53 protein-coding genes, 1 tRNA gene and 1 pseudogene (1 of these 55 cut by a window edge) are annotated in these 56,020 nt (G+C 64.8%); 17 read left to right on the top strand and 38 right to left on the bottom strand.

The features are described from left to right. A protein-coding gene (locus tag C0V72_RS08295) for a PAS domain-containing sensor histidine kinase (protein ID WP_101793418.1) crosses the window boundary here: on the bottom strand, positions 1–2,307 show its 5' portion. Its footprint begins 54 nt before the window's first position; 2,307 of the gene's 2,361 nt are visible here — the first part of the coding sequence; the start codon lies at positions 2,305–2,307; its stop codon lies off the left edge, out of view. Between the two features lie 103 nt (positions 2,308–2,410). Then, positions 2,411–3,835: an adenosylhomocysteinase gene (gene ahcY / locus C0V72_RS08290; protein WP_101793415.1), complete on the bottom strand. Its 1,425-nt coding sequence runs from the start codon at positions 3,833–3,835 to the stop codon at positions 2,411–2,413. Positions 3,836–4,012: 177 nt separating this feature from the next. Here ahcY and C0V72_RS08285 point away from each other — a divergent pair, with 177 nt between their 5' ends. Next, the gene (locus C0V72_RS08285) at positions 4,013–4,492 is read left to right on the top strand and encodes a peroxiredoxin (RefSeq protein ID WP_101793412.1); all 480 of its coding nucleotides are present in this window, start codon (positions 4,013–4,015) and stop codon (positions 4,490–4,492) included. A 71-nt stretch (positions 4,493–4,563) separates the two neighbouring features. Here the strand turns inward: C0V72_RS08285 and C0V72_RS08280 are convergent, their stop codons facing one another. The 4 genes from C0V72_RS08280 to folE all read right to left on the bottom strand — a co-directional run bounded on the left by C0V72_RS08280 (position 4,564) and on the right by folE (position 7,109). Further along, entirely contained in the window at positions 4,564–5,247 is a 684-nt protein-coding gene (locus C0V72_RS08280; RefSeq protein ID WP_101793409.1) for a cytochrome b/b6 domain-containing protein, read from the bottom strand. A gap of 8 nt (positions 5,248–5,255) precedes the next feature. After that, positions 5,256–5,768 (bottom strand): c-type cytochrome, encoded by a 513-nt coding sequence (locus tag C0V72_RS08275; protein WP_172438962.1) that lies wholly within the window; start codon positions 5,766–5,768, stop codon positions 5,256–5,258. A 118-nt stretch (positions 5,769–5,886) separates the two neighbouring features. Further along, a complete protein-coding gene (locus tag C0V72_RS08270) occupies positions 5,887–6,336 on the bottom strand; it encodes a hypothetical protein (protein ID WP_101793403.1) in 450 nt (149 codons plus the stop codon). A gap of 146 nt (positions 6,337–6,482) precedes the next feature. After that, positions 6,483–7,109: a GTP cyclohydrolase I FolE gene (folE, locus tag C0V72_RS08265; protein WP_101793401.1), complete on the bottom strand. Its 627-nt coding sequence runs from the start codon at positions 7,107–7,109 to the stop codon at positions 6,483–6,485. A 227-nt stretch (positions 7,110–7,336) separates the two neighbouring features. On the opposite strand from folE, the gene C0V72_RS08260 reads away from it, so the two are divergent. Further along, complete coding sequence (locus C0V72_RS08260; RefSeq protein WP_101793398.1) at positions 7,337–7,729, top strand: metallopeptidase family protein; 393 nt, start codon at positions 7,337–7,339, stop codon at positions 7,727–7,729. Positions 7,730–7,806: 77 nt separating this feature from the next. On the opposite strand, the gene C0V72_RS08255 is transcribed toward C0V72_RS08260, so the two are convergent. Together C0V72_RS08255 and C0V72_RS08250 are read right to left on the bottom strand one after the other, a co-directional pair. Further along, positions 7,807–7,883: transfer RNA gene (locus tag C0V72_RS08255), tRNA-Arg, on the bottom strand. A 57-nt stretch (positions 7,884–7,940) separates the two neighbouring features. Next, positions 7,941–8,354, bottom strand: a complete 414-nt coding sequence (locus C0V72_RS08250) for a (deoxy)nucleoside triphosphate pyrophosphohydrolase (RefSeq protein ID WP_101793473.1) — start codon at positions 8,352–8,354, stop codon at positions 7,941–7,943. 99 nt (positions 8,355–8,453) lie between these two features. On the opposite strand from C0V72_RS08250, the gene C0V72_RS08245 reads away from it, so the two are divergent. Then, complete coding sequence (locus C0V72_RS08245; RefSeq protein ID WP_101793394.1) at positions 8,454–8,642, top strand: Flp family type IVb pilin; 189 nt, start codon at positions 8,454–8,456, stop codon at positions 8,640–8,642. Positions 8,643–8,743: 101 nt separating this feature from the next. Continuing rightward, complete coding sequence (locus C0V72_RS08240; RefSeq protein ID WP_101793391.1) at positions 8,744–8,926, top strand: Flp family type IVb pilin; 183 nt, start codon at positions 8,744–8,746, stop codon at positions 8,924–8,926. Between the two features lie 117 nt (positions 8,927–9,043). Here the strand turns inward: C0V72_RS08240 and C0V72_RS08235 are convergent, their stop codons facing one another. The 5 genes from C0V72_RS08235 to C0V72_RS16205 form a co-directional block, all read right to left on the bottom strand. After that, on the bottom strand, positions 9,044–10,516 hold the full coding sequence (locus C0V72_RS08235) for a M48 family metalloprotease (protein WP_233999848.1): 1,473 nt from the start codon (positions 10,514–10,516) through the stop codon (positions 9,044–9,046). 107 nt (positions 10,517–10,623) lie between these two features. Beyond that, positions 10,624–11,568, bottom strand: a complete 945-nt coding sequence (locus tag C0V72_RS08230; RefSeq protein ID WP_101793385.1) for an acetyl-CoA carboxylase carboxyltransferase subunit alpha — start codon at positions 11,566–11,568, stop codon at positions 10,624–10,626. A 9-nt stretch (positions 11,569–11,577) separates the two neighbouring features. Continuing rightward, the gene (locus C0V72_RS08225) at positions 11,578–12,477 is read right to left on the bottom strand and encodes a tyrosine recombinase (RefSeq protein WP_101793382.1); all 900 of its coding nucleotides are present in this window, start codon (positions 12,475–12,477) and stop codon (positions 11,578–11,580) included. Continuing rightward, complete coding sequence (locus C0V72_RS08220) at positions 12,477–14,387, bottom strand: hypothetical protein (protein ID WP_101793379.1); 1,911 nt, start codon at positions 14,385–14,387, stop codon at positions 12,477–12,479. Before C0V72_RS08220 ends, C0V72_RS08225 begins: the two co-directional genes overlap by 1 nt. After that, positions 14,384–14,569, bottom strand: a complete 186-nt coding sequence (locus C0V72_RS16205) for a hypothetical protein (RefSeq protein WP_143704550.1) — start codon at positions 14,567–14,569, stop codon at positions 14,384–14,386. Before C0V72_RS16205 ends, C0V72_RS08220 begins: the two co-directional genes overlap by 4 nt. Positions 14,570–14,616: 47 nt before the next feature. On the opposite strand from C0V72_RS16205, the gene C0V72_RS08215 reads away from it, so the two are divergent. The 3 genes from C0V72_RS08215 to C0V72_RS08205 are packed head-to-tail and all read left to right on the top strand — an operon-like array spanning position 14,617 to position 16,750. Beyond that, positions 14,617–15,186 carry a shikimate kinase gene (locus C0V72_RS08215; protein ID WP_101793376.1) on the top strand — a complete coding sequence of 190 codons (570 nt, stop codon included), beginning with the start codon at positions 14,617–14,619 and terminating at the stop codon, positions 15,184–15,186. After that, positions 15,177–16,295, top strand: a complete 1,119-nt coding sequence (aroB, locus tag C0V72_RS08210; RefSeq protein ID WP_101793373.1) for a 3-dehydroquinate synthase — start codon at positions 15,177–15,179, stop codon at positions 16,293–16,295. The genes C0V72_RS08215 and aroB overlap by 10 nt, the downstream gene beginning before the upstream one ends. After that, entirely contained in the window at positions 16,292–16,750 is a 459-nt protein-coding gene (locus C0V72_RS08205) for a GNAT family N-acetyltransferase (protein WP_101793370.1), read from the top strand. The genes aroB and C0V72_RS08205 overlap by 4 nt, the downstream gene beginning before the upstream one ends. A 10-nt stretch (positions 16,751–16,760) precedes the next feature. Here C0V72_RS08205 and C0V72_RS08200 read toward each other — a convergent pair whose 3' ends face one another. Together C0V72_RS08200 and C0V72_RS08195 are read right to left on the bottom strand one after the other, a co-directional pair. Beyond that, positions 16,761–17,045 (bottom strand): hypothetical protein, encoded by a 285-nt coding sequence (locus tag C0V72_RS08200; RefSeq protein ID WP_101793367.1) that lies wholly within the window; start codon positions 17,043–17,045, stop codon positions 16,761–16,763. A 314-nt stretch (positions 17,046–17,359) separates the two neighbouring features. Beyond that, positions 17,360–19,414, bottom strand: coding sequence for an acetyl-CoA carboxylase biotin carboxylase subunit (locus tag C0V72_RS08195; RefSeq protein ID WP_101793364.1), 2,055 nt, complete (start codon positions 19,412–19,414; stop codon positions 17,360–17,362). Between the two features lie 295 nt (positions 19,415–19,709). Here C0V72_RS08195 and C0V72_RS08190 point away from each other — a divergent pair, with 295 nt between their 5' ends. Further along, positions 19,710–20,303: a hypothetical protein gene (locus C0V72_RS08190; RefSeq protein ID WP_101793361.1), complete on the top strand. Its 594-nt coding sequence runs from the start codon at positions 19,710–19,712 to the stop codon at positions 20,301–20,303. A 16-nt stretch (positions 20,304–20,319) separates the two neighbouring features. On the opposite strand, the gene C0V72_RS08185 is transcribed toward C0V72_RS08190, so the two are convergent. The 9 genes from C0V72_RS08185 to C0V72_RS08145 form a co-directional block, all read right to left on the bottom strand. Continuing rightward, positions 20,320–21,111: a heme-dependent oxidative N-demethylase family protein gene (locus C0V72_RS08185; RefSeq protein ID WP_101793358.1), complete on the bottom strand. Its 792-nt coding sequence runs from the start codon at positions 21,109–21,111 to the stop codon at positions 20,320–20,322. Positions 21,112–21,217: 106 nt separating this feature from the next. Next, the gene (locus C0V72_RS08180; RefSeq protein WP_233999847.1) at positions 21,218–22,048 is read right to left on the bottom strand and encodes an alpha/beta hydrolase; all 831 of its coding nucleotides are present in this window, start codon (positions 22,046–22,048) and stop codon (positions 21,218–21,220) included. Further along, entirely contained in the window at positions 22,045–23,055 is a 1,011-nt protein-coding gene (gene bioB, locus C0V72_RS08175; protein WP_101793356.1) for a biotin synthase BioB, read from the bottom strand. Before bioB ends, C0V72_RS08180 begins: the two co-directional genes overlap by 4 nt. After that, positions 23,052–23,258 (bottom strand): hypothetical protein, encoded by a 207-nt coding sequence (locus C0V72_RS08170; protein WP_101793353.1) that lies wholly within the window; start codon positions 23,256–23,258, stop codon positions 23,052–23,054. The genes bioB and C0V72_RS08170 overlap by 4 nt, the downstream gene beginning before the upstream one ends. Positions 23,259–23,429: 171 nt before the next feature. After that, positions 23,430–25,583, bottom strand: coding sequence for a methylmalonyl-CoA mutase (gene scpA / locus C0V72_RS08165; protein WP_101793351.1), 2,154 nt, complete (start codon positions 25,581–25,583; stop codon positions 23,430–23,432). A gap of 125 nt (positions 25,584–25,708) precedes the next feature. Continuing rightward, on the bottom strand, positions 25,709–26,494 hold the full coding sequence (locus tag C0V72_RS08160; RefSeq protein ID WP_101793349.1) for an enoyl-CoA hydratase-related protein: 786 nt from the start codon (positions 26,492–26,494) through the stop codon (positions 25,709–25,711). 16 nt (positions 26,495–26,510) lie between these two features. Next, a complete protein-coding gene (mce, locus tag C0V72_RS08155) occupies positions 26,511–26,963 on the bottom strand; it encodes a methylmalonyl-CoA epimerase (RefSeq protein ID WP_101793346.1) in 453 nt (150 codons plus the stop codon). Between the two features lie 162 nt (positions 26,964–27,125). Then, positions 27,126–27,386 (bottom strand): hypothetical protein, encoded by a 261-nt coding sequence (locus C0V72_RS08150; RefSeq protein ID WP_101793343.1) that lies wholly within the window; start codon positions 27,384–27,386, stop codon positions 27,126–27,128. Continuing rightward, entirely contained in the window at positions 27,383–28,915 is a 1,533-nt protein-coding gene (locus tag C0V72_RS08145; protein ID WP_101793341.1) for an acyl-CoA carboxylase subunit beta, read from the bottom strand. Before C0V72_RS08145 ends, C0V72_RS08150 begins: the two co-directional genes overlap by 4 nt. A gap of 87 nt (positions 28,916–29,002) precedes the next feature. Between C0V72_RS08145 and C0V72_RS08140 the strand changes: the two genes are divergently transcribed. Next, entirely contained in the window at positions 29,003–30,109 is a 1,107-nt protein-coding gene (locus C0V72_RS08140) for an NAD(P)/FAD-dependent oxidoreductase (protein WP_101793467.1), read from the top strand. A 3-nt stretch (positions 30,110–30,112) separates the two neighbouring features. Here the strand turns inward: C0V72_RS08140 and gorA are convergent, their stop codons facing one another. The 3 genes from gorA to pgi form a co-directional block, all read right to left on the bottom strand. Beyond that, positions 30,113–31,465 (bottom strand): glutathione-disulfide reductase, encoded by a 1,353-nt coding sequence (gene gorA / locus C0V72_RS08135; protein WP_101793338.1) that lies wholly within the window; start codon positions 31,463–31,465, stop codon positions 30,113–30,115. A gap of 144 nt (positions 31,466–31,609) precedes the next feature. Further along, positions 31,610–33,145, bottom strand: coding sequence for a DEAD/DEAH box helicase (locus C0V72_RS08130; protein ID WP_101793335.1), 1,536 nt, complete (start codon positions 33,143–33,145; stop codon positions 31,610–31,612). Between the two features lie 242 nt (positions 33,146–33,387). After that, positions 33,388–34,950, bottom strand: a complete 1,563-nt coding sequence (gene pgi / locus C0V72_RS08125; protein ID WP_101793332.1) for a glucose-6-phosphate isomerase — start codon at positions 34,948–34,950, stop codon at positions 33,388–33,390. A gap of 49 nt (positions 34,951–34,999) precedes the next feature. Here pgi and lepB point away from each other — a divergent pair, with 49 nt between their 5' ends. The 4 genes from lepB to C0V72_RS16400 all read left to right on the top strand — a co-directional run bounded on the left by lepB (position 35,000) and on the right by C0V72_RS16400 (position 37,911). Next, positions 35,000–35,854: a signal peptidase I gene (gene lepB, locus C0V72_RS08120; RefSeq protein WP_101793329.1), complete on the top strand. Its 855-nt coding sequence runs from the start codon at positions 35,000–35,002 to the stop codon at positions 35,852–35,854. Then, positions 35,851–36,537: a ribonuclease III gene (gene rnc / locus C0V72_RS08115; RefSeq protein ID WP_233999846.1), complete on the top strand. Its 687-nt coding sequence runs from the start codon at positions 35,851–35,853 to the stop codon at positions 36,535–36,537. The genes lepB and rnc overlap by 4 nt, the downstream gene beginning before the upstream one ends. Positions 36,538–36,702: 165 nt before the next feature. Next, positions 36,703–37,632 carry a GTPase Era gene (era, locus tag C0V72_RS08110; protein WP_101793326.1) on the top strand — a complete coding sequence of 310 codons (930 nt, stop codon included), beginning with the start codon at positions 36,703–36,705 and terminating at the stop codon, positions 37,630–37,632. Positions 37,633–37,755: 123 nt separating this feature from the next. Next, positions 37,756–37,911, top strand: coding sequence for a hypothetical protein (locus C0V72_RS16400; protein WP_172438961.1), 156 nt, complete (start codon positions 37,756–37,758; stop codon positions 37,909–37,911). Between the two features lie 35 nt (positions 37,912–37,946). Here the strand turns inward: C0V72_RS16400 and C0V72_RS08105 are convergent, their stop codons facing one another. From C0V72_RS08105 to plsY, 6 genes are all read right to left on the bottom strand, one after another. Further along, positions 37,947–38,567: a response regulator gene (locus C0V72_RS08105; RefSeq protein ID WP_324761530.1), complete on the bottom strand. Its 621-nt coding sequence runs from the start codon at positions 38,565–38,567 to the stop codon at positions 37,947–37,949. Further along, positions 38,555–38,866 (bottom strand): hypothetical protein, encoded by a 312-nt coding sequence (locus C0V72_RS08100; RefSeq protein WP_233999845.1) that lies wholly within the window; start codon positions 38,864–38,866, stop codon positions 38,555–38,557. Before C0V72_RS08100 ends, C0V72_RS08105 begins: the two co-directional genes overlap by 13 nt. Positions 38,867–38,980: 114 nt before the next feature. Then, a complete protein-coding gene (topA, locus tag C0V72_RS08095) occupies positions 38,981–41,566 on the bottom strand; it encodes a type I DNA topoisomerase (protein WP_101793323.1) in 2,586 nt (861 codons plus the stop codon). 130 nt (positions 41,567–41,696) lie between these two features. Next, positions 41,697–42,002, bottom strand: a complete 306-nt coding sequence (locus C0V72_RS08090; protein WP_101793320.1) for a GIY-YIG nuclease family protein — start codon at positions 42,000–42,002, stop codon at positions 41,697–41,699. A gap of 58 nt (positions 42,003–42,060) precedes the next feature. Then, positions 42,061–43,197, bottom strand: coding sequence for a DNA-processing protein DprA (gene dprA / locus C0V72_RS08085; protein ID WP_101793317.1), 1,137 nt, complete (start codon positions 43,195–43,197; stop codon positions 42,061–42,063). A gap of 16 nt (positions 43,198–43,213) precedes the next feature. Continuing rightward, on the bottom strand, positions 43,214–43,813 hold the full coding sequence (gene plsY / locus C0V72_RS08080; RefSeq protein ID WP_101793314.1) for a glycerol-3-phosphate 1-O-acyltransferase PlsY: 600 nt from the start codon (positions 43,811–43,813) through the stop codon (positions 43,214–43,216). A 115-nt stretch (positions 43,814–43,928) separates the two neighbouring features. On the opposite strand from plsY, the gene murI reads away from it, so the two are divergent. The 4 genes from murI to C0V72_RS08060 all read left to right on the top strand — a co-directional run bounded on the left by murI (position 43,929) and on the right by C0V72_RS08060 (position 47,587). Further along, the gene (gene murI, locus C0V72_RS08075) at positions 43,929–44,723 is read left to right on the top strand and encodes a glutamate racemase (RefSeq protein WP_101793311.1); all 795 of its coding nucleotides are present in this window, start codon (positions 43,929–43,931) and stop codon (positions 44,721–44,723) included. A gap of 169 nt (positions 44,724–44,892) precedes the next feature. Continuing rightward, positions 44,893–46,113 carry a 5-aminolevulinate synthase gene (gene hemA, locus C0V72_RS08070; protein WP_101793308.1) on the top strand — a complete coding sequence of 407 codons (1,221 nt, stop codon included), beginning with the start codon at positions 44,893–44,895 and terminating at the stop codon, positions 46,111–46,113. 78 nt (positions 46,114–46,191) lie between these two features. After that, positions 46,192–46,884 carry a nitroreductase gene (locus tag C0V72_RS08065; RefSeq protein ID WP_101793305.1) on the top strand — a complete coding sequence of 231 codons (693 nt, stop codon included), beginning with the start codon at positions 46,192–46,194 and terminating at the stop codon, positions 46,882–46,884. 52 nt (positions 46,885–46,936) lie between these two features. Next, a complete protein-coding gene (locus C0V72_RS08060; protein ID WP_233999844.1) occupies positions 46,937–47,587 on the top strand; it encodes an HPP family protein in 651 nt (216 codons plus the stop codon). Here C0V72_RS08060 and C0V72_RS08055 read toward each other — a convergent pair. The 5 genes and pseudogenes from C0V72_RS08055 to C0V72_RS08035 all read right to left on the bottom strand — a co-directional run. Then, entirely contained in the window at positions 47,584–47,907 is a 324-nt protein-coding gene (locus C0V72_RS08055; protein ID WP_101793302.1) for a YnfA family protein, read from the bottom strand. The two genes, C0V72_RS08060 and C0V72_RS08055, sit on opposite strands and share 4 nt — an antisense overlap. Positions 47,908–47,947: 40 nt before the next feature. Further along, the gene (locus C0V72_RS08050; protein ID WP_101793299.1) at positions 47,948–49,384 is read right to left on the bottom strand and encodes a glutamate synthase subunit beta; all 1,437 of its coding nucleotides are present in this window, start codon (positions 49,382–49,384) and stop codon (positions 47,948–47,950) included. A 118-nt stretch (positions 49,385–49,502) separates the two neighbouring features. After that, positions 49,503–54,143, bottom strand: coding sequence for a glutamate synthase large subunit (gene gltB, locus C0V72_RS08045; RefSeq protein ID WP_101793456.1), 4,641 nt, complete (start codon positions 54,141–54,143; stop codon positions 49,503–49,505). Positions 54,144–54,417: 274 nt separating this feature from the next. Further along, complete coding sequence (locus tag C0V72_RS08040; protein ID WP_143704549.1) at positions 54,418–55,380, bottom strand: hypothetical protein; 963 nt, start codon at positions 55,378–55,380, stop codon at positions 54,418–54,420. A 7-nt stretch (positions 55,381–55,387) separates the two neighbouring features. After that, positions 55,388–55,924: pseudogene (locus C0V72_RS08035) on the bottom strand (glycosyltransferase); the annotation flags it as partial. Positions 55,925–56,020: the final 96 nt, after the last annotated feature.

The following is a 56,020-nucleotide window of genomic DNA, read 5'->3' as shown; positions in this document are numbered from 1 at the left end:
AAGCGTTCCATCATGCGCTTCGATCAGCTGGCGCGCGAGCGGGATACCCAGCCCGGTGCGGCGTTCTGGCGCCCCTTCCGCCGCAGGCTTCAGGCCGCCTTGCGCCCGGGCAAGTTCCGACGAGGTCATGCCGCGGCCATTATCGGCAATGGTGATTTCGATGCCCCAGTCGGCGCCTTCGGGCGCTTTGCGGATTTCGATCACGATCCGCCCGCCATCCGGCGTGCCGGCGACCGCATTGTCGAGCAGATTGCCGATGGCCCGGCCCATCTGGCGCGGATCGGCCTCGATCACGCGGCCCCGGCGGCCCTTGAGATCAAGACTCAGCCCGCCTGCGATAATCGCCGCCTCACGGTCGCGCACCAGCTTCGTCAGAAAATCGAGCACATCCAGCCGCTCCTTGCGAATGGGGAGCAACCCCGCTTCGCTTTGCGACAGGTCCAGCACGTTTTCGACCTGTTCGGTCAACCGTTCAACCGCGCTGAGGATCGCATCGACATATTCCCCTGCCGCCTGCGGATCCACCGCAGCGCCGCTTTTCAGCAATTCGGCATAGCCGCCGATGGTGGTGAGCGGCGTGCGGAATTCATAGCTCATATTGGCCAGGAACCGCGCCTTGACCGCATCAGCTTCCTCCAGCGCCTCAGCCCGTTCGCGCAAGGCCTGTTCGGCTTTCTGCGAGGCGGTGATGTCCAGCACGGTCAGCAGCCCGTTGCCATCGGGCAGCGGGATGCCGGCGAAACGCAAGGTGCGGCCATCGGCGAGATCGACCTGCCCGCCCTTCTCGCGCCGGTCGAGCGTGGCGGCCCGCACCGCAGCGCCAATCAGCCCGGCATCTTGCGGGTTCACCAGATTGCGCCCGATCGCGCTGAGCAATTCATCCGCACTGGGGTGCAGATCGAGAAATTCCGGCGTCAGCCCCCAGGTGCCGGCAAAACTGCGATTCCAAAGCTGCACCGAACCATCAGGCGCAAAGATCGCGAGCGCTTCAAACAGGCTGTCGAGCGTGGCGGTGCGGGTGCGCAGCAGCGTGTCACGCACGGCCGAGAGGGCAAGGCTTTCGGTGCGGTCTTCGGTAATCAGGATCAGCCCGCCATCGGGCATCGGCTGTGCCACCACGCGCAGGTGCGTTCCGCCGGGCAGCGGCCAGGCCTCCTCGAAGGTGTCCTGCATCCCGAACCAGCCGGTGCGTTCACGCCGCCATTCGGGAAAATCGCGGACTTCAGGTGTGCGTCCGCGCTCGCGCGCTTCGGCAAGAAACCGTTCAAACGGCGTATGCGCCTCAATCGCCTCTTCGGTCAGGCTGAACAGGCGGCGGAACGGGCGGTTGGCGAAGGTCAGCCGTTCGTCACCATCAAACAGCGCCACGCCCACCGAAAGCTGGTCAAGCAGCGCACGCTGGGCATCGCGGAAGGCGCGAAATTCGCGGGCGACCTGCTGCTGTTCCTCGATATCGATGGCATAGCCTGCCACCCCTTCCAGCCCCAGCGGCAAATCGCTGACCCGCAGCGTCCGGCGCGCGCCATGAATGGTGGCAGCGATAATCCTTTCGGACTTTTCCTGACTGGTCAGCGTCGCGCGGGCGATGTCGGCGGGGGAGCGCCCGTCTTCGGGCTCAAGCAGTTCAATCTGCCCCTGCACCACCTCGGCCGCGCCGCCTGCGCCGACAGCGTCGACATAGGCCTGGTTGACGAGTTGGAGCGTCAGGTCAGCGCCGCGAAACCACATCGGCATCGGCGCCGCTTCAATCAGCCCGACCAGCGCGGCAAAATCGCCGGTCGCACGCGCCGCTGCCGCGCGCAGGCGGGCCATTTCGGAATGGCTTTCGGTAAAGTCGAACACCCATACCAGCGCCGCACTGCCGGGCGAGACCTGCGGGTCGGCGAGCGTGCCATACAGCGCCAGCGAGCGGCCCGCGCCGGGAAGATTGATCGCCATGCGAAACGGCGCGGCGCTTTTCTGGGTGGTTTGAACTTTGTCCCACAGCTGGTCGATCTGGGCCTGCGCCAGCCCGCCAGCTTTGGGATTGCCAAGCGGCGCGGCCAGTTCGCTGAGGTATTTGGGCATCGCCGCAAGGCCCAGCATCCGGGCCAGTTTATCAGGCGCCTCGATCCGCCCATCCACCCGCACCAGCAACGGCAAGGCGGGGGCGACATCAAGCAAGGCCTGCATCCGTTTCAGGCTGGTGCGCATCGCCTTGGCGCGTTTGACGCTTTGGTTCGCGCGCAACACGACCACAGCCCCGCCCACCGCCCATGCGGCCAGCACGAGCGCAATCAGCACCAGCGAAAGGGGCGAGACGTCCATCGCTCAACCGCTATGCGCGTGAACGCGCGAGTGCAACGGGGGATAGGCCCGCCCGCTGCCAACCCTGTGATTATTCGGGGAGCAGCGGGCGGTTTTGAGTGGATTAGTAACGGTAGTGATCAGGCTTGAACGGGCCGGCCTGCGGCACGCCGATGTAGCTGGCCTGCTTGCCCGACAGCTTGGTCAGCTTCACACCCAGCTTTTCAAGGTGCAGCGCGGCAACCTTTTCATCGAGATGCTTGGGCAGGACGTAAACGTCGTTCTCGTATTCGTCCGACTTGGTGAACAGTTCGATCTGGGCCAGCGTCTGGTTGGTGAAGCTGGCGCTCATGACGAAGCTGGGGTGACCGGTGGCGCAGCCGAGGTTCACGAGGCGGCCCTTGGCGAGGATGATGATCGACTTGCCATCGGGGAAGGTGACGATGTCGGTGCCTTCCTTGATTTCCTTCCACTCGTAATTCGACAGCGCGCTGATCTGAATCTCGCTGTCAAAGTGACCGATATTGCAGACGATCGCCATCGGCTTCATGTTCATCATGTGGTCGGCGGTGATGACGTCTTCATTGCCGGTGGCGGTGACGAAGATGTCGGCGCGCTTCACGGCGTCTTCCATGGTGACGACTTCAAAGCCGTCCATCGCCGCCTGAAGCGCGCAGATCGGGTCGATTTCGGTCACCATCACGCGGGCGCCGCCATCGCGCAGCGAAGCAGCCGAGCCCTTGCCGACGTCGCCGTAACCGGCAACGCAGGCGACCTTGCCGGCCAGCATCACGTCAGTCGCGCGGCGGATCGCGTCGACCAGCGATTCCTTGCAGCCATAAAGGTTGTCGAACTTCGACTTGGTGACGCTGTCGTTCACATTGATCGCCGGGAACGGCAGCTTGCCCTGCTTGGCGATCTGGTAGAGGCGCATGACGCCCGTGGTGGTTTCTTCCGAAACGCCCAGAATCGCCTTCACCGTCTTGGTGAGGTAGCCCGGACGCGCCGCGACAAAGGCCTTGAGCGCGCGCTGGAACTCGATTTCTTCCGCGTTGGTCGGCTCGCCCATTTCCTCGCCCGCTTCAAGGCGCGCGCCCCACAGTGCGAACATCGTGGCGTCGCCGCCATCGTCTAGGATCAGGTTGCAGGTGAGGTCGGGGTTTTCATCGGTCGCCCAGTCGAAGATGCGGCCCACATAATCCCAGTAATCAGCCAGCGTCTCGCCCTTGATGGCGAACACCGGAATGCCGCGCGCGGCGATGGCGGCGGCGGCGTGGTCCTGGGTGGAGAAGATGTTGCAGGTCGCCCAGCGCACTTCGGCGCCCAAGGCCACCAGCGTCTCGATCAGCACGGCAGTCTGGATCGTCATGTGCAGCGACCCTGTGATGCGCGCGCCCTTGAGCGGCTGGGCCGCGCCATATTCCTCGCGCAGCGCCATCAGGCCAGGCATTTCGGTTTCGGCAATCATGATCTCGTCGCGGCCGAACTGGGCAAGCGCGATGTCCTTGATGACATATTCGGTGGCAGGGGCGGCAGCGAGGGTGGCCATGATCGTGTCTCCGGCGCAGTCATGCGCGTGTGATAAAGGGGGCAAGTTGGTGGAAGCGGCCCTAGCGCCGCAGCCGCCCGAGGGCAAATATAAACTTATCTTTATATGTCTATTTGTTGCCCCTTACGTAGCCGCACGATAGAGAGCCGCCACACCACTCAAGAGGATGGACCCACAATGACGATTTCCGTTGGCGACAAGATCCCCGAAGTCACCCTGATCAAAGCGACGGCCGAAGGCCCGCAGCCGGTCAAGTCCAGCGATTATTTCGCCGGAAAGCGCGTGGCACTGTTCTCGGTTCCCGGCGCTTTCACACCGACCTGCTCGGCCAAGCATCTGCCCGGATTTGTCGAAAAGGCGGCCGATCTCAAGGCCAAGGGCGTCGACGAAATTATCGGCACAGCGGTCAATGATGCCTTCGTTATGGGCGCCTGGAACAAGGCCGCCGGCAGCGACGACATCACTATGCTGGCCGACGGCAATGCCGACTTTGTCGAGGCCATCGGCCTGACAATGGATGGTTCGGGCTTTGGTCTGGGCAAGCGCGGGCAGCGCTTTTCGATGGTCATCAACGATGGCGTCGTCGAACAGCTCAACGTCGAAGAACCGGGCGATTTCAAGGTTTCCAGCGCCGACCACATGCTCGGCCAGCTGTAAGGCTGATCCGGTAAACTTGTAAAAAAGGGGTGCTTGCCATCAGCCGGCAAGCGCCCCTTTTTCATGTCCGGTCATGTCAGCGGCGGCGCGCCGTAGGCCACCCACAGCGCCAGTCCCGCCGCCAGCCCGACGGCCAACGCTGCCCGCCCCCACGGCATCGCACCGATTCCGGCCACGCCAGCCATCGGCGGACGGTCGCCGCTTACCATCGGGCTCAGCAGATCATCACCGCGCACCGCATAGAAGGTGATCGCCGCCAGATGCAGGCCGATCAGCCCGGCAACCACCCAGAAAAACGTCTCGTGCAGTTCAGTAATCGTGTCGGCGAGCATCACCCCGACCAGCGGATTGAGCGGCCCAGTCATCCCATCATAGGGATCCCCGGCAAACAGCCCCATGCTGACCTGCAACAGCATCGCGCCCAGCAGCACAAGCGTGCTCCAGCCGCCGAGTGGTGAATGGCCGATCCCATGGGCAAGATCGCCGCGCAGATAGGCGATGACAGCGCGCGGGCCTTTCACGAAACCGGAAAACCGCGCGGTTTCAGGGCCAAGGAACCCCCACAGCAGACGAAACACCAGCAGGCCGAGCAGCACCAGACCGATCTGGCGATGCAGGGCCCATTTGGAGTTTTCAGCCGTCCACCACATGGCCGGGATCAGCAGCGGGAAGCTCCAGTGGGTGATCCGCAGCAGGGGATCCCACACCGTCACATCCCGCAAGCCTGCGGCGGGGCTGGCCGGAGTTTCGGTCATCGTCGCGGCTACTTCTTGTCGTCCAGCCGGAACTGGTCATGACACCCTTTACAGGTTCCGCCCATGGCCATCGCCTGCGCGGCGGTTGCAGCCTTGTCGCCGCCAGCGGACACGGTGACGAGCTTGGCGCTTTCGTCGACCAGCTTCTGTGCGGCGGCCTTGAAGGCCTCGGGCTTTTGCCAAATTGCCGGCAAGGCTTCGGTCTTGAAGCCATCATCGACACTGGTGCCAGCGGGGAAATGGCCCTCGATCAGCTTGGCGCGGGTGTTGATATCGGTCGCCTTGGCGGTGATCAGCGCAAAATCGGGCGCATCCTTGTCCAGCTCCCCGCGAACCGCCTTGAATGCATCGCCAATGCCCTCGAAATTATCATGCCGTTCCTTGATCACGGGCGGTACGCCGCCCGCCGGCGCGGCATCGCCCGCAGCGGCCGTATCGGAAGCTCCTCCGCCAGAGCAGGCGGCTAGCGCGCCGGCCAATGCGGCAGCGACAAGATAGCGAGAAGCAAGTGGGCGCAGCATCATCGAAAACTCCCTCAACGATAATGCGACAAGCTATGCCCCTTTACGGCCAACCGCAAACACGAAAAAGGGCGCTCCCGACGCGGGAACGCCCCAATCGTTCAGCAAGCGGGGCTGATTAGACGCCGCGGCTGCGGCCTTGCGCGCTTTCGGCTTCGGCGAGAATGGCACCGCGATCCTGTTCGACCAAGGCCAGCATCGCTGCGCGGAAGGTATCGCTGCGGCGATCAACCAAGGCATCGATCGCCTTGGCGTTGGTCTTGCACCAGCCGGGCTTGGTGCCGCTGGCAACATCATTGCTGGACAGCGTGCGCTGCGAGCGCAAGCTCTCGCCAACCTTGGCGACCCGTTCAACATTGAGCGATGCGGTCCATTGGCACGCCAGGGTGCTCGGGCGGCCGGCAACGCCCACCGTCCCGACCTGCTTGGTATCGATCGTCACCGAACCCTTGTAATCGGCTGCGATCGGACCGGCTTCGTGATCGATGACAACTTCATGCTCAAGCGAAAGCGCCGGGGAGGCAATCGCAGCGCTCAGCAACAACCCGGCGAAGGCGAACTTCTTCATGGTGGTTTCTCCTGACAATCCCGGCCATTTGGGCCGTTGATGGCCAAGTCCTACCACCACGAATCGCAAATACCAAGCAAGAATGTTGCTTTATTAACACACGCAAGCAAAAATGTCACAGTCTGCATATTTGCAGATTTGCAGCATCAATAGCCCATCAGGCTCATCACTTCCTTGCGGCTGCTGTCATTGTCGAGGAAGCAGCCGAGGATCCGGCTGGTGATCATGCCGACGCCCGGCGTCTTCACCCCCCGCCCGGTCATGCAGCCATGCTGCGCTTCAATGACCACCGCAACGCCGTGCGGGTCGAGATTGTCCCAGATGCACTGCGCGACCTCTGCCGTCAGACGCTCCTGAATCTGCAAGCGCTGCGCATAGCCGTGCAGAACGCGCGCCAGCTTCGATATTCCGACCACCTTCTTGTTGGGCAGATAGGCAATCGCCGCCTTGCCGATAATCGGCGCCATGTGGTGTTCGCAATGCGACTGGAACGGGATATCCTTGAGCAGCACGATCTCGTCGTAGCCGCCCACCTCTTCGAAGATGCGCGACAGGTGGATCGCGGGATCTTCCTTGTAGCCTTCACAATATTCCAGCCAGGCACGCCCGACGCGCTTGGGCGTATCCCGCAGGCCTTCGCGCGCCGGATCATCGCCCGCCCATTGGATCAGGGTGCGAATCGCGTCCTGCACGTGTTCGGGAACTTCGGGCTTGCCCAGCGGATTTTCCGGATCGAATTCGTCATCGTGGTCGTGGGCCGAAACATAATTCATGGTCTGTCGTCTTTCATTATTCATTGGCCCGGTCAAAGCCCCCGCACCTGTCGATCCCAAGTGACGTCAACCCGCAAGCGTCCAAGGCGTTCCTGTTCAATGCCATGCCATCTTGATGCCATGCCATTTTGTTGCAGTGATTGCGCCCGGCGACTGCCGCCCCATTTTCGCAGATGTAGGCACTGTTATTGGCAATTCACCCCCCAATTCTGCGATAAAGGATATTGATGTTGCCCGCGCCAAGCACCGCCGAATTCGAGGCCGAAGCGCATGGAGTGGTGGCGCGCTTGCCCGCGGCTTTCCGGCGCGCGTTGTCAGAGGTGGTGATCCGGGTGGAAGAGTTCGCGGCGGCCGAGCAGCTTGAAGCTGTCGGAATAGAAGATCCGTTCGAACTGACCGGGCTCTATGAAGGCGTGGCACTGACCGAAAGGTCGCAATGGGACAGCGATGGTCTGCCGCCCGTCATCACTCTGTTTCGCCAACCGCTGCTCGCCGAGATGGAAGAAACCGGGGTCGGCTTTGCCGCGCTGGTGCGCCATGTCGTGATCCACGAGGCCGGCCATCACTTCGGCTTGTCCGACGAAGATATGCACGCCCTCGAAGACAGCGTGAATGATTGAAACCGCGCATTGCGGCCCCGCTGCACACCCGACCAGAACCAACAAGGCCCGCCCCTCTTGCGAGGAACGGGCCTTGTTGGCGCACCCGGAACGATTCGAACGTCCGACCCCCAGATTCGTAGTCTGGTGCTCTATCCAGCTGAGCTACGGGTGCGCGCTGAGGGGGGCCGAATAGGGGCCTGTCTTGGCCTTGGCAAGGGCCTTTTATGCCTCATCGGCGATTTTGCAGCAAACCATGCGCCAGCACGATATCGAGCGGGGGCTTGGGCAGCGCGAAAAGCTCGGCCGGGGTGAACCAGCCCACGGCGCCGCCCTCCAACGCGCGCGGCTCGCCCTGCCAGGTCGCAAGGGTGTAAAGCAGAATGACAATCGGTACGCCGGGTTCGGCGGGATCGGTTTCAGCGAATCCGGCAGGGCGGCACGCGTTAACCTCGCAGGATATGCCCAGCTCCTCCGCCAGTTCGCGCCGCAGGGCGCTCACAGGCATTTCCCCCGGCTCCACCTTGCCGCCGGGAAACTCCCACAGCCCCGCATGATGCTTACCTTCAGGACGGCGGTGCATCAGCCAGCGCCCATCGGCACCACACAACGCACCGGCGACTACGGTTATCCAGTGCACAGACATGTCGGGTTTCTTGCCATGTTGAAGCGACATCTCAACGATTTCTTAACCCGCAGCAGCGATTTTGCCCACATCAGCTCGCAGGAATGAGGGGATTCCCCGGTGCCATCGACATTTTTCAATGACCTGATCGATGATACCGCGGGGGCGACCGCTGTTGAATACGGACTGATCGTCGCTTTGATTGTTGTTGCCATGATCGCGTCTTTGCAAGGCGTTGCCGATGTGACCGTCGGTACATGGGACAGGGTTCGAAGTGAAAGCGTCGCTGCCATGACGAATTCCGCGTGAATTACTTACCACGTTAGGAATTTCTCAATCGGTGCCGATTAATTCAGTGATTGCCCGCCGCGGAACGGGGGGCTCGGGACAGACCAACCAGGAGACTACACATGACCTTCTTCAAGAACCTCGTTCGTGACGAGCAGGGCGCCACCGCTATCGAATACGGCCTGATCGCCGCTCTGATCGCCGTCGCCGCGATCACCGCCATGAGCCAGCTGGGTTCGACCCTCAACGGCACCTTCACCAACGTTTCGTCGCGCATGCAGCCCGGCACGACCGGCGGCGCGTAAGACGCACCGCTTCGGCAGAACAACCGAGAAGGCGGCGGGGAGCAATCCCCGCCGTTTTTCGTTGTGGGCTTGGATAATGTCGGTGCCCGGCGCAGGCCGCCGGTGGCCCGCTGCCAATCAGCGGGCGCGCACCACCAGCTTGACCTTCTGACCGGGGGTCAGCGTATCATTGCTTCCCAGCGCATTCAGCACCCGGAACCGTTCTTCCTGCGCGGCCGGATAGGCCATCCGCCGGGCGAGACTGGCAATCGTATCGCCGCGCGCGACCGTGGCAATTTGTAGCTTCTTGGGCACCACAGCTCCGGCCTCGGCGGCCGTGATCCGCCGCATGGACTGGAACATCCCATTGAATGTCCCGGCGCGGCCCACCGGCGCAATCGCACTGAAGTGAAACGCCTGATCGCGCGCAAATTCATAAGCGAAGATCACCACATCAACCTGCGAGTTGCCGTTATTGACCCGCGCGGTGCCGTAGACAGCCGGCAGTCCATTCACGGTGGTGCGTTCCATCTGCGCCGGGGCGAGCTGGCTGTTCTGCCCGCCAAGCGCGGTAAACTGCTGGCGCACATAGGTTTCAAGATTGCCGTTATAGGCCGCACTCGTCAGCTGCGCCTGACCGGCCTGCCCCTGAATACTGACCGCCCGCGTGCCGTTGACCATGTAAAAGCCCTGCGGCGCGGCAAAGGAAAAGCGCAATTCAGGGTGAATGAAGGTGCTGCCTTCGATCATCCCCTGCGCCGGGTCATCGCCGTACAGCAGCCCATCGATCCGGGTGAGGAAGGTGTCGCGATTCGTGACACCGCCGCCAGCTGAGCCTGCCTTGGACAAGGCGCTTTGCACGCGGCTCGCCGGATCCGGGTGGGTCGAGGCCCATTCCGGAACGCTGGCATTGCGGCCAGCCAGCCGCGCATCGAGCGTATTTTGTGCCGCAAGGCTCGCCAGCACCGTCCCCATCGCGCGGCGATCATACCCGGCCCGTGCCAGATACTGGATGCCAAGCGTATCGGCCTCCAGCTCCTGCTTGCGCGAGAAGCGCAAGGTGAGCAGCTGCGAGCCTTCCATGAAGGTGCGCGACAGCGTGTTGCCGATTTGCGAATCGCCCAGCAGGATCGAGGAACCGATCGCCCCCAGAATGCCGAGAATCGAATTTTTCTGCGCAGCCTGCTGGCGCCGCTGGCTGTGGCGCGCGGCGACATGGCCGACTTCGTGTCCGAGCACGGCGGCCAGTTCCGCCTCGTTGTTCATCAGCGTCACCAGCTGGCGCGTTGTGTAGATATAGCCGCCCGGCACAGCAAAGGCGTTGTGAACCGGCGAATTGAGCAGGCTCACCGTAAAGCTCTCGCGCGCGTTGCCGAGGCCCGATTGCACCGCGATATTCTTGCCCACCTGCTCGACATACTGGGCCTGTGCGCCGCTCATCGCGCCGCCGAATTCGGCAAGGAATTGCGGGTGATATTGCGCGCCCATCTGGGCTTCCTTGGGGGTGATCTGTCCCGAGGCCGAGGGCACCTGAGCGCCGGCCCCCATGCAGCCTGCCAGCGCCACCGGCACCGCGCCAAAGGCCAGGACCTTGCGTGAAATTCGTGCCATGTTCCGTCTCTCCATCGCGTCGCTGTTCTTGTCCCGGTCTACCGGGAAAGCGCCGCGCGGCAAAGCCTTGGCGAACGAAACCTTAACAGCCGCTGGCGCGGCGCGCGCTACCCGCCGATCGCAAGGAACCGCGCTTCGCGCTGCGCGACAATCGCAGCGCCGCTGTGGGCCGACAGGCTATCAATCTCTTCTGTCAGCGCGGTCCCCAGCATGCGTGCGGCGGCGGCCGGATCACGGTGCGCGCCGCCCACGGGTTCCTTGATGATGCGATCAATGACATTGTCGCGCTTGAGATGCTGCGCGGTCACCTTCATGGCTTGCGCCGCTTCGGGTGCCTTTTCCGACGTGCGCCACAAGATCGAGGCGCACCCTTCGGGCGAGATCACCGAATAGACGGCGTGTTCCATCATCAGCACCCGGTTGGCGCTGGCGAGCGCCACCGCCCCGCCCGATCCGCCTTCACCGACGATCGCTGCCACCATCGGCACTTCGAGCGCAAGGCAGGCCTCGGTCGAACGGGCGATGGCTTCGGCCTGCCCGCGTTCTTCCGCCTCGATCCCCGGAAACGCGCCCGAGGTATCCACCAGCGTCACCACCGGCAGACCGAATCGGCTCGCCAGTTCCATCAGGCGGATCGCCTTGCGATAGCCTTCGGGCTTGCCCATGCCGAAATTGTGCTTGATCCGGCTTTGCGTATCATTGCCCTTCTCGTGCCCGATCAGCATCACCCGGCGCCCGTTCAGCCGCGCAAAACCGCCCATGATGGCAAGGTCGTCGCCATACAGCCGGTCTCCGCCCAGCGGGATGAATTCGCTGAAGGCATGGGTGACATAGTCGCGGAAATGCGGGCGCTGGGGATGGCGGGCGACCTGGGTCTTTTGCCACGGGGTCAGCGAGGCATAGGTGCTGGCGAGCAGTTCAGTGCTCTTGGCCTCAAGCCTCCCGATCTCGCTGGCGACATCGACATCATGCAACGCATTGACGCTGCGCAATTGCGCGATGCGTTCTTCCAGCGCGGCGACGGGTTTCTCGAAATCGAGGTAAGAAATCATGGCGCCGAGCTAGTCGGATGTGGCCCGCGTTGCAAGCGGGTGGCGGGAATTGACGAGGGCAACCAGCCGGGCGCTGTCCACATGGGTGTAGATCTGGGTGGTGGAAATGTCGGCATGGCCCAGCAGGGTTTGCAAGACGCGCAGGTCCGCCCCGCCTTCCAGCAGGTGCGTGGCAAAGGCATGACGCAGCACATGCGGGCTGATGGACGCAGGATCGATCCCGGCCCGGCCCGCGAGGCCTTTGATAAGCTGAAACAAGCGCACCCGGCTGAGGTGCTGGCCGGCCGTGCGGCCATTGCCGGCCGGAAACAGATAGCGCGACGCCGGTATCTGCGGGCGCAGTTCAAGCCAGCGCCCCAGCGCCGCCAAGGCGCGTGCACCGACCGGCACCAGCCGGGTTGCGCCGCCCTTGCCCGTTACTGTCAGAAATGGCGCATCGCGCGGAACCGCGTGCACCGGCAGCGCCGCCAGCTCGCTCGCGCGCAGACCCGAACCATACAGCAGCTCGATCACGGTCAGCAGCCGCACCGCCTTGGGATCGTTCGTGGCCGCTTCTTCCTCGGCGCGGGCAAACAGGGCGGTGATCTGGTCATGCCCCAGAACCTTGGGCAACGCGCGGCGCGTGCGCGGGGCGGGCAGCGCGCCAGACGGATCATCCTGACGCCAGCCTTCATCCACTGCAAAACCAAAGAATTGCCGCAGCGCCGATGCCTTGCGCGCCACGCTCGCAGGCGCAAGGCTGGCCCATTCGCCCGCCAGCGATGCAACCGCATCACGCGGCGCTGCCGCCAGATCGCCGATGGCTTCTTCGGCGCCATCAAGATCGCGGCGATAGGCCGACAGCGTGTTCAGCGCGGCGCCGCGTTCAGCCGCCAGCATTGCAAGAAACGCCTCGGTCGCGGCGGACATTACCCGCGCGCCACAGCCTCGGCCGCGATCATCCTTGCCTCGGCTTCAAGCCCTGCGCGGGTCAGCGCGGATGTGATGTGATACAGATGAAGCGGGGTCATCTGCGACCAGCTTGTCCCCTGCATCCCCAGCCCTGCCAGCAACACCGCCAGCGCCGGATTGCCGACCGCGCCCGCGCGGGCGATCGCGTTGGTCCAGCGGGTCTGGCGCGCGAGATCGAACCCGAGATCATCGGCCAACGTGGCAGCATCGCCTTCGTCCAGACGACCCAGGCCGGCCAGCCCGGCGACCAGAAAGGCAGACTTGCGCGATCCTTCGCTATCGTCGTTGCCGATGAAACTTTCGACCGCACCCTGCCCCACTGCACCATTACTGCGCGGGGAAGCGAGAGCGATCAACGCCCAGCCCAGCGAGCCTTCCTCGACCACATTGGCCCAGCGATCGGCATTGCGATCAAGCCCGGCGGCCAGCATGGCAGCGATCAGATCGCCGGCGGCGCCTGCGTGATCCTCGCTCGCCGGAATACGGGCCGCGGCATAGGCAGTCAGCACGCGCGCGCCGTAGCCATCCCCTCCGCCCAGCGCCGGACCCGCCGCCCACAACCGCTGCATGGCGGCAATCCGCGCAGCAGGATCGCTCGCCAGATAGGCCTCGCGCAGGGTTGCCGCATGGGTCTGCGCGTCGCCTGCGGCGGCGGGATCGCCGTAGATCTCGGAATAGAGATCGACCATCGCATCGGCCGACAGAATGCCCTCCCGCGCGGCGATACCGGCCAAGGGCGCGCGCTGGCTGGCCGGCAGCATCGGCAGCAGCGCGCCGGCGCGGGCATAATAGACCCCGTCCTTCGCCTTCAGCGTGCTATCCAGCAAGCCTTCCGGCAAGGGTTCGCCCACCGCCGTCGCTACACCGAACCGCCACGGGTTGAGCGCATCGACCCCCTGCCATTCGATCTGCACCGCCCGCTGTCCGCGCCCCGCCGCCCCGGCAAAGCGCCGCGCCAGCAGCACATCGATCCGCGGCGCCGCCCCGCGAAACAAGGCACGGTCTAGCTGCGAGGCGGCCAGTGCAGGCTCCCCGGCATAAGCGTTGCAAATCGCCTGCCACAGCTGCCATTCGCCATCGGTCCGCTGCGAGCCTTGCATGCGCACCGCCGGACAAGCGCCGGTCAGATCGCCGCTGGCAAGATAGGCCGTCAAGGCTTCCTGCGTCAGCGCAGGCGACCAGCTGGCGCTGTCGATATCCTGCACCACCGCGCGGGCCAGCGCATATTCGCCGATCCGGTTGAGCACGCCCACCCGCAGCGCGGCAAATTCGACCGGGTCCATGCCCAGCGGCGCGGCAAAGCGGCTGGCCAATGCGCGGCGCAGCAGGATGTGCCCCCAGCGCGATACCACCGGGCTTTGCGTGCCTTGCAGCGCGGCCCGCACCAGCGCGATCGGCTGATTGGCGAGCGCGGCGGGCGGCAATCCGCCTTCGTCACTGGCCAGCACACCCACGCGGGTCAGCGCCCGCTGTGCGCCGGGCGGAATATCGGACTTCGGCTTCAACCCGAGCAGTTGGTCAAGCTCTTCGGTCGACATGTTTTCGAGCGCTTCAAGGCTCGGCAAGCGCGACAGGTCGCTGCGCGAAATGGACGGCAGCGGCGGCAGGGTGGCGGGATCGACCGGCACGCCGGGCAGCGGCGCGGTGCCGGGCTGCGCAACCGGCGGTGGCGGCGGCGCAGTGCCGGGGGCAGACGTCGGCGCCGGGCTGGCACGCGGGGTCGGCGCGGGCGCGGGATCATCAAACCCCGGCGGCAGCAGCGATTCGGGCTTGCCCTGCGCAGCGGCAAAGCCGGACACAGCCGCCCCGCCCAGCGCGCCTGCCAGCCCGATGGCCAGCACGCTCGCACTCCAGCGCAGCCGGGTCATTGCCCTTGTCCCGGCAAAGCGACGGTTTCGGCAATGGGATGAAGCGGCTCTTCCCCGCCATCGAACCACGCGAGCACCAGCAGCACGGTCGCCGCTACGCCCGCAATCAACGGCCAGCGCCGCGGGCGCGGCAGCGGAGTTTCCTCAAGCCCGGAAGGGGAGAGACGCGGTGGGCGGCGCATGCTTACCATATTGCGCGTGCCCTAGCCCATCTATAGGCCCTGCGGCAATGTCCGCCGCACCCCATCTCAACGATCCTGCCGCGCTAGCCGCCATCGCCGCGCGGGTTTCGCGCCCGGTGGTGCTGGTCGGCCTGATGGGCGTGGGTAAGACGACAGTGGGCCGCAAGGTTGCCAGCCTGCTCGGCCGCGGCTTTGTCGATGCAGACGAAGCCATTGTCGAGGCCGCCCAGCGTTCGATCCCGGAAATCTTCGAAACCTTCGGTGAGGCCTATTTCCGGGATGGCGAACGCCGGGTCATCGCCCGCCTGATGGACGAAGCCCATGGTGTCATCGCTACCGGCGGCGGCGCGTTTGTCGATCCGTCCACCCGCGCGCTGATCCTTGATCGCGGGATCGCGGTGTGGATCGATTGCGACATTGATACGCTGGTGGAACGCACCGCACGGCGCGGCAACCGCCCGCTGCTGCAAAACGGCGATCCCAAAGAAATCCTCACCCGGCTGGCGCAGGAACGCGCGCCCTTCTACCGGCAGGCCCCCATCCGCGTTGTCAGCGAAACCGGCCCCCACGCCGATACCGCCCGCGCGATTATCGAGGCAATTGACCAATGGCTGTAATTCCTGTCGCTCTGGCCGGGCGCGCTTATGATGTTGTGATCGAAGAAGGCGTGCTGGAACGGATTGCCGATGTGGCCGCGCCGTTTCTGAAAGGTTACGCCAGCGGACGGCGGGTGCCGTTCGTGGCCGATACCAACACGCACCGCCTGTATGCCCCAGCGATCACCGCCAATCTTGCCGCCAACGGTTTCACGCCGGATTGGTTCGTGGTCGAACCGGGCGAAGACGCCAAGACCTGGGGCGTGCTGGAACGCTTGTGCGACTGGCTGCTGGCGCTGGGTGTCACCCGCAAAGACCATGTGTTTGCGCTGGGCGGCGGCGTGGTGGGCGATCTGGTCGGATTTGCCTGCGCGATCACCAAACGCGGCTGCGGCTTTGTGCAATTGCCAACGACCCTGCTGGCACAGGTCGATTCGTCGGTCGGCGGCAAGACCGCGATCAACACGCGCGCGGGCAAGAACCTGATTGGTGCCTTCCATCAGCCCGCCCTCGTCCTGATCGATCCGCTGGTGCTGGCCACCCTGCCGCCCCGCGAAATGCGCGCCGGTTATGCCGAGGTGGTCAAATACGGTCTGCTCGGCGATGCGGCTTTCTTTGCATGGCTGGAAGCCAACGCAAACATGGTGTTGGCGCGTGAACCTCAGGCGCTTGAGCATGCCATTGCCACCAGCATTGCCATGAAGGCCCGTATCGTCGCCGCCGACGAGCGCGAGACGCAAGACTTGCGGGCGCTGCTCAATCTTGGCCACACCTTCGGCCACGCGCTGGAGGCCGAGACCGGCTTTTCCGACCGCCTTCTCCACGGCGAGGCGGTGGCGCTTGGCATGGTGCTGGCAGCGCGTTATTCCGCGCGGCGGGGAGAGATTGGCACCGCTGACGCCGAACGGGCGGCTGGCGCGATCGCTGCGGCGGGCTTGCCGGCGAGCCTTTCAGCACTCGGCCTCGCCTGCACCGGCACGGTGCTGGCCCGCCACATGCGCCACGACAAGAAGGCGGAAGGCGCCACCCTGCCCTTCCTGTTGCTGCGCAAGCTGGGCGAGGCTTACGTGGCGCGCGATGTCGATCTGACCGATATTGCAGCCTTTCTCGATGCGGAACTGGCCGCATGATGATCGCTCCTGCCGACCTCGATGATGGTCAGGTGCAGTGGCTGATCGCCTATCATCAGCAGGCGATGCTGGCGGGATCGCCCGCCGGACACAGCTTTGCGCTGGATTTGTCGGCCTTGCGCGATCCGGCGATCAGTGTGTGGGACGCGCGCATTGACGGCATGGTGGTGGGCATCGGCGCGATGAAGCGGCTGGAAGACGGCGCGGCGGAGATCAAATCCATGCGCACCCACCCTGATTTCCTGCGCCGGGGGATTGCAGCAAGGTTGCTGGACACCATGATCGACCATGCCCGCAGCCTTGGCGTTACCCGGCTCAGCCTCGAGACCGGCAGCGGCCCGGCGTTTGAACCGGCGCTTGCACTCTACCGCAACCGGGGGTTCGCCAATGGCGCGGCTTTCGGCGAATACCGCTTGAGTGCGTTCAACCAGTGCCTGCACCTCGCACTGGACTAAATGCGCGGGATCAATGCGCCGGACGGCTCGGCAGCTTGGCGACATTGCCCATTGGCTCTGCCGCTGCGCGCGCCGCCTTCATCGCTGCTTCTTCGCCGAGCATTGCATCATGCTCGGCAAACAGCCGCTCAATCTCGGCGCGGCGTTCCAGCATCATGTAAGCGATGCCCGGCGCTAGGCTTTCGCCTTCGCCGATCTGGCCCAGCAGCCCCGCCAGATCGCTAACAGTCGCCTCACGCGCGGTTTTGAAGAAATTGCCTTTCCGGTCGAAAAACCCGGTTCCGGTGTGTGCCATGATCAAATTCTCCCCCGAGATTTAATCTGCCGCCGCGGGAGATACCGCGACTCGGCAATGGCAGAGTGTCTCACACCTGCGGGTGGTGGACAGGGGCCCCAATAAAATTGTGCCGGAAATCACGAGATGGGCGCAGATATGCAACAGGCGCGCAAGGGTATTGCCGAGCCGGGCAGCAATATGGCCTGTTGCCGCACAAACGCGATAACAGGATCGCCGATCCGGACACAGCGGTCGCCGTCTGGCGGTTCACTGGGGCGCAGGATAGCTGGCTACGCTGAGCGCTTGTCAGCAGCGCTCAGCGTGGCCCTTGCCTATTCCAGTTCCAGGATCACCGCGTCCACCGCGAGGCTCTCGCCCTCGGCGGCGTTGATCTTGGCGATCACGCCTTCCTTTTCGGCGCGCAGGATGTTTTCCATCTTCATCGCCTCCACCGTCGCCAGCGGCTGACCGGGCTGCACGGTTTCACCCTCGGCGACGTGGAGCTTCACCAGCATGCCGGGCATCGGGCAAATCAGGTAGCGCGAGAGATCGGGCGGGACCTTTTCGAGCATCAGGCTTTCATGCCGGGCCAGCCGCTGCGGCAACGCCAGAACCGTGTGCGCCGCGCCGCGGGTGGTGACCTTCCACTGGTTGCCGATGCGCTCGACGATCAGGCCGAGCTTGTGCTCTGGCCCGTCTCCGATCTGGCCGGTTGCTTCGGCCTGCACCATGCCGGGTCGCCAGTTGCACGTGCCTTCGACCCGCACACCGCCGACCACTGCGTGGCCCTCGCCAAGGGTGACGTCGAAGCGCTCGTCGCCCAGCTTGACCAGCCACTCGCTGGTGACCGGGAGCGGCCCGTCCAGCTGGCCGGTGATCCGGCGCGCGCGGCTTTGAAGGGTGAATTCGTTGCCCGCGCACACGGCGGCGAGGATGCGCTTTACATCGTCGCTGGTCGCCGCGCCGTGGAAGCCATCGGGGTATTCCTCGGCGATGAAGCCGGTGGTGAGCTCACCCGAACGGAAGCGCGGGTGCTGCATGATCGCGCTCAGGAAATCGACATTATGGCCGAGTCCCTTGATGCGGAAATTGTCGAGCGCTTCGATCTGGAGGTCCGCCGCTTCGTCGCGCGTGGGTGCCCAGGTGATGAGCTTGGCGATCATCGGATCGTAGAAGCGCGAGACCTCGCCGCCTTCATACACGCCGTCATCGACGCGCACCGAGCCGGTGCCGCGCGCGACCCCGCGCCGGGCCTTGCCCGCCACCTGCTCGTCCTCCTGCCAGCCAGCCAGCGGGGGCTGATAATGCACCAGCCGCCCAGTCGAAGGCAGGAAGCCGCGATAGGGGTCTTCGGCATAGACGCGGTTTTCGATCGCCCAGCCGTCGATGCCGATATCGTCCTGCGTCATGGCAAGCTTTTCGCCCGCCGCCACGCGGATCATCTGTTCGACCAGGTCGATCCCGGTGATCGCTTCGGTGACGGGGTGCTCCACCTGAAGCCGGGTGTTCATTTCGAGGAAGTAGAAGCTCTCCCCCGTCGGGTCCGCGCCACTGACGATCAGCTCGACCGTGCCCGCGCTGTAATACCCCACCGCGCGCGCCAGAGCGACGCATTGCTCGCCCATCGCCTTGCGCATTTTCGGCGTCACAAACGGCGATGGTGCTTCCTCGACCACCTTCTGGTGGCGGCGCTGGATCGAGCATTCGCGCTCGTTCAAGTAGAGGATATTGCCGTGCTGGTCGCCGAGGATCTGGATTTCGATGTGGCGCGGATTGAGGATGAACTTCTCGATGAACACACGGTCATCGCCGAAGGAGTTCAGCCCCTCGCGCTTGACGCTTTCAAAACCTTCGCGCACGTCGGCTTCGCTATAGGCAAGGCGCATCCCCTTGCCCCCGCCCCCGGCGCTGGCCTTCATCATCACCGGATAGCCGATCTCGTTGGAGATGCGCACCGCATGTTCGGTATCCTCGATCTCGCCAACGAAGCCGGGCACGACATTGACGCCCGCCTGCATCGCGAGTTTCTTGGATTCGATCTTGTCGCCCATGGCGGCAATCGCGCCAACGGGCGGGCCGATGAAGGCGATGTTTTCCTTGGCGAGCGCCTCGGCAAATGAGGTGCGTTCGGACAGGAAGCCGTAGCCGGGGTGGACGGCCTCAGCCCCGGTCTGCTTGCAGGCGGCGATGATCTTGTCCGCGATCAGGTAGGATTCGGCCGCGGGCGACGGGCCAATATGCACTGCCTCGTCGGCCATCGCCACAAACGGCGCGCGCGCGTCAGCGTCGGAATAGACCGCTACGGTCTTGATCCCCATTTTGCGGGCGGTGGTGATGACCCGGCAGGCGATCTCGCCGCGGTTGGCAATCAGGATTTTCGAGAACACGGGCAAACCTCTCGTGCAAAAGCATGATCTTTCGCTCCGGGCTATGCCGAGGTATTAAGCGCACCGCAAGCTAGCGGATTTGGGGCGACAGGCTGCAATGGCAGAGCGGACCATGCGCGGTCCGGCATTGGCGGAACGCTGATTTTGTGCGAAAAACTTGTGGATGCAGGGGCACCGCACGCAGCAGAATTTTGCCGTCACACGGCTGTAGGGTTAGGAAGGCAACCTGCAGGTTCTGCATGAAACACTCTCACCAGCCGGGAACACGCGCTCGATCTCCAAGGATGACCCCACGATGACACTGACCCTCTCGCCGCGATCCACCCTGCTGGCCGCCGGACTGATGTTCACGCTGTGCCCTGCGGCTCACGCCAGTACGACGCAGGGCACCGCCCCGCTGCTGCGCGACACACAAAGCGCCATTGATGTGCAAACAGCGCTGATTGCCAAGGCGGATCGCAGCTTTTCCGAGCTTGTGTTCGGCATGACGCGCGAGGCTGCGGCAGACCTGCAACTGCGCGAGATTATCGAACAGGATTGCGACGTGAACGGGCAGTGCGATTGGCTGATCGCCAGCGCGCCGCACGTGCGCCATGCCTTCGATGAAAACGGCACGGTCGACCGCAAGACCATCATCATCGACGATTACGGCAATGGCGCGGTGCGAGCGCTGGGCATTGGCAACGCCCGCCTGAAGGAAGACGTGGTCGATGCCGTTGCCGCCTATCTGCCCGGGATCGCCTTTACCTGCCGGTCAGTGGAAGAAGCGGGCGAAGGCGAAGGCCGGTCATCATGCGGGGCCACGCTTGGCGGCGCGAACATCAAGCTGATCTTTGCCGATAGCGATGTGCTGGCAGAGGTGCACCTGTACCGCGATACCGGGATCTGACGCAAAGCGCTGGCGGTCAGTCAGCGGCCCCTTGCGCATAGGCGATAAGGCTGGGCGCATAGGCCGGCGCCCCCCTGCGGTCGCCCTCCCCGCTGACGAGGGTCTGCACCGCCTTGCCCAGCATGGCGATATTGGCGGGCGAGAGACGCCCAAGCGGCTCGACATAGATGCCGATAGTGAACACGATCGCGCCGGTTGCTGGCAGGCGGCGCAGGGTCTGTCGTTCGGAGCGCACGAACAGGGTCTCGCCCGCGTTGTGCGGCGTGACATGGGCGAAGGCTTCGGCGGGCGGGCGGTCGGGGAGCCAGCGGCGGTTATCGGTCGCAGCGATGAACCAGTTGCACCGGCCATAGATCGCGCCGGGGCGCAGCGTCTCCATGAAGCGGTCGACGCCGGTCGCGAGGTGCTCCTCATAGCCCGCAATCGGCGCGTGGAGCGCGCGCAAAGGCAGGCCGATTTTCTGCGCTGGATGCCAGTCCGAAGGCCATGCGACGGCGGCTCCGATCAGGCGGTAGGCCTCCTCGCCCTCGCGCCGGGTAAGCAGGCACAGGTCTTCGTGGACGGCCAGCGCCGCTTCGGGGAGCGCGCCTGCAACGCCCAGCATCGCCGCCAATTCGCGGCCCGGTTCGGCCACCTCGGGCGATAACTGCACCCCTTGCGGCCAATCGGCAAAGCCTGCTGCACGCGCCGCCAGATCGGGCGCAGGCTGGAGCCACTCGTGCTCCGCCAGCTTGACCAGCCCCATGCGCAATTGCCCGCCGCCGCGCGCCTTGGGGAGCAGGGCGTCAACGGAAAAGCCGAGGGTCATCCACTTTCCCCGTCACCCCAGCGAAAGCTGGGGCCTAGGGCCGTGAAGGGCTGTGCTTGCCGCCCGAGGTCCCAGCTTTGGCTGGGATGACGAGAGTAGAGCGCAGTCACCCCGCCCCGCCCCGCTTCTCGCAGCGCAGCACCATGCCGTAGTCCGCCAGCCAATCCGCGCTGGTCGGCAACAGATATTGCAGCGCCTCGGGCAGCAACCCGTGCAATGCGGTCGCGTGTCGCAACTGATTGCGGCGGTCGGAGAAGCAATAAGCCTGGCCCTCGGGCAGCGCCTTGAGCAGGCGCTCCATCGCCGTTTCGGTCGCCCCGCCCTCGTCCGCCAGGCTGAGGTAGAGCGGCGGGCGCTTGTCCTCGCCCACGGCCCGGCGGCTCAGCGCCTCGAAGTCCCATTGCAGGCTGGGGCTGATCGCGGCGTAACCGGTGAACAGCCCGGGGTCCTGCGCCCAGGTCTCGACCACGAAATGCCCCGCTGCGCTTTCGCCGACAAGGAACGCTGTGCCATCGTGGCGGTAGCGGGCCTCGATCATCGGCTTGACCGTGGCCGCGATCCACCGGCGGAAGCTCTCGCTCTCACCCGCGCTGGGCCAGCGCTTGGCCTCGGCGGGATCGGCGGAGGGCGGGAGGAGTTCGCGCTGGCGGTCCTTCGTTTCGATCCCGACGATGATCGCGTCCCGGCTGCGCCCCCACAGCGCTCCCCAGCGCATCAGGCCCGCTCCCATCATCAGGTCCTGCTTCATGGCCCCGTCGAGCAGATAGATCACCGGCCAGCGCTTGTCAGGATCAGCGGCGTAGTCGGGGGGCAGAATGATGTTGATCTGCCGCGCTTCCCCGAGCGCCTCCAAAGTGACCGTCTCGCCGATCGTCAGCGGTACAGGCTCGGGCGCGGGAGCCGTTGCCAGTGCCGCTGCGACGAGAAGCGCGATCACTCCGCCGGCACCGCGCTCTTGCACGCCCGCGCGGGTTCCTCGCCTTTGAGCGCGGTCAGGCCCAGTTTGGCGAACAGCGCGCCGTCGCTGTCATCGCCCGCATTGGGCGCGGTCAGCAGCTTGTCGCCGGTGAAGATCGAATTCGCACCTGCAAGGAAGCACAGCGCCTGTGTCGCCTCGGACATGGACTCGCGCCCCGCCGACAGTCGCACCATCGAGCGCGGCATGGTGATGCGGGCCACCGCGACGGTGCGGACGAATTCGATATCGTCGATCTTGGCCAGCGGCGTGTCGGCCAGCATATTGCCCAGCACCGTGCCCTTGACCGGCACCAGCGCATTGACCGGCACGCTTTCGGGGTGCTGCGGCAGGGTGGCGAGCGTGTGGACAAAGCCCACCCGGTCCTCCCGCGTCTCCCCCATGCCGACGATCCCGCCCGAGCACACGTTGATCCCCGCCTTGCGCACGTGATCCAGCGTATCGAGCCGGCATTGGAAATCGCGGGTGGAGATAACGCGCTCGTAATACTCCGGCGAGCTGTCGATATTGTGGTTGTAGTAGTCGAGCCCCGCCTCGGCGAGCATTGCTGCCTGATGCGGTTCGAGCATCCCTAGCGTCATGCAGGTCTCCAGCCCCATGTCGCGCACGCCCTTCACGATCTCGACAATCGCAGGCATGTCGCGGTCCTTGGGATTGCGCCACGCCGCGCCCATGCAGAAGCGCTGGCTGCCCGCATCCTTCGCCTGCGCCGCGCGCTGGAGGACGGCCTGCACGTCCATCAGTTTTGTGGCTTCCACGCCGCTGTCAGCGCTGACCGACTGCGAGCAATAGCCGCAATCCTCGGGGCACCCGCCGGTTTTGATGCTGAGCAGGGTGCACAGCTGCACCTGCGTGGGCGGGTGGAATTCGCGGTGGACGCTGGCGGCCTGGAACAGCAGCTCGGTGAAGGGCAGGTCGAACAGCCCTGCGATTTCGGTGCGGGTCCAGTCGGTGCGGGGGTGGGTCATTGCTTTTGATCTCTGAAAATGAAGGCGATCGCCAAGGTCGTGGTCGTGATAAACGAGAGGATAGCGAAGCCAAGGATCGGCCAATCGAACGCTGCTTCGTAACTTGGAAGCAGCGCCGCCACTAAGAACATGCCGTAAAAATGGACGAGGAAAATAGTTGGAACTGCAATCGCCAAGAGAAAAAGCCGAACAGCGAGTTTCATCTGGCTTCAACCCTTCGTCATCGCAAGGAACCGCTGGCTCCGTGGCCAACCAGCAAAACCCAATAACCGTTCGGGCTGAGCTTGTCGAAGCCCTGCACTTCCCTCTGGCCTGACAGGGCAGAAGAAAGGCAGCCCTTCGACAAGCTCAGGGCGAACGGGGTTGGGGAAATTCTACTCCGCCGCCTCGTCCAGCCCCTCACCAAGCGGCGGCATGTTGTGGCCGAGCAGCACCAGAATATCCGCCGCGCACTCCACAACATTGCTTCCCGGCCCGTAAATCCCCTGCACCCCCGCCTCGCGCAGGTAGTCGTAGTCCTGCGGGGGGATCACGCCGCCTGCCGTCACCTTGATATCGCCGCGCCCAGCTTCGCGCAGGAGCCGGATCAGTTCGGGGATCAGGGTCTTGTGGCCTGCCGCAAGGCTCGACGCGCCGACCACATCGACATCGTGTTCAAGCGCCATTGCGACCGATTCCTCGGGCGTCTGGAACAGCGGGCCGGAGACGACCTCGAAGCCCATGTCACCGAACGCGCTCGCGATCACGTTCGCGCCGCGATCGTGGCCGTCCTGGCCCATCTTGGCGATCATGATGCGGGGCTTGCGGCCCAAGCGGCGGCCCACGGCCTCGACCCCGTCCGTCACCTGCGCCCAGCGGCGGTCGAATTCATAGGCACTGGCATAGACGCCGCTGACCGGAGCGGGCGTGGCATCATGGCGGCCGAAGACCTCTTCCATCGCCGAGGAAATCTCGCCCAGCGTCGCATCATGGCGCGCGGCCTCGACCGCCAGAGCCAGCACGTTCTCGCCCGCAGCGCAGCCCGCCGTCAACGCCGCCAGCGCCGCCCGGCAAGCCGCCTCGTCGCGCCCTTCGCGCACCTTGGCGAGGCGTGCGATCTGCCCGGTGCGAACCATCTGGTTGTCGACCTCGAGGGTCTCCAGCGCGTCTTCGCTTTCCTTGCGATACTTGTTGACGCCGACGATCACCGTCTCGCCCATGTCGACCTTGGTCTGCTTTTCCGCCGCCGCGCGTTCGATCGCGGCCTTGGGCGCGCCGGTGGCGACGTAGGCGGTCATCCCGCCTGCCGCGTCCACCTCGGCCATCATCGCTTCGGCCTCGGCCACCAGTGTTGCGGTCAGCGCCTCGATGTAATGCGAGCCGCCGAGCGGATCGACCACGTTGCAGATCCCGCTTTCTTCTTGCAGCACCAGCTGCGTGTTGCGGGCGATGCGGGCGCTGAAATCGGTGGGGAGCGCGATGGCTTCATCGAGCGCGTTGGTGTGGAGCGACTGCGTGCCGCCGAGCACTGCCGCCATCGCCTCCACCGTGGTGCGGATGACGTTGTTGTAGGGGTCCTGCTCCTGCAAGCTGACGCCGCTGGTCTGGCAGTGGGTGCGCAGCATCTTGGAGCGTTCGTCCTTTGCGCCGAGATCGTCCATCACCTTGTACCACAGCGTGCGCGCGGCGCGCAGCTTGGCGATCTCCATGAAGAAGTTCATGCCGATGCCGAAGAAGAAGCTGAGGCGGCCCGCGAAGGCGTCGATATCGAGGCCTGCCGCCATCGCGCGGGCGGCATATTCCTTGCCATCGGCGATGGTGAAGGCGAGTTCCTGTACCGCCGTCGCCCCGGCCTCGTGCATATGGTAGCCGCTGATCGAAATGCTGTTGAATTTCGGCATGTTGGCCGAGGTATATGCGATGATGTCCGAGATGATCCGCATCGAAGGCTCGGGCGGGTAGATATAGGTGTTGCGGACCATGAACTCCTTGAGGATGTCGTTCTGGATCGTGCCTTCCAGCTTGTCTTGCGACACGCCCTGACGCTCGGCCGCGACGATGAAGAAGGCCAGCACCGGGATCACCGCGCCGTTCATCGTCATGGAAACGCTCATGGAATCCAATGGGATCTGGTCGAACAGGATCTCCATGTCCGCAACCGTATCGATCGCCACGCCCGCCTTGCCGACATCGCCGACGACGCGCGGGTGATCGGAATCATAGCCGCGGTGGGTGGCGAGGTCGAAGGCGACCGACAGGCCCTTCTGCCCCATCGCCAGATTGCGGCGGTAGAAGGCGTTGCTCTCCTCGGCGGTCGAGAAGCCCGCATATTGGCGGATGGTCCACGGACGGCCCGCATACATGCTCGCCTTTACGCCCCGGGTGAAAGGGGCGAAACCGGGCAGGCCGGGGTCGAAGCCAGCGTGATCTTCCGCTGTGTAGAGCGGCTTGATCACGAAACCTTCGGGCGTGTGCCAGGTGAGGTCGCGGCCCTTCACTTCCTTGGCGGCGAGGGCGTTCCAGTCTTCGAGGGTCGGTTTTTGGGTCATATGATTATCATATCCGTTCGGGCTGAGCCTGTCGAAGCCCTGCCCTTCTACTTGAGCCTGGCACCCGAAGAAGTGCAGCCCTTCGACAAGCTCAGGGCGAGCGGGTGTGGGTATGCGGAGGAGCCTTACTCCCCCTTGAACTCCGCTTTCCGCTTATCGAGGAAGGCCATGCCGCCCTCCATCGCATCCTTGGTCGCGCCCGCGATACGCTGGCCCTCGGCTTCCGCCAAGAGCACCATTTGCAGGTTCTGATCGAGCGCGACTGCGATATTGCGCTTCATCGTGGCGTAGGCGACGGTCGGCCCGTTGGCGAGCTTTTCGGCGAGCGCGCGCGCCTCGGTCATCAGGTCGGCATCCTCGACGCACTTGTAGACGAGGCCCCATTCCTCGGCCTGCGTGCCGCTGATCTTCTCGCCCAGCATCATCATCTGCGTCGCGCGGGCGCGGCCGATGGCGCGGGTGAGCAGCCAGGTCGATCCGCCATCGGGCACGAGGCCGATATTGACGAAGGCTTGCAGGAAATAGGCGCTCTTGGCCGCGATGGTGAAATCTGCCGCCAGCGCCAGCGAGCAGCCGACACCCGCCGCCGGGCCGTTGACCGCGCAGATCACGGGGACATTCGCGCGGATCAGCTGGCTGATCGCCGGGTTGTAGTGATTGATCAGCGCCTCGTGGCTGCCGCCCTTGCCGCCCAGCGCCGAGCCATCGCCGCGCGCCGACAAATCCGCGCCCGAACAGAAGCCCTTGCCCTCGCCGGTGATCAGCACCGCGCGCGCATCGCCGAGGTCATAAAACGCCTGTCCCAGCTCGTCCGCCATCTGCGGCGGCATGGCATTGAGCCGCTCGGGGCGGTTGAGGGTGATGGTCAGCAGCGGGCCGTCACGTTCGACGCGGATGGTTTCGTAGGACATTCTTCTCTCCGGGGGTTCAGTTCGACCAGTGCGTGCCCTCTTTGGGCGTCTCCATGATCTCGGTAAGCATGCCGCCCATGTCCTTGGGATGGACGAAAAAGATAGGGGTGCCGTGCGCGCCGATGCGGGTGGGGCCGAGGATGCGCTTGCCGAGCGCCTCGAACTCGCTGCGCGCCTCGGCGATGTCGGGCACTTCGAAGCACAGGTGATGCTGCCCGCCCAAAGGGTTCTTGGCGAGGAAGCTTGCGAGGGTGGAGTTTTCGCCGAGCGGCTCGATCAGCTCGATTTGCGTTCCGTTCATTGCCCCGTCCGCAGCCGGCGTGTCGACGAAGCAGACCTTCACGCCCTGCTCTTCAAGGTCGAAGGGCGTGTGGAGCTTGGTCGCGCCCATGACGTCGCGGTAGAAGGCGATGCTGTCAGCGATGGAGGGCGTGGCGACCCCGATGTGGTTCAATCTTCCCAGCTTCACTGGTGCATTCCTCTCTCAATTCCCGTCATGCTGAACTCGTTTCAGCATCCATTCTGCGGCCCGCACCGCCGGTGCGTGGGGCGGGATGGACCCTGAAACAAGTTCAGGGTGACGAAGGTGGTTATGGCGTGGCGACCCCGATGTGCTTGAGGCATCCGAGTTTCATTTCGCACTCCGATGAATTTCAAAAATACGGTCTACGATTGCGCGGCTTCGGCCGCTCAGCCCTAGGCCGATATATTCAGTCTCAACCCACTCAAGATAAGCAAGCATGTCCGCTTTGCTCTTGCCTTGGTTCAACATCTGAAAAACCTGATGGGCATAGCTGCCATATTCACCTTCGGCGTCGGGCATATCGTTGACGCCTATCGGATCCCACTCCTCCCAAAGGAGGCGCTTCAGCTGTTCGAGTTTATCAATCACAGCGGAATATTGTCATGCTTCTTCCACGGGTTCTCCAAACTCTTCGTCCGCAGCTTCCTTAGCCCCAGCGCGACGCGCTTCCTCGTCGAGTGCGGATAAATCACCTCATCAATATACCCGCGCTGGGCGGCCACGAAGGGGTTGGCGAAGCGGTCTTCGTATTCCTTGGTCTTTTCGGCGATCTTCTCCGCATCGCCGCGGTCCTGGCGGAAGATGATCTCCACCGCGCCCTTCGCGCCCATCACCGCGATTTCCGCCGTGGGCCAGGCGTAGTTGAGGTCGCCACGCAGGTGCTTGCTCGCCATCACGTCATAGGCCCCGCCATAGGCCTTGCGGGTGATCACGGTGATCTTGGGCACGGTCGCCTCGGCATAGGCGAAGAGCAGCTTGGCGCCGTGCTTGATGATCCCGCCCAGCTCCTGCGCGGTGCCGGGGAGGAAGCCGGGGACGTCGACGAAGGTGATGATGGGGATCTCGAAGGCATCGCAGAACCGAACGAAGCGCGCGGCCTTCTTCGAGGAATTGATGTCGAGCACGCCCGCCAGCACCATCGGCTGGTTCGCCACCACGCCCACGGTGCGGCCTTCGACGCGGCCGAACCCGCACAGGATATTGCCCGCGTGCATCGGCTGAATCTCGAAGAAATCGCCCTCATCCAGCACCTTGGCGATGACTTCGTGCATGTCATAGGGCTGGTTGGCGTTATCGGGGATCAGCGTGTCGAGGCTCATGTCGAGCCGGTCCCACGGATCGCTGGTTGGCAGTTCGGGCACGCCTTCGCGGTTAGACAGCGGCAGGAAGTCCATAAACCGGCGGGTCGCCAGCAGCGCCTCGACATCGTTTTCATAGGCGAGGTCTGCCACGGAGGTCTTGGTGGTGTGGGTGATCGCCCCGCCCAACTCCTCCTGCGTCACGACCTCGTTGGTGACGGTCTTCACCACATCGGGCCCGGTGACGAACATGTAGCTCGAATCCTTCACCATGAAGATGAAGTCGGTCATCGCGGGTGAGTACACCGCCCCGCCCGCACACGGCCCCATGATGAGGCTGATCTGCGGCACGACGCCGCTCGCCAGCACATTGCGCTGAAACACCTCGGCATAGCCGCCGAGGCTGGCCACGCCCTCCTGAATGCGCGCCCCGCCCGAATCGTTGAGGCCGATCACCGGCGCACCGACCTTCAGCGCAGTGTCCATCACCTTGCAGATCTTTTCGGCATGGCGCTTCGACAGCGAGCCGCCGAACACGGTGAAATCCTGCGAGAAGACATAGACCAAGCGCCCGTTGATGGTGCCGCTGCCCGTCACCACCCCGTCACCCGGAATGCGCTGGGTTTCCATCCCGAAATCGTTGCAGTCATGCTCAACGTAAGCATCGACCTCTTCGAAGCTGCCTTCGTCAAGCAGCACGTCGAGCCGTTCGCGCGCGGTCAGCTTGCCCTTGGCGTGCTGGGCGTCGATCCGCTTCTGCCCGCCTCCCATGCGAGCAGCTTCGCGGCGGCGTTCCATTTCGGCGATGTTGGCGGACACGCGGGTTCCTCTCCTCAAGTCTCTTGTCGCAACCCGTTGCCTTAGCGTGCGCCAAGCGTCAACGTGCCAAAAATGGCGGGAGGCGCGATGATGCAAGCGGCAGACGTAGTGGTGGTGGGCGGCGGGATCGCGGGGCTATCGGTCGCGGCGCGAATTGCGGCCCATCGGCGCGTGGTGGTGCTGGAGAGTGAAAGCGCGCCGGGCTACCACGCCTCCGGGCGCAGCGTCGCCTTTGCACATTATGGCCTTGGCAACGAACCGGTGCGCACGCTGACTGCGCTCAGCATGGCTGAACTGGCGGCGCATGGCTCTGTACATCCGGCGCTGCATATTGCTTCGGCCGATGAGATTGCGGCGCTTGATGCGCTGGAGGCGGTGCACCGGCGCTATGACTGCGATTGCGCGCGGATCGGGGCTGATGCCGCGCGCGCGCTGATGCCGGCGCTGAAGGCGGAAGCCTGCGCCGCGGCGCTGGTCGATCACGGGTCATTGAAGCTCGATACCCATGCAATGCTGCAAGCGGGCGTGGCCGCAGTGCGTGAAGGCGGCGGTCACGTAGTCACGGGCGCCCGGGTCAGCGCGATCCGGCGCGACAGCGCAAGCTGGCAGGTGGAAACCACAGCGGGGCATTTCGCTGCGCCGATCCTCGTCAACGCCGCAGGGGCCTGGGCGGACGACATCGCGCGCCTCGCCGGGGTCACCCCCATCGGCATCCAGCCGCGCCGCCGCACCGTTATCAGCTTCGCCGCGCCTGGTGGTGAGGAGGTCAGCCACTGGCCCTTCACCAAAACCGTGGGCGAAGGCTTCTACCTGCTGCCCGAGGGGCGCAGCCAGATCCTCGCCTCAGCGATGGACCAGACCCCGTCCGACCCTTGCGATGCTGCGCCGGAGGAGCTCGACATTGCCATCGCTGCTGACCGGGTGGAGCAGGCCACCACCCTCCCCATTCGCCGGATCAGCCACAGCTGGGCAGGCCTCAGGAGCTTTGCGCCAGACGAGCTGCCGGTGGTGGGCCATGCCGCCGCTGCGCCGGGCTTCGTGTGGTGCGCGGGGCAAGGCGGGGCGGGGTTCCAGACTGCGCCTGCGCTTTCGCGCATCGCAGCAGCGGCGGTTTTGGGCCTGCCCTTCCCCGCCGACTGCAACGATGCGGGCCTTTCGGCTGACACCTTCGCGCCCGCCCGGCTTGGCGCGTGACGCCTATTTGAACAGCACCAGTTCTTCCGCCATGGTCGGGTGAATGGCGACCGTCGCGTCGAAATCGGCCTTGGTCAGACCCGCCTTCACCGCGATGGCGGCGGCTTGCATGATTTCCGGCGAATCGGGGCCGATCATGTGAATGCCCACGATCCGGTCGTTCGCGGCATCGACGATCATCTTGTACAGGCTGCGCTCGTTGCGCCCTGCCACCACATTCTTCATCGGGCGGAAATCGGCCTGATAGACCTTGATATTGCCGAGGCTGTTGCGCGCCTCGCTCTCGGTCAGGCCGACCGCGGCGATCGGCGGGTGGCTGAACACCGCGCTCGGCACGCAGGAATGATCGACCGCGTAGGGCTCGCCCGGGCCGAACACGGAATCGGCAAAGGCCTGACCTTCGCGGATCGCCACCGGGGTGAGCTGCACCCGGTCCGTCACATCGCCCACAGCGTAGATGTAATCGATATTGGTCTTGCTGAAGGCATCGACCACGATCTCGCCCTTCTTGCCCGTCTCGACCCCGACAGCTTCAAGCCCCAGTCCTTCGATATTGGGCACGCGGCCCGTGGCAACCATCACGGCGTCATATTCGCACGCCTCCTGGCCCGTCAGCTTGACGAGCAGCGTGCCATCCGCCTGCTTCTCGATATGCTCGAACTCGGCGTGGAACAGGAAGGTGATGCCCTTCACCATCGAGATTTGCAGCAACCGGTCGCGCAGCGCGGCATCATAGCTGCGCAGGATCGTGTCAGACCGGTTGGCGATGGTGACCTTGCAGCCGAATTCGTTGAAGATACCCGCGAACTCATTGGCGATATAGCCGCCGCCCGCAATCAGGATGCGGCGCGGCAGGGTGTCGAGGTGGAACGCCTCGTTCGAGGTGATGACGTGTTCGTTGCCGGGAAACTCGGGGATCAGCGGCCGCGCGCCGGTGGCGATCAGGATGTGGGCGGCGGTAACCACCTTGCCGCTGGCCAGCGTGATCTGGTGGTCGCCGGTGATGGCCGCGCGTTCGTTGAAGACGGTGACCTTGTGATTGGAAAGCGTCTGGCCGTAGAGCCCTTCCAGCCGGGTTACGTCGGTCTGCACGGAATCGCGAAGGCGCGCCCAATCAAAGCGCTTGCCCTCGATCGTCCAGCCGAAGCTTTTCGCATCCTCCAGATCCTCGGCAAAATGCGCGCCGTAGACGAGCATCTTCTTGGGCACGCAGCCGCGGATCACGCAGGTGCCGCCGACGCGGTATTCCTCGGCCACGGCGACGCGGGCGCCGTGTGCGGCGGCAACGCGGCTGGCGCGCACCCCGCCCGAGCCTGCGCCGATGGTGAAGAGGTCAAAATCATATGCGTCGGCCATTGGTCGCTCCCGTTGGTTCGGGGTCGCATATGGCGGCGTGCGGCGGAGGCGACAACCTTACGCCTGCGAGAATCCGGATTTCGGACAAACAAAAGGCGGAAGGCTTGTCGCCCCCCGCCCTGTTTATATTGGCTGTGTCAGCGATCAGACGCTGGCAGCGCGCGGACGCCCGCCGCCACCGCCGCCGCCGGGACGGCCGCGACCACGACCACCGCCGCCACCGCCACCATTGCCACCGGGATGGCCACCGCCGCCCGGTTGACGGCGATCACCGCCGCCATGTCCGCCGGGACGGCCCTGACCACCTGAGCCATGCGCCTGCTGCGGCTTGCGCTCACCCTGCTGCGGACGACGCTCGCCCTGCGGGGCCGGACGACGCTCGCCTTCGGCACGGCGCTGGTCGCCCTGCGGACGGCGTTCACCCTGCGGCTTGCGGTCGCCCTGCGGACGCTGACCGAGCGGGCGCGGATTGACGCGCTTCATCGGCACGCGCGCGGCCGGCTTGGTCGGGCCTTCGCCTTCCACCACGGCGCGGAAGTTATCCGGCAGCGGCAGGCGCTCAAGCTCGGCGCCGGTCACCTTGCGGATATCCTTCAGATATGCGCGTTCGTCCTCGGCACAGAAGGCAATCGCGATCCCGCTCTTGCCCGCCCGCGCGGTGCGGCCGATGCGGTGCACGTATTGTTCGGGCACATTGGGCAGTTCGTAATTGATGACGTGGCTGACGCCGGGAATATCGATCCCGCGCGCGGCAACGTCCGTGGCGATCAGCACCGGCACGCGCGCCTTGCGGAATTCGTCGAGCGCGCGCTGGCGCTGCGGCTGCGACTTGTTGCCGTGGATCGCGTTGGCGGGAATGCCCGCCTGCTCCAGCTTCTTCACCACGCGGTCGGCGCCGTGCTTGGTGCGGGTGAAGATCAGCACGCGTTCGATCGCACCGGGCACGGTGTGACGGCCCTTCAGGATCATTTCGAGCAAGCTCAGCTTTTCATCCTGCTGCACCATGAACAGGTACTGGTCGATACGTTCGGCGGTGGTGCTTTCGGGGGTCACCGACACCTGCACGGGGTTGTTGCAGAAGCCGCTCACCAGCTCCTTGATCGCCTTGGGCATGGTCGCGCTGAAGAACAGCGTCTGGCGATCCTTGGGGGCCAGTTCCTTGATCTTGCGCAGCGCGTGAATGAAGCCGAGGTCGAGCATCTGGTCAGCTTCGTCGAGCACCAGGATCTCGATCCCGGCAAGATTGAGCGCCTTCTGGTCGATCAGATCGAGCAAGCGGCCCGGGGTGGCGACCAGAATGTCGGTGCCGCGGTGCAGCTTGTTGCGATCCTTGCCCACGCTGGTGCCGCCGACGATGCATTGCACCTTGAGGCCGGCGAGCGCGCCGTAATCCTTGGCGCTATCGGCAATCTGCACCGCGAGTTCGCGGGTCGGGGCCAGCACCAGCATGCGGCAGGACTTGAAGGGAATCTGCTTGTCGGCTTCGCGCAGCCGGTCGATGCTCGGCAGCATGAACGCGGCAGTCTTGCCGGTGCCGGTCTGCGCGATCCCGAGCAGATCGCGCCCCTTCAATACGGCGGGGATCGCCTGTTCCTGGATCGGGGTGGGGGTGGAATAGCCCTTGAGGTCAAGCGCCTGAAGAACGGGCTGCGAGAGCCCGAGGTCAGCAAAAGTCGTCATGGTAAATGCACTCGCAAATATCTGCGACGCGCGCTGGACCGGCCCGGACGACAAGCGTCCACAGGCACGCCACGCGCGGCGCGGGGGTTGAAACCGCCCGCGTGAAAAGGGAAGTCTTGGGGGTAGAACCGAAGTGCGGCCGGGGCGGATGTTTTCAGATTTCCGCCGCTTCACGCATGGCTAACGCGCTTCGATGTGGGGCATGTGGGCGTGATGGCGCGGAAAGTCAATCTATTCGTTCATCATCCCAGCCCCGCCGCCGCCATCAGCGCCGTGGTGCTTGGATCAAACTCCCCCTCGCCGCTTTCGATCTGCTTCGCGATCGCCTTGCCCAGTTCCACCCCGAACTGGTCGAAGGGGTTGATCCCCATCAAGACCGCATTGGCAAAGGTGCGGTGTTCGTGGAACGCGATCAGCGCGCCCAGCGCGGCTGCGTCGCAATCGTCGAGCAGGAAGGTGGTCGAGGGTCGGTCGCCCGGATAGGCGCGCGCCGGATCGTCGGACGGCTTGCCCGCCATCAGCGCGGCGCCCTGCGCGAGGCAGTTCATCAGCAGGATGCGGTGATGCGCCGGGTCGAGCGTGTCGCCCGGCTCAATGGCGACAATGAAATCCACCGGGATCAGGTGCGTGCCCTGATGCAGCAGCTGGAATACGGCGTGCTGCGCGTCGGTTCCGACACCGCCCCATGTCACCGCTGCCGTCGGCCCATCGACCGGCGCGCCGTCCACCGTCACGCTCTTGCCGTTGGATTCCATTTCCAACTGCTGGAGGTAATCGGGCAGCAACGCCAGCCGCTCGTCATAGGCGAATACCGCGCGGGTCTGGCAGCCGTGCAGCCGGGTGTAATACTGGTCGCAGAACGCGGCGAGCAGCGGGGCGTTGGCGCGGGCATTCTCATGGCGGAAATGATCGTCCACCGCCTTGGCCCCGGCCAGCATCGCCCGGAACGCTTCCATCCCGGTAGCCAGCGCGACCGGAAAACCAATCGACGAGAACAGCGAATACCGCCCGCCGACACTGTCGATGAAGGGCAGCACGCGGGTTTCATCCACGCCCCATTCCACCGCCTTTTCCGGCGCAGCGGTCAGCGCGACCACACGCCCGCCGGGGTCCTCAACGCCGCTATCCTCCAGCCATGCCAGCGCGCTGGCGGCATTGGTCATCGTCTCGGTGGTCGTGAAGGTCTTGGAGGCGACCGCGATCAAAGTGGTCTGCGGATCGCAGGCGCGGAACGCTGCTTCCAGCGCCAGCCCGTCAATATTCGAGACGACATGCACATCCACCAGCGCGCCCTCACGGGTCAGCGCGTCAATCGCCAGCGCCGGGCCGAGCGCCGAACCGCCGATGCCGATGGCGATGCAATGCCTGATCTCGCCCAGTGCGCCTTCATGAATGGCCTCGACCAGCATCCCCATGCGGGCGAGCAGCGCTTCGGCTTCCTCGACCTGCGCGGGCGTGCCGCTGCCGCGCAGCGCGCCGTGGGTGGCGGCGCGGCCTTCGGTCGGGTTGACGATGCCGCCGCTGAACAGCGCCTCGCGCGCAGCGGCAAAGCCTGCCGCGTCGGCCAGCGCCTCGAACGCAGCGAGCGCGTCATCGCTGAGATGGGTTTTGGAGAAATCGATCAGCATCCCGGCTTCGGGCAGGCTGCCTGATGCATCGGGCCAGGCAATGCGCCGGGTCAGCTGCGCGGGGCGGCCGGCGTCGGCTGCAAACAAGTCTGCCAAGCTTGGCCGGGCCATGGCCCGCAAAGTCGCCCAAGCCGCCGCGCGTGCGGTTGCGTCTTGTGCCGTGTTCGCAGTGTTCATCGCCGTTCCCCTTTGCGCAACTGTGCCGCTGCGCGTAAGGGCAAGGGCGATGGATGTTAAGACCCAATCGCTGGGATCGCCGCCCGCGGCCGCCCCGAACGCTCGCAGCAGCGATAGCTGGGCGGGATTTGTGTGGTTTATCATCAAGCTGCTGCTGGCCGTGCTGGCTTTCCGGGTATTCGTATTCTCGCCCTTCTCGATCCCGTCCGAAAGCATGCTGCCCCGCCTGATGAACGGTGACTATCTGCTGGCGGCCAAGTGGCCCTATGGCATCTCGCGCCATTCCTTTCCGCTCGAACTGCCGCTGCCCGAAGGGCGACTGCTGGCGGCAACGCCATCGCGCGGCGACGTGGTGATCTTCAAGCACCCCGTTGATGGCACCGATTACATCAAGCGCGTAATCGGCCTGCCGGGTGACCGGGTTGCGGTGATCGGCGGCGCGGTGGTGCTGAACGGCGAACAGGTGCCACGCACGGCTGCGCGGCAGCTGGCGGTGCCGATGTCGCCGAACACCGGCTGCGCGTGGGGCGGCAAAGCCGGACAAGCTGAAACGGGCGAGGCGGGCGAAACGGGCGCACCGCTGTGCCGTTACACGGCGCTGCACGAAACGCTGCCGGGCGGCCCGGCCTATGACGTGATCGATTTTGGTCCGTCGCGCGCTGATAGTCTGGCCGAGCAGGTCGTGCCCGCAGGCCACGTGTTCGTGATGGGCGACAACCGCGACAATTCGCTCGACAGCCGGTTTGCAGCAGCCGCTGGCGGCGGGGTCGGCATGGTTCCGCAGGCGCTGCTGGTGGGCCGCGCGGAACTGATCGTCTGGTCAACCGATGGCAGCGCTGACTGGCTGCGTCCCTGGACGTGGTTTTCGGCGGCGCGCTGGCAGCGGATCGGAGAGCGATTGTGAGTACGGGTCTGGACCCTGCCGCCCGCGCCTGGCTGGAACAGCAAGGCTTTGCGCCTGCGCGGGAAGCGCCGTGGCTGGAAGCGCTGACCCACGGCAGCTTCAACGGATCGGGCGCGGAAGCGGCGGATTACCAGCGGCTCGAATTCCTCGGCGACCGCGTGCTGGGCCTGTCGGTGGCCAGCTGGCTGTTCAAGGCAGGCGACGCGCCCGAAGGCAAGCTTTCGCAGCGGCTCAATGCGCTGGTGAGCGGGGCAACCTGCGCGCGGATCGCCCGCACCATTGGCCTGCCCGCCCACATTCGCCTCGGCAAGCAGGCGCGCGATGATGGCGGGAGCGACAGTGACAAGATCCTTGGCGATGTGATGGAGGCGCTGATTGGCGCCTGCTTTATCGAACACGGCTTCGAGGCAGCGCAAAACCTGATCTACCGCTTGTGGGTGCACGAACTGGAAGGCGATGTCGGCAAGTCCAAGCACCCCAAAAGCGCGCTTCAGGAATGGGCTGCGGGCAACCGCCGGGCAACCCCGGTGTATCAGGTCACCGACCGCAGCGGGCCCGATCACGCCGCGCGCTTCACCGTCGAGGTCAGCGTGCGCAATGTCGGCAGCGCCGCCGCGACCGCAAACAGCAAGGGCGAGGCAGAACGGCTCGCTGCCAAGGCGTTTCTGGAACGGTTCGGGTGAGTTTTGTTCCCCAAATGTTTCACGTGAAACATTGCGGCTTCGGCCAATTCCCATTGACCTGACCGGGGTCTTGACCGGGCCTAACCGCCGTCAGGAAGGCGCTAACCGCCGTCATGCCCCGCTCTCCCCTTCGACAAACACACGCTAAACGGATATTGTACGGCCATGACTGACATCCCCCCGCCCCCCGCCTCCACCCGCTGCGGCATGGTCGCCGTGATCGGCGCGCCCAATGCGGGCAAATCGACACTGGTGAACCAGCTGGTCGGCCAGAAGGTCGCGATCACCAGCGCCAAGGCGCAGACGACGCGCGCACGGATGCTGGGCATTGCCTTGCACGAGCTGGACGGCGCCGGCGTGCAGATGATTCTCGTCGACACACCCGGGATCTTTGCGCCGCGCCGCAGGCTCGACCGGGCGATGGTCAGCGCTGCATGGGAAGGCGCGGAAAGCGCCGATGCCGTGCTGCTGCTGGTCGATCCGATCAAGCAACGCCGCCACGAGCTGGAGCCCCTGCTGGAAGCGCTGGCGACCCGCCCGGAACGCAAGATCCTTGTCATCAACAAGGTCGACCGCGCCAAAAAGGAACCCATGCTGGCGTTGGCACAGGACTTGGGCGGCAAGGTGGACTTCGCTGAAATCTACTTCGTCTCGGCGCTGACCGGCGACGGTGTGCCGGAGCTGAAAGACGCGCTTGCTGGCATGATGCCGCAAGCGGAATGGATGTATCCCGAAGATCAGGTCTCCGACGCATCCGAACGCCTGCTCGCCGCCGAAATCACCCGCGAACAGCTCTACCAGCAGCTCCACGAGGAACTGCCCTATGACAGTGCGGTGCGGCCTGAAAAATACGAGGTGCGCAAGGATGGCAGCATCGAAATACACCAGCAGATCGTGGTGGCCCGCGAAACGCAGCGCGCGATCGTGCTGGGCAAGGGCGGATCGCGGATCAAGCAGATCGGGGCAGCAGCACGCAAGGAATTATCCGAGGTGCTGGGCGTGCCGGTGCATCTCTATCTCCATGTGAAACAGCTGGAAAACTGGGCCGAGGACAAGGAGATTTTCGAAGAGATCGGGCTGGACTGGGTGCGATAGTCCGGCATTGTCCACGCCGTTTGCCTAGCGGACTAGGTCAGGTGGCCTAGTTTGTCTGACTGATGCTCAAAGCCAGTTGGCTGGCGTAGGCTGGGTCCCTCTGAAACATGGGGAGTGTACAGTATGATCGTTGAACTAAACAACGCCGAGACCTCGCTGGTTGCTGGCGGCAGCATCATGGAAGATTTGGAAGATCAATATCCTGGCGGCGTATGGGTGGACAACTCATACTTCCCCAACGGTACGCCCAAGCCGCCGATTCGGCTTCCGCTTCCCTGACTGGCATAGGCGCTGCATTCCGATGCAGCGCCATGTCACCCCCGCCCCAGCTTCTCCAGCTTGGCCTTCAGCGCCGCTTCGTCAAATGGCTTGACGATATAATCATCCGCGCCAGCCGCGATGCCATCGTGAATGTCCTTCGCCTCTCCGTTCGACGTGCAGAACACCACCACCGGTTCTTTCGGCGTGGGTATGCTCCGCAGGCGGCGGACAAATTCGATGCCGTCCATTTCGGGCATGTTCCAGTCGGTCAGCACCAGATCGGGCATCGACTTTTTGCACCGCGCCAGTGCCTCCTCGCCGTTTTCCGCTTCGACCGGCACATAGCCGAGGCTGAGTGCGATCTTGCTCGAAACCTTGCGGATCACCCGGCTGTCGTCAACGATCAGACAGGTCTTGGTTGTCGCCGCCAGTGCAGGCTGCCCGGCATAACGGTCGCGCATCGCCTTGGCAGCGGCGACAATCGCTGCCGTATCGTCGGGATCGCTGGCGACAGGCTGGGCCGGACGCGGCGGTGCGGCTTCGGCGCGGGCTGCATCTTCCTGCGCGGCGGCGGCGAGCAGCGCTTCGTTCTGCGCGAGCTTTTCCGCCAGCGTCTTGCCGTCGTGCCCGGCGCGGCGATTGGGGCCGGTGTGGCGCTTGATCAGATTCTGCACGGCTGCGGCTCCCCGGCAAAAGTGGCAAACCCGGCGTCATAGGCGCTTGCAGCAAAATCATCGGAATAGGGATCAGGCTCCCCTGCCGCGCCTTCGCCCGGCGTCATGCGGATGTGCAGATAGGGCATCCAGACATCGCCGAATTCGGCCTTCTGGTACCACACGTCGAGCACGTCATAACTCGCCCACATCCCGTCCGGTTCGCGCAGGCGAATGCCTTCGCCGATCCGCGGCACCGCAGCAAAGCGGATGCGGCTCTGGGTCTGGTGGGTCTCGTTCTGGATTTCGATTTCTATCACGGCGCAGGCCCTTGTTCCGGCCACCGTGGTAGGGTGCAAATGCTTTATTATTTACCAACGTCCCTGCGCCGGATCGGCTTTTTGCCTCCATCCGCCGCAGGGAATGGCTGACGATCACGCCGGCTTGGCAGGCGCCTTCTTTTTGGCGGGCGCTTTTTTGGCGGCGGGCTTTTTGGCCGCAGGCTTTTTGGCGGCGGCTTTCTTGGGGGCGGCTTTTTTCTTGCCCTTCTTGGCCGGTGGCCCCTTGGCAATGCGCGCGTCGATCAGTTCGATGGCGATTTCGAGCGTCACGGCCTCAGGCTTCATGTCCTTGGCGATGGTCGCATTGGTGGTGCCGTCGGTGACATAGGGGCCATAGCGCCCCGGCATGACCTTGATCTCGCCGCCGCTGACGGGGTGTGCGCCCAGGGTGGCGATCGGTTCGGACGCGGTGCGTGTTGCTCCGCCGCGGGTTGCGGCCTGCGCGAGCAGATCGACCGCACGGTTCATCCCCACCTCGAAGACCTCGCGGGTGTTGGTGAGCTTGCCGTATTTGCCGTCGTGCCGCAGGTAGGGGCCATAGCGCCCGATATTGGCTTCGATGTCCTTGCCCGTGTCAGGGTGCGCGCCGATGATGCGCGGCAGATCGAGCAGCTTCACCGCCCAATCCAGATCAAAATCGTCGAGATCCTTGGGAATGCTGGCGCGCTTGGCATCCTTGCCATCGCCCATTTGCACATAAGGCCCGAACCGCCCGGTTTTGCGGTGGATGTCCTCGCCCGTTTCGGGGTGCTGGCCCATGATGCCATCATCGGCCCCGTCCGCACCATCTGCGCCGGGCTGGGCAAAGCGGCGGGTGAACTTGCATTCGGGATAATTGGCGCAGGCCACAAATGCGCCAAACTTGCCGCCGCGCAGCGCCAAGCGGCCGTTGGCCCGGCCCTCGCTGGCACACAGCGGGCAGGCGCGCGGATCGGTGCCGTCTTCGCGCGGCGGGAACAAGAAGTCAGAGAGATATTCGTCGAGCGCCTCGGTCACTTCCGAAGGCAGCTTTTCCATCACCTCGTCAGCCTTGGGCTTGAAGTCCTTCCAGAACCGGGCGAGCAGCAGCTTGTAATCCTCCCGCCCGTCGGAGACGACATCGAGTTCGTCTTCCATGCCGGCGGTAAAATCATAGGCGACATAGGTGGGGAAGAAGCGTTCGAGGAACGCCGTCAAGAGCCGGCCCGATTCCTCGGCGAAGAAGCGGTTCTTCTCCATGCGGACGTAGCTGCGATCCCGCAGGGTCTGGATGGTCGAGGCGTAGGTGGACGGGCGGCCGATGCCGAGTTCTTCCAGTCGCTTGACCAGCGACGCCTCGGAGAAACGCGGCGGCGGCTGGGTGAAGTGCTGGGTGGCATCGACGCTGCGCTTGGCGGGGCAATCGCCATTCTTCATCACCGGCAGCAGGCTGCCGTCCTCGTCGTCGGAATCGTCGAAACTTTCCTGATAGACCGCGAGGAAGCCGGGGAAGCGAACCACCTGCCCGGTGGCGCGCAGTTCGTGGCTCCCGGTCGCATCGCGGAAGGTGACGGTGGTGCGTTCGAGCTGCGCGGTCGCCATCTGGCTCGCCATCGCGCGCTTGAAGATGAGGTCATAAAGCTTGCCCTCATCCCCGCTGCCGACCCGTTCGCGGGTGAAATCGGTGGGGCGGATGGCTTCGTGGGCTTCCTGCGCGTTCTTCGCCTTGGTCGAATACATCCGCGGCTTTTCGGGGCGGTAGTCTTCGCTGAAGCGCGCGGCAATCGCATCGCGGGCGGCCATGATCGCGCCCATATCCATCTGCACGCCGTCGGTCCGCATGTAAGTGATCGCGCCTGCCTCATAGAGCGATTGCGCCAGCCGCATGGTGTGCTGCGCCGAATATCCGAGTTTGCGCGCGGCCTCCTGCTGGAGCGTCGAGGTGGTGAACGGCGGCGCGGGGTTGCGCTTGACCGGCTTGGTCTCAACGCCTTCGACCGTGAAGCGCCCGGCCTCGACAGCGGCCTTGGCCTCCATCGCGATGCCTTCCGCGCCAAGGCTGAGCTTCTCCAGCTTGTCGCCGCGGAACTTGACGAGGCGCGCGTCAAACTCCGTCCCGTCGTGCATCATTCGGGCGGTAACTGACCAATATTCGTCCGCGCGGAACGCTTCGATCTCGCGCTCCCGCTCGACGATCAGGCGCAGCGCGACCGACTGCACGCGGCCCGCGCTCTTGGCACCCGGAAGCTTGCGCCACAGCACCGGCGAGAGGGTGAAGCCGAACAGGTAGTCGAGCGCCCGGCGCGCCAGATAGGCATCGATCAACGGCTGATCGAGCTCACGCGGGCGCGCCATCGCGTCGGTCACGGCCTGCTTGGTGATCGCGTTGAAGGTGACGCGCTGCACGTTGGCAGGCACGCTTTTCTTCTTCTTGAGCAGTTCCAGCACATGCCAGCTGATCGCCTCGCCCTCGCGGTCAGGGTCGGTCGCCAGCACGAGGCGGCTGGCGCCCTTGGCTGCGTCCGAAATCTCTTTGAAGCGGCTCTGCTTGTCGCGGTAGAGTTCCCACTCCATCGCGAAGTCAGCCTCGGGATCGACGCTGCCATCCTTGGGCGGCAGATCGCGGACGTGACCATAGGAGGCGAGAACCTTGAAGTCCTTGCCGAGATATTTCTCGATGGTTTTCGCCTTGGCGGGGGATTCAACGATGACAAGCTGCATGATAGTGCCGGGGTGTCCCTTACGTGTGTACGCGCGAGGGTGGAGCGGCGCGGCTTACAGCGTCAAGCGGGTTGTGCAAGGGGGACTCGAACTCTCGTCACCCCGGACTTGATCCGGGGCGGTGCTTACATCAGGTCCCAGCCAGATCATCAAATAGATCGCGCCAGTCAGGGTTGGCCTTCTCGATCAGCGCAAACTTCCATTCGCGTCGCCAGCGCTTCAACCGCTTTTCGTGTGAAATGGCGGTCTCGATAGGTTCTATGAATTCTGCCCATACAAGCCGCGCGATGCCGCGTCCGGCAGCATAGCGCGATCCTTCCCCTGCACGGTGCTGCGTCATTCGCGCTGCCAGATCGGAAGTGATACCGATGTAGAGTTCACCGCGGTAGCGCCGTGCGAGGATGTAGACCCAGCCGCCATGCTCCGCCTTGTCCATATCGCGCTCCTGAAGGTCAGCACTGCCCCGGATCAAGTCCGGGGTGACGGAGTGGGACTTACATCAACCTCCGCACCATACCGTCCGCCTCGCGGACAAGATCGCCTGCCAATTCCAGTTCGAGCAGGGCCATATGCACCTCGGCGGCGGAGGCGGCGGACTGGCGGATCAGTTCGTCGACGGCGACCGGCGCATTCGTCAGCAGGCTGGCAATGTCGGTGCTGAGGTCGGCCCGCGCCTCGCCCCAGTTGAGCTTGGCGAGTTCGGCGTAGTCAAAGTCAGCCACCCCGTCGCCGACCCTGAAGCGGGAGCGCGGGGCGCCGGTGAAGCTTTGCAGCAGTTCCACAACCTCGTCGGGCGTCTGCACCAGCACTGCGCCTTCGCGGATCAACTGGTTGCAGCCGCTCGCGCGGGCATCAAGCGGGGAGCCGGGGATGGCCATAACCTCGCGCCCCGCCTCCCCCGCCAGCCGCGCGGTGATAAGCGAGCCGGATTGCGGCGCGGCCTCGATCACCAGCGTCCCGCTGGCGAGGCCCGCGATGATGCGGTTGCGGCTGGGGAAATGGCGTCCCCGCGGCTCGGTGCCCGGGGGCTGTTCGGCGATCAGCAGGCCCTCGCTGGCGATGCGTTCTTGCAAGGCTTGGTGCTGCGGGGGGTAGGTGATGTCGATCCCGCTGGCGATGACGCCGATGGTCTGCGGAAAGGCGCCTTCGTGCGCCGCGCCGTCGATCCCGCGCGCAAGGCCCGAGACGACGGTAAACCCCGTTTCGGCCAGCGCCCCGGCGAAATCGCGCGCCAGCTTGACGGCAGCCGCGCTGGCGTTCCTCGCGCCGACGAGCGCAACGCAAGGTTCGGACGCGAGCGCCAGCCTGCCCCGGCAGGTGACAATCGGCGGCGCCGAATCCAGTTCGGCCAGCAAGGCGGGGTAATCGGGCTGATCGTGAAACAGGTACCGTGCGCCGGCGCGGCGCACCGCCACGACCTCGCGCTCGATGGCTTCGGCCGGGGCGGGCCGGTATGGCCCCCTGCCCCTGCTGGCCAGATCGGGCAGCGCATCCAGCGCCGCCGCTGCCGTGCCGAACCGCGCTATCAGCTGGCGATAGCTGACCGGCCCGATATTGGGCGAGCGCAGCAAGCGGATGCGCGCGAAGGCTTCCTGTTGGCTGAGCACCGGCTGCGACCCCTGTTGCTCCATCAGATGCAGGCCCGCACTACGGCTTGCCCGAGGCGCCCACTTTCGGCTCCTCCCCCCGCATCAGCCGCCCGATATTGGCGCGGTGCTGGACGATGACGATCGCGGCGATGGCGATCAGCGGCGCGATGGCTTGCGGGAAGCCCAGCAGCCACACCACCGCGGGGGCGGCAACAACGGTCACCAGCGACGACACCGAAGAAATCCGGCTGACGAACAACGTAACCGCCCAGATCGCGGCGCAGGCCAGCATCGCGGGCCAAGCCAGTGCGAGCAACGCACCCGCTGCGCTTGCAAAGCCCTTGCCGCCCTTGAAGGCGAGCCACGGGGTAAAGCAATGCCCCGCCACCGCTGCCACGGCTGCGACGCCTTCGGTCAATCCGTCAACATGGGGCCACACCGCGCCTGCCACCAGCACCGGCACCGCCGCCTTGGCCGCGTCCAGCAGCACGGTGGCCGCGGCCAATCCCTTGTTGCCGGTGCGCAGCACATTGGTTGCGCCGATGCTGCCGCTGCCGATCTTTCGCACATCGCCCAGCCCTGCCGCGCGGGTCAGGATAAGGCCAAACGGGATCGAGCCAAGCGCAAAGCCCAACAGCGCGGCGAAAAACAGTTCCATCAAAGCCCATCCCGTTCATGCTGAGCTTGTCGAAGCATCGCATTTCCTTCTAGCGCTGAGATAGAAGCAAGAACGACCCTTCGACAAGCGCAGGGTGAACGGTATAGGGATTTTCGTGACGCCATCCGCCCCCATACTGCTGTTCGATTCCGGCGTTGGCGGGCTGACGGTCTATGATGCGCTGCGGGCGGTCTTGCCGCAAGCGCCGGTGATCTACGCTGCCGACCTTGCAGGCCTGCCCTATGGCACCAAGACCGAGGCGCAGATCGCCGCCCGCGTGGCCGGATTGCTGGGCCGGATGGCGGAACGCTATCAGCCGCGCCTCGCCTGTATCGCGTGCAACACCGCCAGCACGATTGCGCTGGGCATGGTGCGCGATGTGCTGGAAATCCCGGTCGTCGGCACCGTGCCCGCGATCAAGCCTGCCGCCGCATTGACCCGCACCGGCACCATCGGCCTTGTCGGCACCGAAGCGACGATCCGGCAGGCCTATGTCGACGATCTCGAAACACAGTTTGCGCAAGGCAAGCGCCTGTTGCGGATTGCCGCCCCCGGCCTGGTCGCTGCGGCTGAAGCCAAGCTGCGGGGCCGCACCGTCGATCCCGCGCTGATTGCCGATGTCCATGACCGGCTGATGGCCATGCCGGGCGGCGCCGATATCGACACGCTGGTGCTGGCCTGCACGCATTTTCCGCTGCTGGCAGACGAGCTTGCCGCCGTCTTCGGACCCCACGTTGCACAGGTTGACGGCGCCAGCGGCATCGCGCGGCGGATTGCTCATCTGCTCGGCGGCCAGACCTTTGCAGCGGGCACAACAAACCGCTTTGTCGTCACCGGCCCGCTTGCAGGCGCCAGCGGGCTGGAAGCCGAACTGGCCGCCCGCGGCTTTGGTGCGGCCGAGGTATTCTGATGCACGTCTTGGGGCTTGCGAAACGCTCGCAAAGATCCCGGTGGTAAATGCGATGACGCTGACCTAAATTTTGCGAAACGATTAGCCGTTTTATGGGTTATGAGCCCTGACGATTGGACATTCATGGGGCCGAGCAGTTCTCTCCCCCACTCAGCACAAAGAGCCGCGTGTGAACTACGACCAGATTTTCGACTCCGCGATCGACCGGCTGCACGAGGAAGGCCGCTACCGCGTCTTCATCGATATCATGCGCAACAAGGGCGCCTATCCCAACGCGCGCTGTTTTCATGGCCATAACGGCCCCAAGCCGATCACGGTGTGGTGTTCCAATGATTATCTGTGCATGGGCCAGCACGACAAGGTGATCGGCGCGATGGAAGCGGCGCTGCACGATGTGGGCGCAGGTTCGGGCGGCACGCGCAATATTGGCGGCAACACGCACCTTCACGTCGAGCTGGAACGCGAACTTGCCGATCTCCACGGCAAGGATGCCGCGCTGCTGTTCACCTCGGGCTATGTCTCGAACGACGCGACGCTGTCTACGCTGGCCAAACTGCTGCCGGGCTGCGTGATCTTCTCCGATGAGCTGAACCATGCCAGCATGATCGCGGGCATCCGCAATTCGGGCTGCGAAAAACTGGTGTTCCGCCACAATGACGTGGCCCATCTGGAAGATCTGCTGGCATCGGTCGACGTTAACACGCCCAAGCTGATCGCCTTTGAAAGCGTCTATTCGATGGATGGCGACATCGCCCCGATCCACGCGATTTGCGACCTGGCGGAAAAATACAACGCGCTCACCTATATCGACGAGGTTCACGCCGTCGGCATGTACGGCGCACGCGGCGGCGGCATTTCCGAACGGGATAACGCCGCCCACCGGATCGACATCATCGAAGGCACGCTGGGCAAGGCGTTCGGCGTGATGGGCGGCTATATCGCCGCGTCGAACAAGGTGGTGGACTGCATCCGCTCTTATGCGCCGGGCTTCATTTTCACCACCTCGCTTTCGCCGGTGCTGGTGGCGGGCGTGCTCGCGTCGGTGCGGCATCTCAAGGAATCGAGCGTGGAGCGCAACGCGCAGATGCGCGCCGCCGCCGTGCTGAAACTCAAGTTTGCCGAAGCGGGCCTGCCGGTGATGGACAGTGTCACCCACATCGTGCCGCTGATGGTTGGCGATCCGGTGCGTGCCAAGAAGATCAGCGACATCCTGCTGGCCGAATACGGCGTCTATGTGCAGCCGATCAACTTCCCCACCGTGCCGCGCGGGACCGAGCGTTTGCGCTTCACCCCCGGCCCGCATCACACCGATGCGATGATGGAGGAATTGACGCAGGCGCTGGTCGAAATCTGGGACCGGCTGGAACTGCGGCTGGCCGAGGCGGCCTGACGCCCCCCTGCCGTAGCGGACTTTGAGCGCCGCTCTGGCTGCGCTAACCCTCACCCGAAACAGATTCGGGAGAGTAGCATGGGCGGTACGCCAGATCAGACTTACGCCGAGGTGGTGCTCGGGCGGCGCAGCATTCGCGGGTATCTGGGCAAGCCCGTGCCGCGCGCGTTGATCGAAGAGGTGCTCACGCTGGCGATGCGCTCGCCCACGTCGATGAACACCCAGCCGTGGCACTTCCACGTCATCACCGGCGAGCCGCTGGATCGCATCCGCAAGGGCAACACCGAGCGGATACTGGCCGGCGTCCCCGACAGCCGCGAATTCCGCCGGGGCGAGGCCTTTGCCGGCGTTCACCGCGACCGGCAGGTCGAAGTCGCCAAGCAGTTGTTCGGCGCGATGGGGATCGAGCGCGACGATAAGGATGCCCGGCAGGATTGGGTGCTGCGCGGCTTCCGCCAGTTTGACGCGCCGGTGTGCGTGATCGTCACCTATGACCGCGAGCTTGGCGGCAGCGACGACACCGCCTTTGATTGCGGCGCGGTGACGACGGCGCTGGTGAATGCGGCGTGGTCGCGCGGGCTGGGCTGCGTGATCAACTCGCAAGGGATCATGCAAAGCCCGGTGGTGCGCGAACACGCGGGCATCCCTGACGATCAGGTCATCATGAAGGCGGTGGCGATGGGCTGGCCCGATCCGGATTTTCCGGCGAACGCGGTTGTGTCCTTGCGCCAAAGCGTGGACGAAGCGGCGCGGTTTGTGGGGTTTGATTAAGGTCTTGTTTGGCGCGCCTTTCAAACATGCCGCATCGCTGCTTCCGCAGCGCGTGCTTGGACATCTCGGCTGGCTGCGCGGATCGTTCGGAGCGGCGCTGGCGATCGCGGTGGCCGGGTTGGCGACGGCTGTGGTGTTCAGCGGCAATTATGCCCACCTGCCGTGGCTGGTCGCCCCCCTCGGGGCCTCGGCGGTGTTGGTCTTTGCGGTGCCGGCAAGCCCGCTTGCGCAACCGTGGTCGGTGATCGGGGGAAACCTGCTGTCCAGCAGTCTCGGTCTTGGCTTGGGAATTCTGATTGAAGAGCCGGTGCTCGCCGCGAGCCTTGCGGTCGGCCTCGCGATTGCGGCGATGAGCTTGGCGCGCTGCCTCCATCCGCCTGGCGGGGCCTGCGCTCTGCTGTGCGCGCTGGGTGCGGCGGGGCCGGAAGGGTGGACCTTCACCCACCTCCTGCCGATTGCTGCGAATGTCGGTGCGCTCGCACTGGCAGGCTGGATTTATAACAACGCAACCGGCCACCGCTGGCCGCATATCATTGTCCCTGCCGCGTCCGATCCGGGCGATGCCGCCCCGCGTCACACGCGTGAGGATATCGAGGCGACCTTGGCCGCGTGGGACGAAGTGCTCGATGTCGATGTCGATGATCTCGACCAGTTTTACCGCGCGGTGAGCGAGCGTGCTGCCGCACGGCGGCGTGGACCCTAGCTTCCGCGCGGCCCCCACACGATCAGCGCGGCTCCCAGCAGGCACACCGCCCCGCCCAGAACATCCCACCGGTCAGGCCGCGCGCTCTCGACCATCCACATCCACGCGAGGCTCGCAGCGATGTAGACCCCTCCATAAGCGGCAAAGGCGCGGCCGGCGAAGGCGCTATCGATCCGGGTCAGCAGGAACGCGAAGAGGCACAGGCTCAGCACCCCCGGCACCAGCCAAAGCGGCGACTTTCCCTCCCGCGCCCAGGCCCAAAAGGCAAAGCACCCGGCGATTTCGGCAGCGGCCGCAAGGCTGTAGAGCGCGAGGGTCACCGGGCGCGCGCTTGCCCGCGCGCGGCCTGCCGGGCAAGCCTCAGCGCGGCAGCTCCGACACCCCCATCAGCGCCTCGTCCACCGCGCGCGCGGCCTGTCGGCCTTCGCGGATCGCCCAGACGACAAGGCTCTGCCCGCGCCGCATGTCACCGCAGGCAAAGACGCCCGGAACGCTGGTGGCATAGCTTTCGGTATCGGCGTCGACATTGCCGCGCGCCGATAGCGTGACGCCCGCCTGTTCCAGCAACCCCGCCTTCTTCGGCCCGACGAAGCCCATCGCCAGCAGGATCAGATCGGCCTGGATGGTGAACTCGCTGCCCGCCATTTCCTGCATCTGCCCGCCGAGCCATTCCACGCGCACACATTCGAGACCGGTCACTTTCTCACCGTCTCCGATCACGCGCTTCGCCAGCACCGCCCAGTCACGTTCGACGCCTTCCTGATGGCTTGAGGACGTGCGCAGCTTCATCGGCCAATCGGGCCAGGTCAGCGCCTTGTCTTCCTTTTCGGGCGGCTTGGGCATGATTTCGAGCTGGGTGACGCTGAGCGCGCCCTGCCGGTTCGACGTGCCCACACAATCGCTGCCCGTATCGCCGCCGCCCAGCACCACCACATGCTTGCCGGTCGCGGTCAAGCTGCCGCGCGGGGCCGCACGCAATTCATCATCGCCCGCCACGCGCTTGTTCTGCTGGGTGAGAAACTCCATCGCCAGGCGCACGCCCGCCATTTCCGCGCCGGGGATCTGCAAGGCGCGCGCATCTTCCGCGCCACCCGCCAGCACCACGGCATCGAAGTTTTCCTGCAGCGACTTGAACGAGATATCGACGCCCACTTCCTTCGAGGTTTTGAACGTCACCCCTTCGGCTTCCATCTGCTGGGCGCGCCGGTTGATGAGGTGCTTTTCCATCTTGAAGTCGGGGATGCCGTAGCGAAGCAGCCCGCCCAGACGGTCGCTCTTTTCAAACACCGTGACGCTATGCCCGGCGCGCGCCAGCTGCTGCGCGCAGGCAAGGCCCGCCGGGCCGGAACCGATCACCGCGACCGACTTGCCGGTCTTCTTGGCAGGGATCAGCGGCTTGACCCAACCTTCCTTCCACCCGCGGTCGATGATCGCGCATTCGATCGACTTGATCGTCACCGGCTGGTCGACGATGTTGAGCGTGCACGCCGCCTCACACGGCGCGGGACAGATGCGGCCGGTGAATTCGGGGAAGTTATTGGTGCTGTGCAGCATGTCCAGCGCCCGCTTCCAGTCCGCCTCGTAGACGAGGTGGTTCCAGTCGGGGATCAGGTTGTTCACCGGACAGCCGTTGTGACAATAGGGAATGCCGCAATTCATGCAGCGCGAGGCCTGACCCGCCAGCGTGCTCTCATCCGGCTGAATGACGAATTCGCGGTAGTTCTTCAGCCGCTCTTTCGGGTCGAGATAATCCCGATCACGGCGGTCCAGCTCGAGAAATCCGGTTTCCTTGCCCACTCTATCGTCCTCAGTTCAGGTCGTCATTACGAGGGGCCGCAGGCCCCGCGGCAATCCATAGCCGCACCGTGCCGCTCTGGATTGCTTCGCTACGCTCGCAATGACGAAATAACACAATTCACTCCGCCGCGACGCTCTCAGCCTCGGCCCGTTCCGCTTCGAGCTTGCGCAAGGCCGCCGCATAATCGCGCGGCATCACCTTCACGAACTTGCCCAGCGCCGCGTCCCAATCGGCCAGCAGCGCGCCTGCCAGCTTGGAGCCGGTGTGGAGCTGGTGACGTTCAACCAAGATACGCAGCCGCTCGGCATCGTGACGCAGCATATCGCCCATGCCGAAGTCGTTGACCGAGCGCGGACGCTGCGAGGGGCGTCCGGTGCCTTCCTCGGCGTCCGGCCCGGCGGCGATCGGCAGCAGATCGACCTGCGCGTGGTTGACCAAATCCTTGAACGCGCCGTCAGGGTCATAGACATAGGCGACCCCGCCGCTCATCCCTGCGGCGAAGTTCCTTCCGGTTTTGCCCAGCACGACCACCACGCCGCCGGTCATGTATTCGCAGCCGTGATCCCCGGTGCCTTCGACCACCGCAATGGCGCCCGAATTGCGCACGGCGAACCGCTCACCCGCAACGCCGTTGAAATAGGCCTCGCCCGCGATGGCGCCATACATCACCGTATTGCCGACGATGATATTGTCCTGCGCATTGCGCGGGGCTTCGGCAGGCTGGCGCACGATGATACGCCCGCCTGACAATCCCTTGCCGACATAGTCATTGGCATCGCCGACCAGATCAAGCGTCACGCCGTGGGCCAGCCACGCGCCGAAGCTCTGTCCGGCCACGCCCGTCAGATTGATGCGGATCGTGTCGGTCGGCAGGCCTTCATGCCCGTGCGCTTTGGCGATTTCGCCCGACAGCATCGCGCCGACCGTGCGGTTCACGTTGCACACGTCATAGGCGAGTTGCACCGGCGCTTTGGTATCGATGGCGCTGCGGCAATCGGCGATCAACTGATTGTCGAGCGCGCCTTCGAGGCCATGATCCTGCGTGCCGCGCTGGCGCAGCGACGCGCCTTCCTTGATCTCCACCTGATGCAGGATGCGCGCAAGGTCGATCCCGCGCGCCTTCCAATGGCGCTCCATCCGGCGGGTGTCGAGCAGGTCGACCCGGCCGACCATCTCCGCGACGGTACGGATGCCCATCTCGGCCATGATCTGGCGCAGTTCCTCGGCGACGAAGAACATGTAGTTGACCACGTGCTCCGGCTGACCGGTGAAGCGCGCGCGCAGCACCGGGTCCTGCGTGGCGACGCCGACGGGGCAGGTATTGAGGTGGCACTTGCGCATCATGATGCACCCGGCGGCGATCAGCGGGGCGGTGGCAAAACCGAACTCGTCCGCGCCGAGCAGCGCGCCGATGGCGACATCGCGCCCGGTACGCAGGCCGCCATCGACCTGCACCGCGATCCGTTCCCGCAGATCGTTGAGCAGCAGCGTCTGCTGCGTTTCGGCAAGACCGATTTCCCAAGGCGAACCCGCGTGCGTCAGCGAGGTCAGCGGCGACGCGCCCGTCCCGCCATCATAGCCCGCAATCGTAACGTGATCCGCACGCGCCTTGGAGACGCCCGCAGCCACCGTGCCGACGCCGACTTCGGACACCAGCTTCACCGAAATCCGCGCGACCGGGTTCACGTTCTTGAGATCGTGGATCAGCTGCGCCAAGTCTTCGATCGAATAGATGTCATGGTGCGGCGGCGGCGAGATCAGGCCCACGCCCGGGGTCGAGTGCCGCACAGCGCCGATGCGCTTATCGACCTTGTGGCCGGGCAGCTGCCCGCCCTCGCCGGGCTTTGCGCCCTGCGCCATCTTGATCTGGATATCGTCGGAATTGACGAGATATTCCGTCGTCACGCCAAACCGACCTGATGCGACCTGCTTGATCCGGCTGCGCATCGAATCGCCATTGGCCATCGGCTTGAAGCGGAACGGCTCTTCCCCGCCCTCACCCGTGTTCGAACGCCCGCCGATACGGTTCATCGCGATTGCCATGGTCGAGTGCGCTTCGTGGCTGATCGAGCCGAGGCTCATCGCGCCGGTCGAAAACCGCTTCACGATTTCCTTGGCCGGTTCGACCTCGTCGAGCGGAATCGGGGTTGCGGCCTTCTTGAACTCCAAGAGCCCGCGGATCGTCAGCAGCCGCTCGGACTGTTCGTTGATCGACTTGGCGAATTCGGCGTAGTTCTTGGGATCATTGCCGCGCACCGCGTGCTGCAATTGCGCGACGTTTTGCGGCGTCCAGGCGTGTTCCTCACCGCGCAACCGGTACTGGTAGATCCCGCCCACATCGAGCATCCCGTCATAAAGCGGGTTGTCGCCATACGCCTGGCCGTGGCGTCGCAGAGCCTCCTCGGCGACTTCAGCAAGGCCGATGCCCTCGATGGTGGTGGCGGTGCCGGTGAAGTAGCGCTCAACAAAGGCTGTCGACAGGCCCACCGCATCGAAGATCTGCGCGCCGCAATAGGACTGGTAGGTCGAAATGCCCATCTTGGACATGACCTTGCGGATGCCCTTGCCCACGCCCTTGATGAAGTTCTGCTGCACCTTGTACGCCGGAATTTCCGGGTGCCGCTTGGCGCGCAAAGCCTCGATGGTCTCGAATGCGAGATAGGGATTGATCGCCTCCGCGCCGTAGCCTGCCAGCACGCAGAAGTGATGCACTTCGCGCGCTTCGCCGGTTTCGACGACGAGCCCGGTCTGCATCCTGAGGCCTTGCCGCACGAGGTGATGATGCACCGCTGCCGTCGCCAGCAGGGCCGGCATGGGCACGCGAGTCTCGCTCTGGCCGCGGTCGCTGAGCACGAGGATATTGTGGTCCTGCAACACCGCTTCTGTCGCCGCCCAGCACATTTCTTTCAGCGCCAATTCAAGGCCTTCCGCCCCGGTGCTGGCATCCCATGTGATGTCGATGGTGGCGCAGCGGAACGCGCCGTCCAGCGCCTCTTCCACCGAGCGAATCTTGGCCAGATCCTCATTCGTCAGGATCGGCTGATCGACCTCAAGCCGCTTGTGCGTCCCCGCATCGCGGCCCAGCAGGTTCGGGCGCGGGCCGATCATGCTGGTGAGGCTCATCACCAGTTCCTCGCGGATCGGGTCGATCGGCGGGTTGGTGACCTGCGCGAAGTTTTGTTTGAAGTAATCATACAGCAGCCGCGCACGGTCGGACAATACGGCAATCGGCGTGTCGGTCCCCATCGATCCGATCGGATCATCACCATCCACCGCCATCGGTTCAAGGAAGCGGGTGATATCTTCCTGCGTGTAGCCGAACGCCTGCTGGCGTTGCAGCAGCGTGGTTTCCTCAGGTGGAATCGCCGCCAGTTCCGGCACCACATCGGTGATGTCTTCCAGCTTGTACTGCGCCTGATGCAGCCATTCGGCATAGGGCTCGGCATTGGCGAGGTCGGCCTTCAGCTCGTCATCTTCAATGATGCGGCCCTGATCGAGGTCGATCAGCAGCATCTTGCCCGGCTGCAAGCGCCACTTGCGGACGATGTCCTCTTCCGCAAACGGCAGCACGCCGCTTTCCGAAGCGAGGCAGACGATATCATCCTTGGTGACGCAGAAGCGCGCGGGGCGCAGACCGTTGCGGTCCAGCGTCGCGCCGATCTGGCGGCCATCAGTGAAGCACACCGCCGCCGGGCCATCCCACGGCTCCATCAGCGCAGCGTGATATTCGTAGAACGCCCGCCGTTCAGGCGACATCTGCGCGTTGCCGCTCCAGGCCTCGGGGATGAGGATCATCATTGCGTGGGCCAGCGAATATCCGCCGGCAATCAGCAATTCCAACGCATTATCAAGGCAGGCCGTATCCGATTGCCCGTGCGGGATGATCGGCCACATCTTGTCGAGGTCCGGCCCCAGCAGCTCGCTTTCCATCGTGCGGCGGCGGGCGTTCATCCAGTTGACGTTGCCGCGCACCGTGTTGATCTCGCCATTATGCGCGATGAAGCGGAACGGGTGGGCCAGCCGCCAGCTGGGGAAGGTATTGGTGGAAAAGCGCTGGTGGACAAGGCCCAGTGCCGACACGCAATCGGGATCGCGCAGATCATCGTAGAAGCTGCCCACCTGCGTTGCCAGCAGCAGGCCCTTGTAGACGATGGTGCGGGTCGAGAACGAGGGGATATAGGTTTCGGTCACGCCCGGCAGACGGTGCTTTTCAGCCAGCTGCGCGAGCGGGTTCTGCACCTGCTTGCGGATGGTGAGCAGCTTGCGTTCAAACGCGTCCTGATCGGCGCAGGCCCCGCCGCGCGCAATCACGGCCATTTCGATGACCGGCATCGACGCGATCACCGCCGCGCCCAGCCCGTCCATCGTAGTCGGCACTTCGCGCCAGCCGATGAAGCGCTGGCCTTCCTTGGCGGTGAAGGCCTCCATCCGCGCCTTGACGAACTCACGCGAGGCTGCGTCCTGCGGCAGGAAGCACATGCCCACAGCGTAGTCGCCCGGCTGCGGCAGATCATGCCCGGCAGCTTCGGCCCAGCGGCGAATCAGCGGATCGGGAATCTGAATCAGAATGCCCGCGCCATCCCCCAGCAGCGGATCGGAACCCACCGCACCGCGATGGTCGAGCCGGTCGAGAATATCCAGCGCCTGCGCCACAATATCATGGCTTTTCGTGCCCTTGATATGCGCAACCATGCCGACGCCGCAGGCGTCATGTTCATTGGCGGGGTCGTAAAGACCCTGGGAGGAGGGGTATCCCATGGCAAACATCCGATCTGTCAGATGCCGACAGGCGCGCACCCTGCGGCAGACATGCTCGCGCAGGGGACACGCCTGAAGGCGGGTCGTTCGGGCACGTCGGTCCGGTCAGGTCCGCTAGCGCCCGTTTTCGGCCCCCTCATGCCGACAGGAAGCGAGTTTGGCAAGGGTCACGCGCGAAGTATAATTTCTCGCAGAGGTATTCAAACTATCGTTAGATTGCGCATGATGCACGAGCCGGGCGGTTCGGTTGCACCTTTTGCGCGCAGGCCGCGTGTCAGGCCGCCCCGCGCTGGCCGTGCAACTGCGCAAGTGCCGAGCGCAGCGGCTCTTGACGGGCGTGCCTGTGCGGCTCGGCAGGCATGCCGCCACTCAGCGCGGCGAGCGCTTTCAACGCCTCGGCCAACGCCGCCTCGCGGGCAGCAAGGTCTTCGCGGGTCAAGGCGCGCGGCGGCGGGGCGGCGCGGTGTTCGTGCAAGGCGCCAGCAAAACGCTCAACCATTTCCGCCATGCTCAACTCGCTCGGCGGCAGAGTGCGCAGCCGGGCCAGCGCGGCTGTGCCGGGTTGCGCGGCTGGCGCGGCGGCCCGGCACGGCTTGGCCACCAAGGGCGCTTCAGGCGCCGGAGCGGGCGCAGGTGTAGGCGCTGGCTCTTCAACCCATACCGCGTTACGGCCCGGCAGCTGGGCAAATTCAGCGAGGTCGAGCGCCCGCGGGGCATCATTCGCCTCGGCAACGGGCGCATCTGGCGACACCGCATTGCCCGGGGCGATGGTTGCCAAGGCCTGCGGTTCGGCCGTATCGGCGTCGCGCCACGCGGGGCTGGCAAACGGCATCGTTTCAAGCGGCTCGTCAAGGCTCCGGCTGCCAAGGTCACGGGCCGGATCGATCGGGCGCACGCGCCGGCCCGCAAACTCCATGACGGGATGCATATTGGCTCGTCGGCGGGCGGTAAGGTGCATGTTGAAAGCGGCTACAAACAGCAAACCGCCAAGCACCAGCGCCGCTGTCAGGGCGAGCACCAGTTGCTGGGGAATATCGAAGGTCGCCATTAACGTGCCGCGAATGGCATTTTCAATCAGCACCGGCGGAACCACGGTAACCACCAGCCCGCCGAGCAGTGCCCCCCACAGCCCCAGCCCTGGCGCGAACGCCCCATGCGCTGCCAGTGCTGCCAGTCCGCGCTGCTTCGGCTTGCGGCTACGGCGTTGTTTCGGTTGAACCTTCAGCCCCAATTTCATTATCATATCATCCTGCCGTAGCGACCACACGCCCCGCGCCGCCGCCTTGACCACGGGCTAACAAAAGATAGTAAACAGAGAGATAATCGCGCGCATTTGTCGCCCAGTCATGGCGGTTTCGCACATGGGCGGCGGCGCGGTCCTTCATTGCCTCCCAGCCCCCGCGCGCGTCCAGCAAACGCGCAAGCACACCGGCGCAGGCAGCCGGATCGTCAGGCGCAAACAGCGTGCCGGTGTCGCCATCGGTGATCAGTTCGCGGTGTCCACCAACGCTGGAGGCTGCCACCAGGCGGCGCTGCGCCATGGCTTCCAGAGGTTTGAGCGGCGTGACCAGATCGGTCAGGCGCTGGCTTTTGCGCGGATAGGCCAGCACGTCGACCAGCGAATAATATTGTTCGACCGCAGCATGCGGCACGCGGCCGGTAAAGATCACCGCTTCGGGTTCGGGCAGTTTGGCCGCCACAGCCCGCCAGCTGTCGTCCATCGGCCCTGCGCCGACCAGCAGCAACCGCGCATCGGGATGCGAACGGCGCAGGATGGGCATGTCAATGGACACCCAGTGTTACGAGCTAAGGCGACACCCAGTGTTACGAGGTGTCTCGTTGTGACCGTGCGATGATTTCAGGGGCGGGGAGCATGC

Source organism: Porphyrobacter sp. TH134 (genome assembly GCF_002855495.1).
Classification (GTDB): domain Bacteria; phylum Pseudomonadota; class Alphaproteobacteria; order Sphingomonadales; family Sphingomonadaceae; genus Erythrobacter.
This window is presented reverse-complemented; position numbering and strand designations above follow the sequence as displayed.

What these genes read in the sequence shown, in the direction of transcription:
- C0V72_RS08250 (WP_101793473.1), bottom strand. Translation starts at nt 8,354, where the DNA reads ATGTCTGTGCACTGGATAACCGTAGTCGCCGGTGCGTTGTGTGGTGCC.
- aroB (WP_101793373.1), top strand. Translation starts at nt 15,177, where the DNA reads ATGGCTGTAATTCCTGTCGCTCTGGCCGGGCGCGCTTATGATGTTGTG.
- folE (WP_101793401.1), bottom strand. Translation starts at nt 7,109, where the DNA reads ATGAATTATGTTTCGGCCCACGACCACGATGACGAATTCGATCCGGAA.
- C0V72_RS08130 (WP_101793335.1), bottom strand. Translation starts at nt 33,145, where the DNA reads ATGACGACTTTTGCTGACCTCGGGCTCTCGCAGCCCGTTCTTCAGGCG.
- C0V72_RS08215 (WP_101793376.1), top strand. Translation starts at nt 14,617, where the DNA reads ATGTCCGCCGCACCCCATCTCAACGATCCTGCCGCGCTAGCCGCCATC.
- C0V72_RS08230 (WP_101793385.1), bottom strand. Translation starts at nt 11,568, where the DNA reads ATGATTTCTTACCTCGATTTCGAGAAACCCGTCGCCGCGCTGGAAGAA.
- C0V72_RS08270 (WP_101793403.1), bottom strand. Translation starts at nt 6,336, where the DNA reads ATGAAGAAGTTCGCCTTCGCCGGGTTGTTGCTGAGCGCTGCGATTGCC.
- C0V72_RS08185 (WP_101793358.1), bottom strand. Translation starts at nt 21,111, where the DNA reads ATGACCCTCGGCTTTTCCGTTGACGCCCTGCTCCCCAAGGCGCGCGGC.
- C0V72_RS08200 (WP_101793367.1), bottom strand. Translation starts at nt 17,045, where the DNA reads ATGGCACACACCGGAACCGGGTTTTTCGACCGGAAAGGCAATTTCTTC.
- dprA (WP_101793317.1), bottom strand. Translation starts at nt 43,197, where the DNA reads ATGGAGCAACAGGGGTCGCAGCCGGTGCTCAGCCAACAGGAAGCCTTC.
- C0V72_RS08040 (WP_143704549.1), bottom strand. Translation starts at nt 55,380, where the DNA reads ATGAAATTGGGGCTGAAGGTTCAACCGAAACAACGCCGTAGCCGCAAG.
- C0V72_RS08090 (WP_101793320.1), bottom strand. Translation starts at nt 42,002, where the DNA reads ATGGACAAGGCGGAGCATGGCGGCTGGGTCTACATCCTCGCACGGCGC.
- C0V72_RS08285 (WP_101793412.1), top strand. Translation starts at nt 4,013, where the DNA reads ATGACGATTTCCGTTGGCGACAAGATCCCCGAAGTCACCCTGATCAAA.
- C0V72_RS16205 (WP_143704550.1), bottom strand. Translation starts at nt 14,569, where the DNA reads ATGCGCCGCCCACCGCGTCTCTCCCCTTCCGGGCTTGAGGAAACTCCG.
- C0V72_RS16400 (WP_172438961.1), top strand. Translation starts at nt 37,756, where the DNA reads ATGATCGTTGAACTAAACAACGCCGAGACCTCGCTGGTTGCTGGCGGC.
- gltB (WP_101793456.1), bottom strand. Translation starts at nt 54,143, where the DNA reads ATGGGATACCCCTCCTCCCAGGGTCTTTACGACCCCGCCAATGAACAT.
- ahcY (WP_101793415.1), bottom strand. Translation starts at nt 3,835, where the DNA reads ATGGCCACCCTCGCTGCCGCCCCTGCCACCGAATATGTCATCAAGGAC.
- C0V72_RS08160 (WP_101793349.1), bottom strand. Translation starts at nt 26,494, where the DNA reads ATGTCCTACGAAACCATCCGCGTCGAACGTGACGGCCCGCTGCTGACC.
- C0V72_RS08280 (WP_101793409.1), bottom strand. Translation starts at nt 5,247, where the DNA reads ATGACCGAAACTCCGGCCAGCCCCGCCGCAGGCTTGCGGGATGTGACG.
- scpA (WP_101793351.1), bottom strand. Translation starts at nt 25,583, where the DNA reads ATGACCCAAAAACCGACCCTCGAAGACTGGAACGCCCTCGCCGCCAAG.
- C0V72_RS08260 (WP_101793398.1), top strand. Translation starts at nt 7,337, where the DNA reads ATGTTGCCCGCGCCAAGCACCGCCGAATTCGAGGCCGAAGCGCATGGA.
- plsY (WP_101793314.1), bottom strand. Translation starts at nt 43,813, where the DNA reads ATGGAACTGTTTTTCGCCGCGCTGTTGGGCTTTGCGCTTGGCTCGATC.
- C0V72_RS08170 (WP_101793353.1), bottom strand. Translation starts at nt 23,258, where the DNA reads ATGAAACTCGCTGTTCGGCTTTTTCTCTTGGCGATTGCAGTTCCAACT.
- C0V72_RS08205 (WP_101793370.1), top strand. Translation starts at nt 16,292, where the DNA reads ATGATGATCGCTCCTGCCGACCTCGATGATGGTCAGGTGCAGTGGCTG.
- bioB (WP_101793356.1), bottom strand. Translation starts at nt 23,055, where the DNA reads ATGACCCACCCCCGCACCGACTGGACCCGCACCGAAATCGCAGGGCTG.
- gorA (WP_101793338.1), bottom strand. Translation starts at nt 31,465, where the DNA reads ATGGCCGACGCATATGATTTTGACCTCTTCACCATCGGCGCAGGCTCG.
- C0V72_RS08065 (WP_101793305.1), top strand. Translation starts at nt 46,192, where the DNA reads ATGGGCGGTACGCCAGATCAGACTTACGCCGAGGTGGTGCTCGGGCGG.
- C0V72_RS08220 (WP_101793379.1), bottom strand. Translation starts at nt 14,387, where the DNA reads ATGACCCGGCTGCGCTGGAGTGCGAGCGTGCTGGCCATCGGGCTGGCA.
- C0V72_RS08235 (WP_233999848.1), bottom strand. Translation starts at nt 10,516, where the DNA reads ATGGCACGAATTTCACGCAAGGTCCTGGCCTTTGGCGCGGTGCCGGTG.
- C0V72_RS08275 (WP_172438962.1), bottom strand. Translation starts at nt 5,768, where the DNA reads ATGCTGCGCCCACTTGCTTCTCGCTATCTTGTCGCTGCCGCATTGGCC.
- C0V72_RS08240 (WP_101793391.1), top strand. Translation starts at nt 8,744, where the DNA reads ATGACCTTCTTCAAGAACCTCGTTCGTGACGAGCAGGGCGCCACCGCT.
- C0V72_RS08140 (WP_101793467.1), top strand. Translation starts at nt 29,003, where the DNA reads ATGATGCAAGCGGCAGACGTAGTGGTGGTGGGCGGCGGGATCGCGGGG.
- pgi (WP_101793332.1), bottom strand. Translation starts at nt 34,950, where the DNA reads ATGAACACTGCGAACACGGCACAAGACGCAACCGCACGCGCGGCGGCT.
- lepB (WP_101793329.1), top strand. Translation starts at nt 35,000, where the DNA reads ATGGATGTTAAGACCCAATCGCTGGGATCGCCGCCCGCGGCCGCCCCG.
- C0V72_RS08225 (WP_101793382.1), bottom strand. Translation starts at nt 12,477, where the DNA reads ATGTCCGCCGCGACCGAGGCGTTTCTTGCAATGCTGGCGGCTGAACGC.
- topA (WP_101793323.1), bottom strand. Translation starts at nt 41,566, where the DNA reads ATGCAGCTTGTCATCGTTGAATCCCCCGCCAAGGCGAAAACCATCGAG.
- era (WP_101793326.1), top strand. Translation starts at nt 36,703, where the DNA reads ATGACTGACATCCCCCCGCCCCCCGCCTCCACCCGCTGCGGCATGGTC.
- C0V72_RS08190 (WP_101793361.1), top strand. Translation starts at nt 19,710, where the DNA reads ATGACACTGACCCTCTCGCCGCGATCCACCCTGCTGGCCGCCGGACTG.